Genomic DNA, 51,772 nt, shown 5'->3' with positions numbered 1-51,772 from the left:
CAACCTCCATCGCTTTCGTAGCTTCTCGTACTTCTCGGTAGACTTCTTGTCGACCGATCCGCATTACTGCGGCACACGCAACTATGTTGACAAACACCGCAGCAGACCGGGGCATTCCGTTACGTATCGATCTGCAACTGGACCGCGCCAGGTCGTTGGGTTTGGCTACGCCGGGGGTGGCGGAGGTACTGGCTCGGTATTCGGCGAGATCCTGATGCTGGCTGATTCTGGATTGGTCGCGGCGTTGTCTTCTTCATGCTTGCCAGTGACCATCGCCCGAGGCACAGGCAAGTAGTGATTCTTGAGCGGTACCAAGGGGCATGATTATCGACATTATTACTCCACATCTAGATATTACAACGACTCTATCCCTCCCTCGCCATAACGCCATGACGATTGTACTGGTGCCAAAATCCTACCCACATCAAAGCCTAGTTGACACCTTATTAACACAGTAATCGGAATTCTTAAACAAGACATCTGCGTCTAGTGAATAATGCCCTGCCCTTCCTTGCGCCTCAAGAATGCAGCTAACTGCGGGTACGATTTCAATTTTGCTATTTGACCGCACCCCTTATGTGTGCAGGCCAAATGATATCGATCAAGCATTGGGAGACTCTCTCCTCCTCTTTTTTCCCTGAGGTACATGGGAACAAAGTGAATAGGGCACGGAACATCCTGGTCTTCCTCTCCAAGATGCCCTGTGAGTCGCTTTATCGTTTGGGCTTGCGTTGTCTTTTGGCTGGCAATAGTGATTAAATCATCTTTACTAATCTCCAATTCAATGGCGTCATTATTGTGCAAAAGCGACAAATCTCTGGCTCTGAATGGCAACGTATTTTTGCACTGCGCATTAGAGTCATAGAAGCCTGTACATTGCCAGAAAAAATCGTCAAACTTCGGATCATCAACGGTACGGTGTTGAAGCTTCATCGGACGGTAGCATTGCTGGCATTTGCGATTAATCACCGCTACCCCTAAGTGATACTGCAGTTTGTGCTCCGTTCCCAGTATCAGCTTTGACTCTGAATATTTATCCGCGTTCTTCTCAAGATCATCTACAGCGTCTGCAGCCTTAATTTTTTCGTACTTATCATATTCTGCCGACCTGAGATCCAACAATTCGGCTAAAGACTCAGCATCTAGTCGAGATTTCGATTTTGCTATCGATCGTTCCCGGTCCGATATCTCCCTGTCTATATCCTTTAGATTGTCAATTACACATTTAGCAGAGGCTTCTGAGCGGCTTGGGGCGCTTGAGAACATCTCACCTGCAATCGCTTTCGCAGCAATGCTTACGACGGCTTCCGCAGCCTTGACGACAAAACTGAAGAGCCCACTGAAGAAATCGAACATAAAATTGCGACCAAATTTTGGTTGATGATGGAACTACAAAACTTTGCATACATTACGGCTCGAACTGAAACTGATGCCCATACCGAGATCGCAATTGTGGAACACATCAGCGTAGCAAACACTTTTCGTAATTCATTACTCTAAATACCGGCTCAGGCCGAAGTTGATCGGCCGATTCTGCTCTGCGAGATCAACTTCACCTAAATACGCAACCATTCACAAATCAGCGCTCAAACACATCCACCTTAGTCTCCAAGCACTTTCTCAAAGTCAAATCACTTGCTCCAATGCCAAACCAACTATCGGGCCGTTGGAAAAAATCCAGCCCTCGCCCGACTTTAATGGTCCAACCATTATCAATGCGGATTTCGCGGTCATGCAGGTGCTCATTCACATTAATTTCCAACTCGATATCAAGTTCCAATAGGCTTTGCTTTAGCTCGCTGAACCGATCTGACATCGCCTTTACATCGCAATCTTCGTCGTAGCTGGTTATTAAGCGTATCTTGCGAATTGTAGGCGTCTTAACGATGGCCTCGCAGAACCTAACAAAATTCTGTATTTGATGAGTCACTCGGATATACGGATCTTCAATTTCTATTGATTTAGCGCCAACCAAATATGGCCCTACAAGTGATTCGTAACTGTAGCCGGTTGCACCATAATGAATGGTATAGTGCTGCTCTATGAGCTCTCCTATTTCTGGTTCAATTGGAGACTCGACAACGACCTCTCCAAGAGATGTCGGCTCCTCAATTGCAGGCTCCGGAGACAACGAAGGTTTCGCTTTTTCTCCATCTTTATGCCCAGAGCCTTCCTGCATATGTATATCGCGCCGAATTGGTTCCTGCGTCGCTAAGGCGGAACGAGATTCCGGGCAGTGAACAACAACTTCATTACCATCAGAGCTAATATATGACAGGTTAATCTTGGCAAATTCGTCGTCCGATTTGCGCTTGTTCATCTGCTCTTTCACACGTCGACGGCACTCTACTGCGTACTCTACATATTGCCTGAACTCCTCATCCGAGGGCGCGCTTGATGGATGGAGTATTTTTAGGAAAGCAGCAACGGTTTTCTTAATGCCCTTTTCATCCCGCCCTTCAACGGATGCTCCTAACTGTATTCGCCGGTTGACCTCTTCAAACCGGTTGGTCTGCTTAAGCTGATGATGAAAGGCCTCAGCCAGGTAATCAGTAATAAATCCATAATTATTGGTTAAGAATTCACTACTGTTTTTGGGCATCTCCCAGCCAGGCAAATAGCAGGCAAAACGGTCCATGACAGCCAGATCAAACTCTTTGGGCAACGGTTGAAAAAGATCATAGACCTCGGAATTCACAATCTGACTGACGGAAAGATCAAGATTTCCAACGAAGGCCATTGATGCATCCGCAATCACCTCAACGCCGCGAGAAAAGCGACCATTCGCCATGAAGTCTTTCATGATTTGAATAGTGTCAGGGTCTTTTACTTTGATGCCACCGACTTCATCAAAAGCAACAGTATCCCAGTAACCAACTAACCCAATCTTCTTACGCTGGTTATTATAGAAAAGTGTCGCTTTTGTAGCCTGGCCACCGCTAATCAACGTGGAATATGGAGAAAATTCACTGAAGAAATAGGACTTACCCGTACCGCGAGGCCCAAGTTCGATAAAGTTATAGTTCGGTTCTACGAGGGGCATTAACCGAGCGATAAAATGCATTTTGACGCGAGTTGTTAGTTTACTGGGCTCCAAACCGACTGACCGAAGAACAATATCCAGCCACTCGTCACGAGAACACTGTTCTCTGCCTTCGCAATATTGATCAAACTTAAAACGACTGAGCTGTATAGGACGAAGGTCTTCGATATAGAAAGCATAATCATCGTCCTCAATTTCGTTATAGGAAATCGTGACCTCACACCAAAGCCCACCCTGTAAAAGACGATCATGATCACGGTAGAATTTTTCTGATATTGCAACACGGCGCGAATCAAAGTTTTCCAACGCTGCCCAATGTCGCCTGTCTTTCTCAACATAATTCACATGTACTTTATCTAAAAATTTGTACTTGCCCTTAGTGGCAACTTTTGACTGTGCCTTGTTTGCCTCATTGGGCCGCACATAGTTGTCATTGAGTGTTTCGAGGACTGCCTCCAATCCGCCCTGAATCTCGGCGTCATCATCACTAGCGCAATACCGTGCCAGCAAAAACTCCAGCACAAATGTAGGGACGTTTGTTCCCTTTTTGATACGGTGAAGCAGATCTTTTCTGACGACTTTGCCGTCAAATAGCCCTGTTACCTTTTTGTCTAATTCATCCATAACCTACACTGTGTAGTCGGTTTCTAAATTCAACTGGCAGAAAGCAACCATGGTGCTTGGATTGAGTGCTTTAACCTTGAATTTGCCTTCGTAATCCATCTGCATCTTCAAAGTAATTTGGACTTTGTCGCCACGCTTCAGCGTAATTGTGCCGGTAGCCGGATTAACCATCCCACCGGGTTTAGCCTCACCCACGACATTGCCTTTTTTGTCGTGCGCCTCGAGCAAAATTTCAAAGTCACTACCCACTGAGAAAAGATCCTGGGTATCGAGACCTATTTCGACAACGGGTAAGCGAGTCGTAATACGTTTTGCGCCATTCTTGTAATTTATGGAAACCGTTGCCTGCGAGACGGGCGCGCGCTCCGGTGCATTTAGCTGCAGAGTAATAACTGGTAGAACGCATTCCTGTAGCGAAGCACCACCGTGGTAGTAGAGCATTCCAGCTTTATAGGAGGCCATACTCAATGGCCCTGCGACACTGGCAAAATCACCTCGAATGCCCGCCTTCTCGGTACTCAGCAGATAGTGATGGCTATCGTTACTGCCTTCGCCCAGCAGACAGCGCTGGTGTTCGGTTAGCCAATCACCGGGGAGTTTGCTACACGTATCTCCAGCTCCAGCATGAGTGTTCATGAAAAATCCGTGATCCGTGGCAATCACGACTTCGTTAAAACCGGCATCTTTCAACATATGCACAGCCACCCGGATGCGCTTTAGTGCATTGATAATTTCGGTCGGCGCTGTGTCTGGATGATTTTCAAAATGACTGTCTATCTCTACCGAACGTAGGACGAGCAATTCAACATCGCCTTTCACCTCGAATCGATTACGTACAAACTCCTCTAAACGTCCTTCCTGGAAACGTTGTCCGTAACGCTTCCGGAGAATCTCCATGCGCTGACTGACGTTCGATACCGGTTGATCGCCCAGATGAGGGGTATATCCATTCTCTTTTTTTACCAAGCGCAGCCCAGTGCTTGCACCCGGTAGCAGACTTGCCATGCCCACTGGCGTGATACTCGGCAATTGGGCCAAAGCCGGTGTCAGCTCTACCTTTCCATCCTCAGCCAACTGCTTCTCCAGTGCCACACCCAACTCATAGCGCAGCGCATCGATCATCAAGTAAGCGACCTTGATTCCATTTTGTAGCAGCTTGGGAGCCACCAGCTTATCAAATACATCGCCGTTGGCCAGCCGCCCCGTGATCGGCCAGCCCGACTGTTGAAAGTGCCTGGTAAACAGCAGTTGTACCTTTTCAATCAACTTGCCGTACTGCTTGCGCGCCTGTTGCTGTACGGGCTGCATAATGCCCTGGGCGTCCTGCCAATCGTAGTCACTAACGGCTTGTTCAAATTCACGGTGCAGGCGATCAATCTCACGCAGTTGGCTGACATAAAAATCAATCAGACTTTCCATGCTGCGGGCATGATCACTCAACATTCGATCGTTATCCTGGCAGCATTTAGTCAACGCAAAGGCGGCTCGAACCAGATCCCACTGCGCCTGGCTTTCGCCCTTACCTGTCCAAACCGAGTGGGCTTGACGTCCCAGGACTATTTTTACCTTATCCGTATCATCTCGTGCCAAGGCCTCCATGGCGCGCAGTAAGAATGTACGCTCTTCAAAGGGAAAGGTATCCCGCTCACCCAAATCACCGATATGACCGCAGATACTGGATAAGTCCAACTCGGCCTCAATCGCCTCTGCTCGCTCAATGTAGATGTTCTGACGGCGGCGATCACTGCGCAACTGCTCGCACATGTCTTCTATGAGTGGTTTTGCCGCAATCGCTGCGCGCGGCACATCTTGCAATTCGGCAGGCAGTTCTTCGGGCAAGTCAAACACAAACTCACTGAACAGCACAAATCGCCATAGCTCATCCCCGATGGCCGACCAAGACTTTCCACGGGTTTTCAAGCCTAAACCTATACTGCCCTGCAGCAAGGCCTTAGCCTCGGACACCCATGAATCACTTTCCTTCAGCGATAACTGTTGTTTTTCATCAGGCACTAACAGAGCGAAAAGGATATCTCGCGTCGACTCTACCTTGAGCAACGCTCGCAAATTGGGCCAGCTCAAGCCACCACCAATGGCGTCTATCACCGCAAAACTGGGGTTCGAGTCTTGATTGAAAACCTCGCGCACCTGTGTCGTGTGATCAGGTTTTGCTTTGAGACATAGGCTGAGATAGTTGTCACCATCGCCACTAGGAAATACATCGCCGCAGGCGCCATACAGAGCGAAGGGATCTTTTTGCTTGTCTTCATCTTCCAGAGGCTTGGCAGCTGGCACGTAAACCAATAACTGCTCGATCTGATGGCTTCCTAATTTCCCCAAGGAAGCTATAGCCTCCGCCCGACTGTTTATGCTGGACTCTGAGCTGTCGACCACAGCTCTTTTGTCTGTTGCCATCTCCAGACAACTATCACGATAGCGTCGTTCTGGGTCATAAACCACCAGAACCTGTTGCTTCTCTAAGCGAGGCTCGAAGACCTTCTCTTGGATAAATTTCCGTATGCTCATGAATTTATTACGCTTTTATCCCGTTCACGCGTTGTCGCTCACGGATGAGCGATAATTCTATTTGTAGCTCATATAGAGAAATAAATGAGCCACAAAATGGTTTGTCGTTATTCTACGAGCAGATAAACCAGTTGTCGATCATTATTCACGATATGTGATCTAGAAAGTATCAATTCCTTCAGCAAGATTCAGTAGCTCGGGAAAGCAGTACACAGTGGCCCGTCTACCGGCCCCCCTACGCAATGGCTTGGTAATTTTTTCAGCAGCCAACTCATTGAGCAAACGCTTCGCTGTGGCTTCTGGTACACCTGCATGCCCTACGAAGTCAGTGGACTTGAAAATGGGGCGTTCAAAAATCCAGTCGAGGGCATGAATCGCATATTGCGAACGGGTTACTTCCACTACACGGCCTTTCATCGTGTTGTACAGCCCCAATATACTGTTGGCTTTAGACTGATTCAGTTCTGCCTGTGCCTGGATAGCACTCAGAAAAAACACACACCATTGCGTCCAGTCCTGATTAGCTGAGACATTCAGCAATTGGTCGTAGTACTCGTCACGGTTGGCTTCGAAGAACGCGGAGATATAGAACATTGGCGCCTGAATCAGTCCACGCTGCCAGAGAAACAGTGGCACCAGCATACGACCCAAACGACCATTACCGTCTAAAAAAGGGTGCAGGGCTTCAAACTCCGCATGCAGCACGGCAAGCTGCACAAGAACATCGGCTTCTTCACTGTGGATGTACTTCTCAAATGCTGACATACCGTCAGGTAACTTGTCGGCGCTAATGGGCACAAAACGAGCGTTATCAATCGTGCAACCGTGCGGGCCAATCCAATTGGGAATCTTGCGGTAGTCCCCAGGGCTTTTGTTGGCCCCACGCACACCGCTCATCAGCACTTCATGGGTTTCGCGAATGACTCGTTGTCCCAGCGGAAGTTTTTTCAACATCGTTTCTGCCTGCCTAACCGCAGAGCGATAATTCAGTACCTCTTGAATATCGGCTTTACGATCAGCGGCAAATTCCGTAGTGTCATTCTCGCCCTGAGCTTCGTATTGCAAAACCTCGCCCATGGTAGCCTGCGTGCCCTCGATGCGAGACGACAAAACCGCTTCTTGGGTAGTCAATGGGCTAAGTAGCACCGACGCATTGGGAATCGCCTGCAAGGTGCCGTCATACCGAGCAATAGCCGCATTAGCCGGGCCAATAAGTGGAATGAGCTTTGACCAGTCAATGGATTTAGGTGGGAAATGCCCGTAATGATAGCTAACGGTCATGCGTTCCGTCCGTACTTAACAATGCCGCCCAGATCGAATCCAGTGATGGCTGTTCACCTGCGGCAAGATGAATCACTGCCTGATGAACGAGCTGCGCTCTATTACGCATGAAAGAGTCGAAATCAACGACCAGTTTGGACTTCAGAGCTTCACCTTCTAGCCCCTTGTAATGGGCTTTACTCAATAATTCGAAGGATACCAAGTGGGTTTTCAGCCGATTGGATACCGCCTTTTCATCGGCCCATTGAACTCGCTCTTTCAGGTAATCCAGAGGGTCCTTTCGACCGATAATACGGTTAGTCTTCCACGTAATGAGAGCGCAATTAAGGGCGCGGTAGCTATCGATACCCGCGGCAGACAACAAGGCATCAGGGAAGATATGATGGTATTCCCGCTTTTGAATACTCTCAAACGAGGCATGCCTGCCATCGGCAAAATCCTGGCCACCAAAATAGTTCGACACCGCCAGAATACCCCTGGCCTCAATGCCAACCTTTTTCGGCCAACCAGCTGCCATCAGCGCATCCACATCCGCCAGCTCGTGCTCTTTGCGATTAAAGACCGGGACTTCGGATAAGGTATTTTCATCAAAACCCTGTTTATTCAAGAAGGCTTTGATTCCCCGGTGCTTATCTTTAACACCAATAAAGTCAGCATAAGCTCTGGATGCAGCAGAGTTTTCGTATCGGTCGGTAAAAAAAGATGACCACAGATAGGCACGCAACAATTTTTCGGCCTTGGCAACAAAATCGCCATGTTCTGGCACCAAGTCATAGGCTGCGGCGACGACAGCCAATACATTGCTCGTAGGCAATCGCGCTTCATCAAAGATTGCCTGACTTTCCAGCAGGTTGGCCATACGTTCCAAACCAAGCTCAAGCTTCTCCCAGTTATCGAGCAGTACCTGCTTATCCATCTCGACCATGCCCTTGTTGTTGGGTATTTTCTCCTGCAACAATGCAGAAGTAGCCAATATCAAGTTTCTCACATCGCCGAAGCGGGCTGCCTTGGGACACTTACTCACGAGGTGCTCCTCGAGGTCATGCAAGGACTTACCAGCCACACTCTCTACTTCAGCGACGATAATGTCGTACAACGACAATGGCTTGCTGCTGGTATTCATATTGATAAAAACCTGCAGCGCTACATCTTTAGGGGTGTTTGATGGCAAAGAAAGATACGGTAGATTGAAATGAGTGACTCTCTCACGCAAAGTAGAGATATCTTCCTTTAGCTTTTCTTTAGTCGCGGTGTAAACCTTATACTTCTTTAGTGCTTCCGAGTCGTTCTCATCGGGCTCCAGCTCTTGTGTTGCTTTTCCTATCCATGCATCGACAGCAGCGGAATTATCTCCTGGACATAGCAAGTCGATTGGGAACAATCCGCGCCCAAGGCATTTCGAAGGATCATCAGTCCATACTGGGCGACGAGAACCTTTTTTGCTAGTCCAACGACTCTGGCAATTGACTTCGATTTCTTCAGACTGCTTCGATTCGCGTTGATCGAATTGCGGCAGATATATAAAGTAATCCTCCGAATCGTAGTTGTTGTGCATAGCGCGCCAGAAAGCGGTAAGACGCTGTTGACCATCGAGCAAATGTTGCGTCACGCCACCTTGCAATGCAGGTTCAGCAGAAACAATATAGCGCGAGATAAATTTTTCTTCCCCCGCCACCTCCAATGCCAACGTTACCCCGACAGGTAAATTATTGATGATGGTGTTGAGGAAGCTTGTTATACGACCACGATCCCAGGCTTCGTAGCGCTGGAAACGCGGCAGTTTGATCTGGCCCTGCTGGATATTCTGGAACCACACACCCAGTGCTCGATCCTGAGCTTTACTGGACTGCTGCATGATGCTCATGCGTTCATTTCCGCGATTTTCGCCTGAACCAGAGCATTCACTTCAGCACCGGACAACTCCTTAGGCTTCCATTCTAGTTTGGTTTCGACAGTCGTCTTTCTACCTTTTTTAACTGGAACTTCAACTTCATGCCAGAAGACATGTTCCACATCATGGGCGATGGCCAGACTGTGGTCCTGATGGCATTTGCGCAGCACGCGTTCAGGCCAAATATTGCATGCTAAATGTGTCCAGTCGTAGTCGCCTTTTTCCAAGCGCTCCCAGGTTTCTTTAAGCTTCTTTTGCCACGCTGTATGCTTGAAAAGCCTCCATAACGGTGCTGTAGTAATTTGAACCCCATCGTTTAGGTCAGGGCTCCAGGATTTCGCAATGCGTAATAACTCGTCGCGGAAATCTTTAAGCTCCTCCACTAAATCCGTTACGCGTGCAAGCTCCGCTTCCTCATGCCTGTTGCGATGAGACTTACCGCTCAATACAATTAGCTCTTCCGAAGCTATCGTTAGGCTTCCACTTGGCCCGTCTAAAAAATCGTTTACACAAGTGTAGAGCGATTCTTTTGACATCGCCGAATAATAAAACCAGAGAGTCAAACTTTTGGATTGGGATTGCAATGGCAGGTAAATGGGTGCTTTCCGTCCATTTTTAGTGTAGCGTGTTAGATGATAATCAAAAAATTTACTACTATTAGTGAGATAATCTTGTAAGGCACTTGGCGATGAAACCAGCGCTATAAGCTGCGGATCAACAGAAGTTCTCTTTTTGGCTACACTATCTAGAAATTGAAGCAGTTTTTCGGACAGAACATTCAGATGTTTACCCGCATCAATCGCGATAACAGGCTCAGATAGATTGCTAATAGAAACCGCTTCAGGACAAAGTGATTCTTTCGAAAATGGATCTATCGCAGCCAAATTAGTCATGGCGGCATCTTCATTAATTGGCTTCCATCTCCCAAATACCAAGCCAAAAAGATAAGAAAATCCATCTTGAAAGTCGTACTGGTACCAGTTCGTCGTCCGTCTTGAATTCCATTTTGGATTAATCTGCTCCTCAATGAATGTTAAATCCGAGTGATCAAGATTTAGTTCTTTCAGTAGAACTTCGCTAGCATCAGTTTCACTGGAAATAATCGCCGTTAATGCCTCATCCCTAGTATTTTCATATTCTGAAACGCTCAAACACGGACGAAGAAACGCATGATCAACCTCATCAAATGACGCAAGCTTTCGTACATTCGCATAGTTCATGTGTGCATTTTTCGAAAGCTGAGACTGCTCTTCAGAGTTTAATTCAGGAAAAGGAATCCTCGCAACATCACCTTCTTGATACTGAGGATCGATAGCTAAACGCTCTTTTCTCAACGAAACCAAGAATTGACATATAGGCGTATTGATGGCTTGCATTAAAGCAGAATTATCAATTTCGGTACCAAAAATCCCCTTGCCAGCAACACTGAAATACCCACCCGCAGGAATAACGCTGGTTCTTAAAAACGTCGTTCTCTGCCCGAAAGTCAAGCCCGGTTCGAAATAGCTGTTTTCAGGATGCAGAACCCAATCTAGATTCCCTTTTAAGTAAGGGTATTTCTGAGTCAAGTTGGCCCTTATTTCTGATAAATTATCAATATCCTTTAGTACTAACTCAACATCAGAATAATATGCCGTCAACTCCCCACCTTTTGCATATGGCTTCCATCTAGATTCATCCCGAGGAACTTCCCACCACCCTCTGGAATAACGATACTCATCTCTTGGAGCTAGGCCCATTTGCACGCTTGCGTACGTGCTATCTAAGGGCTTTAGATAAGGCAAGGCATTTAGGAATTTGTTACTTACCCAGTAACATAGCGGAGCGTCAGGCAACTTAACAAAGTCAACCAATTTTCTCATTCTCACCCTTGTATTATCAAAATTCAATGCTGCGAGATCGCTTAAAACCTCTTCCTTATCTTCAATGTCATGGAACATGCCGAAAACAGCATTAGAATCTAAACCTTTTTCATTTCTAACTACGTAGCATGCCGTTTCATTCATTGCATCATCAAGAATTCCCTCACCTAGATCTGCCATGAATACGATTTGACTTTCTCCTAAACAGAACTTTCTCCGCCATTCGGCTAAGGAATACAGATAAAAACAAGTGCGAGAGGATATCGCACCAAACAAGCCATTGGGCACTACAATATTCAAAGCCCGTGTATAAAACGATGAGCCTAGTTCGTCCACACCTGAGCCTGGATACTCACTATTTAGGTACTTTGACACTGACTTATTTCCCTTCCCAAAAGGAGGATTCATTAAAACCACATCAAATCTCTTGCTACACAGATCAATAAAAGCGAATCCCTCAGCTGCATCTTCAGCAAAAAGTCGCTTTTGATCGGAGTTATACTCGGCCTTGTCCGCATAATCGCTAAGTGCGCCAAGAATCAACTGCTCAGCTCCATCCCAAAACGATATATCATCAATTCCACTTAGATCGAAATTCAGCTTTTTCTGTGGTTTAGACTCATCCAACTCTGCCTGAAACATATCCCCGACAACGTGAGACCCAGACCGCGCCTGCCACTGGTCTCGCGCCTGATGAATTGATGACTGAATTTCCTCCTCAATTTTCAACAAAGTGCCGGCTTCTCCGGCGAATTGCATCTTTTCGAATACGGCTTCCAGTAATTGGCCCAACACAGGTGGTGTAAGGGAACTGGCGAATTCTTGGAGTAGCACCTTTTCACCTGGCATTGGCTCGGCGCAGACGATATTGGATCTTCTAACTGCGGGGCGCTGAAGTGATTTAACCCCCTGCTGTTGCCAGGCGCGTTGGGCACGCTGCCAAAGCGAAAGCCCGGCGATTTGCACTGCACGTGGATCGATATCCACCCCATGGATATTGTGCTCAATAATCAGTCGTGGGATCTCGTTCTTGTAGGCTTCAAAGCTTTCAAAGGTTTCCTGAAGAGGTTCTAAATCACCCTCACGGGATAAACTTTTTGCACCCAATTCAGCTTCTATCTGCCAGGCCTCCTCGTAGATTCGCTCGAATAAATCAAAGGCATAAAGACCGAAGTGCATAGAACCACAGGCAGGGTCCAGCATGCGAATGCAGCGTGGGTCTTTCATTGCGCGGTGAGGAATGTAGACAGGCTGCTTTAGCAACTCTTCCTGGCTTAGGGATTCCTTCTCAGCATCTTCATGTTTTACTGGTGCTTGTTTTCCTGATTTTAGGAAACATTCTGCAGGTCGGCGCACTAGGTAGCGACAGCTATCAACCAGTTGCGTATTGCCCTGTGTCATCTCGTACCAAATTCGCCCTAGTGTATTGTCAGTCAAAAATTCAACAACATAGCGCGGAGTGAAAAACTGGTTGCGAACCGCCAGCTCACGGCTGTTCCGCGGCGTCTGCGACTGGGTTCGCATTATTTTCCGTTCTTTCTGTGAATTGAAATATTGGTATATCCAGCCGATGGTTTCGTCTTCCGCCCACAGTGGTCCGATTTCGTGGTGGTTGATGAGAGCAATTAACTCTAATAGCGCCGGCTCCCTTGGAAACAGCCTACCCTGAGCACTGTGACGGTCGAATAACACCTTCAGATCCAGGCTAAATTCATCGAACACGCTGTAGAGGTATTTGCTATAGGCGTCCCCGGTATCACCCTGGGCAGTGCTAGCTAACTGCTTATAAAGTTGAAACCCTTTGGAATTGTAACCCTTGGTAATGGATTCCAATAAAAAGCCGCGTGCCTCCGCCATTTTCAGTGCCGCCAAGCGATTTAATACAGTAAATGCTTGCTCGCGCACTATGCGAGTCAGTGCCTGCTTGGAACGATCCGCTTCACTTCTACCATGGGTTGAAGCGAGATAGTGTGCCAGCGTATCGCGCAGAATTAGCGCTGTTTGACGCTGACGGTTATCCAGATGAGTCAGAGAATTAACCACTGCTACAGACCCGGCTTTTGGGTCTAGGCCGTAAGTTGCCTGCAACTGCCGAGTAAACTCTTCGGTCAGCAGATCGCGTGCGTCATTGACAAACTTTTGCAAGCGATTACGCGTGCTGTGATCAAAGGCCATTTAGGTAAGTGACTCTTCTTAAGTGTTCATTGGGTATGTTAAGCATCGTCATTTTTACCATCAGCGCCAGTATCAAGTTTGATTGATAGCTCAAACTCGTGGGCGTATTTCAGCTCGCCCCGCAACTTCTGCAGCTCAGCGATCAGGGCATCCAGATCTTCGAGAGAGGTAATCTGATGCCTGGGGTTAAGTGTCCTGGTGATCTTCTTTTTCCCTTCTTTGACCGCCCGCTCTTGCTCCGCGCGCAATTTGTCTTGCATGCGCTGCTGGCCAATACGCTGGATACGCTGTTTGATTTCCTGCACCATATTTTGGATGGCGTATTCCTGATTTACGAGCGAACGAAGACCACTTAAATCTGCACTGGCAGTCACGATCAGTTTTTCCAGATCAGATAGCAGGTTGTTTTGTTCCTGCTGAGTCAGTTCCGTCCATTCAGACAATCGACGCAAGTCTTGTTCGGCGTCTGCTATGCGCTGCTGTTGCTCATTTTGCAAAGCTATGGCGATATCTCGCACGCTGGACTTCAAGGTGGTTAAGCATCCAGCAAACTCGGTGCTGTACTTGAAGAAATTCGCATGGTTTAACCACTCCACCAATCCCGCAAGCTCTTCCTTTAATTCACTCTTAAGCTGACCCGGTAGACCGCTGGCAGGTAAGTTTTCTATCTCCCTGCGATGCTGCTGTAGCTCTGCCAGAGCCTGTTCCAAGCCATGCTCCAATGCTCGCTTTAGCTCGGCAGCCCATTTGAGGCTCGCATAGAGCTCAGACTCTTCAGCCCCCAATCGCTGTGGGGCATCGGAGGCATCGGTGAAGAGAATATCGTTAATATCCTGACTGAGGCTTTCCAAGCGACTAGACCCAGGCAATTTCAAGCCCTTCAGCTTTTCTGCCAGCGGGCCGTACTGGTGTTGCAACTGTGGAAACAATTTGGTGGTCGCTTTGCTGATATCGTCCTCCAACGGCACGACCATGTCACCACTGAGCTCTGTCAGGCGTGCGGCCGCCTTCGCCAGCAACTCGTTGCTCGGCCTCTCTTCGCGCAGCGATACACCCACTGGTTTAAAGGCGTTATTGGTTTTCAACGCATCAATAGCATGCTGACCATTGACTGTGACTTCCCGGCCTGCAACTTTGAGTTTGATCTCCCCGGCAGCCAGCATGGCCGCAAGCAAGTAGCGGAGGGTATCTTGCGACCAGCCAAAAGGTGCATCGGTAAACAGGTCGATCAGGCGCTTACCCTCGATGGAGCCCTGCCTTTCGATCATGTCTCGAATACTGGTAATGGCTTTATGGCCAGTATTGATAGAAGGCCTGCCACCTTGTGTTTGCACTAAGTTCAGGGGGTCAGTCGCAGCAGTTACGCCACTCAAGTTGCCTAACCGAAGGAATTTCTCAGCTAGATCAGTACTCGCACGCACGGGCGCTTCGTCGTTACGCTCAAAGACTTGTTCGGCCACACTGGCGAGCTGTTTGCGAGCGGCTTCGATAAGATCTTGATTGATAGTCTCTACCGCGGTAACTTCTCCCCGAAAGATAAACGAACCCTGTACCAGGCTCCGCTTTATCAACCGTTCCAATTCACCCATCAGGCGATTTGCGCGATCAATTTGCCCTTTACAATATTCTTTAACCTCTTGGTCTGGTTCATTTCGGTACTTATGTACAATTTCTTTACTGCGGTATATTTCTGCGGTTAGTTCTTCCATCTCAGGCGACTTTCGACCGAATAAGAAAATCGTGTAATTTGAACTTTTGTGGCGGCTCTCGTCGGTCAGCCTGGCCTTTGCAGCTGCGTAATCTGTGGGGTCAACCAGCTCTACAACCGTCTGCACGGGGTTGCGCTCACCTGCCAGGGTAACTGGCACGCCACCAGCCGTTTGTGCTTTGAGGCCTGTTTGTACCGATAAGGTGCCATTCAACTGGGTGGACGGCAGCGGTGAATAGGCTTCGCCGAGTGTTTCGTTCTGAATGCGGCGCAGCTCCACCGCCCGTAATGGGATCGTACCGCGCTCTTGTTCGATGTCATTTAGTTTTTCACTGTGAAATCTTAATTGACCGTCTTGCTCGCCCAATGGCACAAATGCATCGCTAATGAGATCTTCTACCGCTTTTTTTACTTGATCTGCGGCCGACGCATCGGCAATACCGCCATGCATCAGGCTGGTGACGTTTTGTAGCGAAATCGGCAAATTTCCTAGGATTTGCAGCACACAAATCGTCTTTGCAATGTCCTGATGAAGCTTGGAGTCTTTAAAGTGAATATTGACCACTTTCCCCACCGATTGGTAGAGCGACAGGTAGCCTTTTTCAATGTCTTTCTTGAGCGCATCGAACAGCGTAACCGTGGTGGCTAACCATCCCACAGGTTGGTCGGCAATAGGCGTACTGTGATCAGGCCCCTCAACCAGGACGTCTTGAATCACCTTTATCGCAGAACGCAGCCCTATGCCGCCAGTTGACTTGGCTAAAGCGCCCAACAGGTGCAGCAAAATATCGAAATGTGCTGGCAGGAACGGGTACAGGTTGATAAATGTTTGTTTGTCGAAATCAGCGCCATAGACACGTGCGTCCACCAGCTTGGTGTTATGCCTCAGTGCCTGGCCATGCTTGTCGAAAAGACTGCCTAACTCCGCTTCGCCCGCTGGAGACTTGCCCAACAATCGGCTATAGCAAATCTCTTTGATATCGTTGGCTTCCAAGTCAATCTGTATCGGAAAGCGATCTTTCAGCTTATATAACTCTGGGGAGTTAAGAGAGGCTTTAGGGTCATCCTCAGTCAGCGTTTGCTGGGCAGTACCGATAATCCAGACTTTGCCGTCACCAATGTTCTTCAGATTCTTGGCCAGACCGTCCAGATTCAAAATCAGGTTTTGGCGAGAACCCACATACTGCCCGACTTCGTCCACGATAAAGATGATGTATTCTTTACCTGTTGCCTCGCGAGCGATGGCCAACATCTCCTCCACTTGCTGGTCCGTAAATACGACCCAGTCTTCCGTGACAGTTGAGAACGACTCCGGAGTTTTGAACAAGTTGGGGTACATCTGGTGAGCAATTTCAGGCACCACACTGTCTACCACAAGAGGATCGTTACGATAGTTCGCCCATTGTTCACCATCTAGCTGCTCTGCAAAGATGTTGAGGAACTCTTCATACCGGTCTTCTTTTTTTAATCTGCGTTCGAAAGCGGCGACCTTCAGATTCTGCGAATACCCAGCCCACTCAAGAATCTTATAATAAAGAACTGTTGACACTTCTTTCATACTCGCATCGGCGAGCTGAGTGCTGGCTAAATCCAGCATAACCACCGCCGCAGGAAAGCGCTTGGCTACGGTAGACAACAACTGTTTTGTCTTCTGCTTCTTGAAACGATTATGCAGATGTTGAATGAACGGCGTGCCATCAATAGTGACAGTTTCGTCAAATGCTAAACCGAGATACTTAGTGAATGAGCTTTTACCAGAGCCATAGAAGCCCGACACCCAGACACCGACTTCATTCTCGCCACCGGCTTCCATAGACGCCTGCATTTTACCCAACAGTCTTTCAAACTGCTCTTCTATGCTTTCGGTAACCACATACTCGGATATCTCAGCCTTTAGGCGTCTCTCCTGAGACGCACTGTAAGTAATAACCTTTTCGATGGAGCGATAAATATCCTTATTGCTGTCGAATAGCTGTTTAATTTCCATCGTTTTTCCTGAAACAGATTAAGCTCAACCTACCCACCCACATGGACAGAGCGATAGTTACCATCTTCTGGGTAGAAGCCCAGGAACTTGAGCTGGGTTTTCCCGGTTCTCGTACCAGGATAGAAAAAGACTGTAGGCACATGAAATTTTCCCTGCAGCTGACTCTCAATTGATCCAATGCGCATATAGGGGTGAAGCGCCTCAACGTCAGTCACTAATAGAATGGTATTGGGCTGACCCTCCAACTCATGAAGTACCTCTTCAAGTCGGTTCTGCAAAGCACCTTTGCTGAGTGCATTGGCTAAAGATTTATTGGTCTTATCCCATTGCTGGGGAGCTTTGCCATCAGCCTTTATCCATATTTTTCTCAATGGTGCCGCATCAAGGATCTGCTGGACTTCTATCGCAATCGAAAACTTATGCACAATCCAGCCTTCGTTACGAAGTTTCGCCTCCCACGCTGGCATCTGCCTCTTTACCTCCAAGATCGAGGCAGGCGAAAAAACCATGTAGAAAATGGGCTCGAAGCTAGCATGGCCAAAATCCCGGCCTGCTTTAATTCGATCAATCAACTCATAGAAATCAGCTTTGAGTGATGACATCAATCACGTCCTCCATGGTTTTTAACTGCCAACCGATACGCGTTACTTCGCCAGCAGATTGAACGATAATCCAGCCGTTTTTTGCCAAGCCTTTAAGTTCTTCACGCACGTCGGAGGCATCGAGACCAAACAGTGCCCAAGTTTTATGATTGATCATCGCACTGTCACCCAGGCCTTCGAAGTGGAGTTTGTAGGCAAGGTAAAGCACAGTAAATTCTTGAATACGCACTGGTTGAATAGCGCGCTTTGCCCCACGTCTCGAAGACAATAGGCCGTAATCTGCGCAGCAACTCATGAGATAGGATGCCATACGTTTAATCGTGGAATCCGACCAGGGCTTTTGCGTTTTACCCTCTCTCACGGCATGAACCACAAACTCCTTTGCATCATCAGTCTGAATCGAGTCGCGCCCACCGGTGTAACGGTCCCAGTAGATTTCTTGAATGAAGTCTTGCAGAATCTCATTGGCCCCTGCCGTATAAATCAGAAACAGTTGATTCATCGTCGAAGACGGTAAGCACGTTGCTAAAGGCTTCAGATAGTTTGCCGCTTTTGTCTTGATATATCGAGGCGCAAAACACTCAATTACGATATTGCGCAATCTTCTCGCTGAGACGAGGGGAAACAGCCCCGACTGCAGAGATTTCTCATAAAGAAAATTCGCAGTCAAATCCTTTTCATACAATGACAACAGCAACTTAGTCTCGTTTACAAGGCCTAGCCCAGCTTGCAACTGTGTTGTGTATGTGGACCTACTCGCGTTCACTAAGCTTCCCTCATATAAGGGAAGCACTTGTAAGCGCCCGTAAATGCTTTCAAGTAGTGACTAGTAGAAAGTTGGACCATGTCATTCAGGGCCGCATCCGAATAATTACCAACGACAACTGGCCCCTCAACCTTTTCGGCATCCATCACACACAGCTCACTCAGTCGTGCTAACGCAGCTTCACTGCTCCCTAACACGGAGTTCATCAGCTCTTTGCTAGAGTCGGTCGCGACTACTTTAGCGGCGGCGCGCTCCAATGAATCCGGCAATCGATACAAATGAAAATTAGCGCCCACACCGATGTGTTCATCATGCACAAGCATCGCGGCCTCGCTGACACCGTGATAACGGGCGAGCATGGTTGTTCGGGGGAACACTGGGGCCAAAAATGCTTCACTAGTTGCACCGATAAAGCTACTACCCCACCAATTGTGTTGGGTCTTTTCACCGAGGAACCCGACTAACAACCGAAGCTCAGCGAGCGACTCAACTATGTTATTTTTCATTATAATTCAGAGAGTTAATAGAGTTGATCTCCAACCAACAGCTAGTGACCAACGAGGCAGGACTGAAGAAGGTCCGTGCTATAGACCCTATGCAACCGATGCCTTGCAGCTAGGGTGAGATCTCACTAGTGTTACGCATGCAACCCCATGTTAAGTGTTTCTGCACACCATAGCTTCGAACGCACGCTCCGACAGCTCGCCAAACCTCGGAAACTTCATTTCCAACTGCCCTCATCGATAACATTATAGTTCTGCTTTGGAGATTAGCGGCCAACGGATTGAATGTCGAACAAATCTCAAGGTATTTGTGCCATTGCGGCCACCTTGACGGCTCTAAGCGAGCTGCTGGTCCTCTACGAAGTCACGCCAGGCGCGCTCGACAACCATCATCCAGGAGTCCTTCGCAATCTCTGCACCCTGCTCTTTGACAGCCACACAAGACCACAGCAACTGCAAACACTGACCTACGCCTGTGTCAATTTCAGTGAGTCGGCTGGCGGCATCAGTACGAGAGTGGTGGGCTCATTTGATCATCACGTGTACTTCCCATTTTAGCAGACGCTCGGTTGAACCTTGGCAATGATTCAAGCATCTCTACTCCTTCGGCTACCCTACCTCGCGGAGAACATTCAGAGTGTTTCCCCCTCTTTCACGCAACTGATTCCGAATATGGAAGCTGCGCCGGTGAAACCTGCGCCGAATGGAGACGATTCTGGTCTAGCTGTCACCCGTCTCTCAGCTGTAAACTGAGTGACCACATCACCCTTAGCATAGAGGGACCTGATGAGAATCTGCATTCGACCATAGAGACCGACAAGCCACCAGACAGCGCCTTTGAAGTAGCCGTGATGCGCAAACTGGCAGCCGCAGGCTACGAGTTAGAGCCACAAGTCGGTGTTTCCGCTTTCTTCATCGACCTGGCCGTGCGCAACCCCGACAAACCCGGTGAGTTCCTGATGAGAATCGAATGCGACGGCGCTACCTACCACTCCGCCAAATCAGCCCGAGACAGAGACAGGCTCATACAAGAAGTGCTGGAAGGTTTGGGTTGGAAGATTCGCAGAATCTGGTCCACCGACTGGTTCAGGAATGCGGATGCGCAGATACAGCCTATCGTGGCGGAGCTGGCGCGGTTGACGCAGGAGCGGATGGCGACCTCGGAGACTGCAGATTCAGTAGTTGCACCCTGATAGCGTCTGCTCAGCCCCTGTAGCGAAACGAGACACTAGCCGGCTTTACGGTCTCGTTGCCTGCAGAGTCAAGCCCTACCAGAAAAGCACGTCAGCCTGGTGCTCATGATTTGTACAGAATGACAAGAGCATGACTGCAACACCCTCCTGGCCATCTATACGCCAGTCACCCACAGGGTTATCCACAGGATTTGTGGATAATGGTTCGCTTCAGGAAGGCTGCCTCGCAAGGCGACATGGGACGTTGGGTTTCCTGATCAGCGACAGGTAGCAATCCTTATCCAGTTTAGACATTGCGTATTCTACGGCGCTATGCGCCGTAAACGCGCCCCAATTCAAACCAGCTTGGTACACCAGCTGCAAAAGCAAAGAACGATCTGTTTCAGAACAGCTAGTGATTCAAGCTGTCATTACCTTGGATTCGCTATCTTTTCAGGACTCCTTCAGATTGTCAGTCAGGATGAAATCAGGTCGTCGTGTCCGATAGCTTTTAGGTTATCGTGTCAGACGATTATTAGGTTATCGTGTCAATTCATTAGCCTACAGAGCGATTGCCTGTACTTCTCCAGGTTGAGACTGTAGATCTGTCGGTCGAGCGCACGGGAACTCCAGCCTTACTTGAAAGCTTCCTGCCAATACCAGGCGTGAGCCTGCTTGTTTTCAATGCGAAACAGTCAACGATAATGCGTCCAGCTCAATTCGAGACGCAGTGCGTCGCGAATTGGAAAAACCCCACAAAACTGTCACATATTCCGTAGGTTAGTGACATCAACCCCTTCACCCAGCCGCTCCATCAACCGCTCTGACAACGCCTGGTGTGCTTCTGACCGACGACACGCCTCTGGTGACTCGAACCTTGGCAGGGTCGAACCCAATGTCGACTTCATGCCTCTCTGAAGTGTCTCCAGTGCTGTTGGCTGTGATCCGGAGAAACAGGTTGATCAGACAACTGTCGAGAATTTGCACACTACTGCCGTGGTCTCACGACTGAACATCAGACGGAGCTCAAGCCCAGCGTTAAACAACCCCACCATCAACAATAATACATTGTCCAGTTACCATGCGCGCTGCATCCGAGGCCAGCCACAGGGCGCAATCGGCGATATCCGAGGGTAGGATCAGTTCGGGAATGCACTGTAGCGCCTGTGTGTCAGCCACCCATTCTTCGCTGACCTGTCCGGCAACCCTTTCGGTCACGACACGCCCCGGTGCAATAGCATTGGCCCGAATGCCCTTCGCTCCCAGATCACGTGCCAGCCCCCGGGTCAGACCGACAATACCGGCCTTGGCCGTGTGATAGGCCGTCAGGTTTTCGGCCAGTTTCATCCACGCGGTGGATGACAGATTCACGATGGCCCCTCCTCCTGCCGAGACCATACCAGGCGCGATCAATGACGACAGCAATGCATGATGATCCAGGTTTACCGAGAGCATCCATCGCCACTGCTCCTCGGTTTGCTCCTCGAAGGCGATGCGCCGATCAACGCCGGCGTTGTTGACCAGCACAGTAACGGGTCCGCTGTCCGCCAGAGCCGTCTTGATCATGGCGCGAATGGCGGTGCTGTCGGCCAGATCGCAGCCCAGCGCGTGGATACGATCCGAACTTGCAGCCGTCTGCTGCAGTGCTTCGACATCAATATCGACCGCGCTGACCTGCGCTCCGGCAGCTGCAAACTTCAAGGCCGTCGCGCGGCCGATACCGGCTGCGGCACCGGTGACCATGACATGACGCCCGGAGAAATCGAAGTCTGTGTTCATAGCACCACCTCCGTGACCGGCTGCCCAGCCACATCCACGTCGATGGCAAACAAGGCCCCGGATAACGGCGCCTCTTCCAGCACACTGGCAGGCAGACGAATCGAGGCAGAGGTGATGAAGAGCCGCTTGCCGTCTTCGCCACCGAAACAGCAGCTGGTGGGCCGCGGCACCGGTAGATCGATCACGCGTTTCAGCTGGCCGTTCGCGTCATAGCAGGCCACTCGCCAGCCGTCCCAGATGGCAATCCACAGATTGCCCTCGCTGTCCACACACAGCCCGTCCGGCTTGCCGTCAGCCGGATCGAAACTCAGGAAACTGCTGCGATTGGAAAGCGCGCCAGTGACAGGGTCGAAATCATAGGAGAAGACGACGCCCAACGCCGTGTCCGTGAAATAGAAGGTACGCCCATCCGGGCTCCAGTCCATGCCGTTGGATACCTGAAAGCCTCCATCCACGGCCCGGGCTTCGGTCACCGAGTCGAAGCGGTAGAGCGATCCGGAAGGCATCGAGGCATCAAGGCTCATCGATCCGGTCCAGACTCTCCCGGCCGGATCGGTTTTGGCATCATTGAAGCGGTTTGCCGGCAAGTGAGCCTCGGGGTTGTATATCGTCTTGAGCTTGCCAGTCACCGGATCGTAGTGCTCCAGCCCGTTCTGGGTGACTGCCACCATGGCATTGCCGCTGGCCGGCAGAACGGCACTCACCAGATAGGGGGCCGGGATCATGCGACCCTCACCGCGCTTCGGGTCGAAAACATGAAAGGCAGGTGCGGCGACATCAACCCAGTGCAGCAGTCCTTCACGTGCGTCCCACACAGGTCCCTCACCGACGATGGCACCCACAGCGGACAGACATTCCAGCCCCTCTTCCACGTGCGGCGTGCGCCGCGGATTGGGCGTGATACTCACCGGGGCACTGCCGATGTTCCCCATCACCCGACGTGCCGCTTCCATGAGATCGCGACCAATGACATGGCGGCGTTCATAGAGCAATCGACTGGCCAGCGCGGTCACCACGATGGCGCCACGTCCCATGCCCGGTGGTCCGCTGACTGGCACCGCTATCACGATGACGCCTTCCAGGTTGCGCGAATCGGCCAGTGAATAGCCACGTGCGCGGCTGATGGCAAAATCGGCCAGCAGTGAGGCTTGTTCTTCAGATGACAGCTTGCTGATCATGCCATTGACCTGGTGTGGCGGCATGGCCGATAGAATCGCGTGTCCCGAGGCACTCTGCAGTGCCGGCAACTCGCGACCGATTTCCACCCCGATGGCCAGCGGGTTGGGCGGTCGGCGTACATCCACATAGATGATGCGATCGCCCTCAAGCGCTGCGAGACTGACGGTTTCATTGAGTTCGGTTGACAACCGCATGACCTCCCCTTCTGCCGCGTTGCGCAGGTCGAAACTGGCCATCGAGCGGCTGGCCAGTTCGATCAGTCGATGGCCCAGTGCGTAGGTCTTGAGCCGCGCATCGTGCCTGATATAGCCGAACTCGATCAGCGCACCAAGCAATCGATAGAACGTGGCCTTGGGCAGGCCGGTGGCGGAAAGCAGTTCCGTGGACGTGGCGGGGTGACCGATCTCATCGAGAATCTCGACAATCTGGATACCCTTGACCAATGTGCCAGCACCGGGGAATCGTTCCGCTATCTTGTCAAATCTGTCCAAGGTTCAATTCACGATTTCGTTGGTGTCAGGATCAAACACATGAATCTTGTCCACCGGGAATGTCAGATTCAAGGTATCGCCCTGGCGATAGCGATGGTCATCGATCACGCGAATGAGCAATGTTTGCGCATCACGCTCCTCATCGTTTGCCAGCGCCGAGCGATCCAGTTCCAGTGTATTCTGATCGGGCGTATGAAAATGCAATATCTTTTCTGTCCCCAGGTTTTCCACCAGCGACAGATCGACAGCGGGTCCGTCCGTGCCGATGCGCACATGCTCCGGACGAATGCCGAACACCAGATCGCGCCCCACCCTTGCAGTGCAGTGAGCCGGCAAGGCAACGATGGACTCTCCGAAGCGCATCACCGGTCCATCGGCTCCCGCCTCGACCTTGCCGTGGAAGAAGTTCATGCCGGGTGAGCCGATGAAACCGGCGACGAAGATATTGTTCGGGTGATGAAACAGATTCTCGGCGGTGCCGACCTGCTGAATGACGCCGCCTCGCATCACCACGATCTTGTCAGCCATGGTCAGCGCCTCGGTCTGATCGTGCGTGACGTAGATCGTCGTTACACCCAGTCGCTGCTGCAACTTCACGATCTCGGAGCGGGTCTGCACCCGCAGCTTGGCGTCCAGATTCGATAGCGGTTCGTCCATCAGGAAGGCCTTGGGCTCGCGCACGATGGCACGGCCCAGGGCTACACGCTGTCGCTGACCGCCGGACAGGGCACGTGGCTTTCTGTCCAGATAGGGTGTCAACTCCAGCACCCTGGCGGCCTCCTCGACGCGCTTGTTGACGTCGTTGGCGGGCATGCCGTGCATTTTCAGACCAAAACCGATGTTCTTGCGTACCGTCATGTGTGGGTAGAGTGCGTAGTTCTGAAACACCATCGCGATGTCCCGTTTGCCCGGTCCCAGCTCGGTGACGTCTCGTCCACCAATGCTGATGGAGCCGCCCGACGTCGCCTCCAGCCCTGCCAGCATCTTCAGTGCGGTGGATTTTCCACAACCCGACGGACCGACGAAGACACAGAATTCACCATCTTCGATGTCCAGATTGAAGTCGCGGATAGCCTCCACCGAGCCATAGCTTTTCCGGATCTGGTTGAATTGTACAGTGGCCATGAATTTGTGCTCCGCTACTTCTCTGATCCGGCGGACAGACCGCCGACCAGGAAACGCTCAAGAAAGAGATAGACAATGATGATGGGAATGGAGGCCATGATCGAGCCGGCCATGATAACGTTCCACTCGGTCACGAACTCGCCCTTCAGGGACGCGATGCCCATCTGCAGCGTCCAGTTTTCGTCGCTGGTGGTCAGAAAGGTACGACCGAAGAGAAAATCCGACCAGCTGACCACGAAGGCATAGAGCGCTGTCGCGGCTAGCCCCGGGGCCGCCACCGGCAGCACGATACGAAAGATGGTACCCAGTGGCGAGCAGCCATCCACCAGTGCGGCCTGTTCCAGCTCGGGCGGCATGGTGTCGAAATAGCCTTTGAGCATCCAGGTGCAGAACGGCACGATCAGGGTCGCCTGGGCAATCACCACTGACCAGAGCGATCCAACCAGTCCGGTGGATCGAAAGATCGCAAACAGCGGAATGATCAGCAGCGTGGCAGGCAGCATCTTGGATGTGAGAATGAACAGCCCGAGCCCCTGTCCACCACGCAGCCGGAAACGCGAAAGTGCATAGGCTGCCAGAATGGACACGGCCAGAGAGATGGTCATCGTGGCGAAGGCGATCAGAATCGTGTTGCTGAACCACAACACGAAGGGATGCTTGTCCAGCAGATCGGCAAAGACATTCCATTGCGGATCTGTGGGCCAGAACTGCGGTGGATAGGCTCGCAGATTGGATGCAGGCTGCAAGGCTGTCACCACCATCCAGTAGATCGGGAAGAGCAGCAGCGCGCAGCTCGTGATCACGGTTGCGTAGAGCGCGAAGGTGCCCAGTGGGCTTCTCTTTTCCATGTTTCTCTCCTCAGTGCACCGATTTCGCCATGCGCCCGACCAGCGCACGACTGATCACCGCGCAGAGCACCATTGTCAGCACGCCTACCGCCGCGCCCTGCCCCATACGGAAGAATTCAAAACTCTGTTCGAAGGTCAGAATCGACAAGGTCGTGGTCGCGCCGAGCGGTCCGCCCTGGGTGAGGACGTGGATGATGGCAAAATCGCGAAAAACCCAGAGTGTCGTCATGACCATCGTGACGCCTGCCACCGGCAGCATGTTTGGCAAGGTGATGTACCAGAAACGCTGCCACACACCAGCACCATCGACCTTCGCGGCCTGATATTGTTCTTCGGGAATGGACTGCAAACCGGCCAGCAGCATGATCGACATCAGTGGATAGCCCTTCCAGATCATCACGAAACAGACGGCGGCAAAGGCGGCATTCGGGTCCGAACCGAATGCAATCGGCTCGGCGACCATGCCGGAAGTCAGCAGTACCCAGTTGACCAGCCCGAAGGAGCTGTCCAGCATCCAGGCCCAGATCACTGTCGCCACAACTTCCGGCACGGCCCAGGGCAACGCAACGAACAGACGCGCAGCGGTGCGACCATGAAATTTCTGGTTCACCAGTATAGCCGTGGCAAAGCCGATGATGACCGACAAGCCACCGACCACTGCCACCAGCTTGAACGTGACCCACAGTGCCTGCCAGGTTTCCCCGGAACCGAACAGCCACTGGTAGTTCTCCAGTGTCCACGGTTCGCTGCTATCACCGATACGGGCGATGCGCACATCCTGCAGACTGATGCTGACCGACAGCAATATCGGGTAGACAATGATCACGGCCATCAGCAGCACGGCCGGGGCCAGCAACAGATAACCGAATTTGGCACGATGACGCGGCGCGCTGAAGTCGATGAACGGAAAGCGCGTGCCTGCGCCCCTGTCCGCTGAAGATGTCGTATCGCTCATGAGTATTCTGACCCTGGTTCAGCCGGCTCCCGAATGAGCCGGCCGGTTCGACTGAGAATTCAGTCCTTGATGCGTGACACCTGCTCCTGCAGCTGTTTGGCCGCATCGGCCGGGTCAAGGTCCTGCAGGATCATCTGCTGGGCGATCTTGTAGAAGACCTTGACGACCTCGTTGTTCTCCAGTTCCAGTCCCTTGGGCAATCGATCGACATTGGCCGCAGCCGCATTCTCCGCCGCCTTGGCCAGAACCTGGAAGGACGGGTTGTCAGCCATCAGCTGCGTGTAGTCGAGTCCCGGCCGTGGTGCTGGCGTTTTTGCCCATTCGGCGAATCGCTGCTGGTACTTTTCCGAGGCCGTCAAGGCGATGAAATCCCAGACCAGGTCCTTCTTCTCGTCCGAGATGTCCGATGGCATGCCAAGCACATTCGATGTGCCACCCAGTGGTGGTGAAAAAGGTGATTGGGTGATTTTCAGATGCTGCTGAACCTCGGGGGAGGCGCTGCGAAACGTGTTGTTGATCCAGCCACCATCGACCGTCATGGCCAGGCGGCCTTCCAGAAGAAGCTGGCGTACATCGGCCGAGCTCAGCTCTTTCGGTGTCAGACCTTCAGTAAACAGCTGCTTGTAGCGCGCCAGGCCCTCAATCACTTCCGGTCGATCGAAGTCAGGCTCGCCATCGGTGGTCCAGGCGCCGCCCGTGTCGAGCACGTGGTTCTGAGCCTCTTGCATGACGCTGGCAGGGTCATCAAAGGGCAGCGCGGTTCCGTACTGATCGAGAATGCCATCACCGTCGGTATCCTTGCGCAGCTCACGTGCTGCGTACAGATAGCTTTCCCAGTCCGTGGGCACGGGGATGTCCGCATCGGCAAAGATCTGCTCGTTGTAGGCCAGCACAAAACCGGTATAGAGCAGCATGAGGCAGACCGTATCGCCGTCCCATTCACAGGTAGACTGGCCCGCCCAGTTGCTCAGATCCAGCCCCTCTTCGGCAATGCGCTCGTCCAGCGGTTCCATCCAGCCTTCGTTGGCAAAGGGCTGGAACTCGAACGCGGCAAGATGAACGATGTCCGGCGGATTTCCACCGGCAAACATGGTGAACATGGTGTTGGCGTATTCGGCACGCGCCACGCGCGACATGTTGATGGTCACGCCTGGGTGCGTTTCCTCGAATTCGGCGATGATCTCGTTCCACCAATCGCCATAGCCCGGTTCGTCCTTCATCCAGCTGACAAAGCTCAATGTCTCGGCGGACGCAGGCACTGCGCTGAGCACGGTGCTGGCTGCCAGCAATGCGCTGATAGCCGTTTTCTTCAGTATTTTCATCAGGTTTCCTCCGGTGGTGATTTCTACAGTGTCATCATGGGTGTGAGATGGGCCATGCCATCAGTGTTCGGCCTGACGCCATGACCTGGTGTATCCGGTATCGCGAACCGACCTTGTTCACAGCTGGCCGCACCATCGAGCAGGCTGGCATTGGCCGGATAGATCGTGTGCTGGAATTCATGCGCTTCGGCCCCTACTGCAAGTGCGGCACGAAAACTGGCATTGGCGAAAATACCCAGACCGATCGTGGCATGAGGCATCACGGCAGCACCCTGCTCACTGGCCATGCTGGCAATACGCATGAATTGCGTGACGCCAGTGTGACCCATTTCCGGCTGTACGATCTTCGCGGCACGCCGTCTTGGCCGATAGTCCCAACTCGTGCGCCATTCCTCGCCCAGGGCCAGCGGACAGGCGATGCCTTCCCCCACGGCCAGCTGCGCATCGATGTCCTCGGCAGCCACCGGGGCTTCGATGAACCAGGGGTCGTGGGGAGTCAGGGTTGCGGCCAGAGCGATCGCCTCATCGGCAGTACAGGTCCAATGCAGATCCAGAGCAATGTGCTGCTGCTCGCCGAGCCCTGTGCGCAAGCTGTCGAATTCAGCGGCCACATCGCCATTGTCCGTGTGGCTGACGGGAATCTTGAGCCTGTCAAAACCGCGGGCCTGCCAGTCGCGGGCCAGCGCCAGACGTCCCGCTTTCGTGGATTCAGGCAGACCGGACACATAGGCCGGCAATTCACCCGCTCCGGAATGACCCAGAGCACTCTGCAGACTCTCGCCGCGGCTTCGCGCATAGAGATCCCACAAGGCGATGTCCAGGGCGGCCAGCGTATCCGCCAGGTAGCCGCCCCAATACCCCCGCACCCGCTGCAGCTCGTACAGCTTGTCCCAGATTTCATCGGGGCGGGCCGGATCCAGCATCTTCAGATAGGGCCCGAGCAGATCCCGAACCAGTTCGGCCACAATGCCAGGCGCCACGAGCCCGTAGGTCTCTCCCCAGCCTTCAGCACCATCACTGTCGACGAGGCGTAACACCACCGAGCGGTCCATGCGTGGATAAACCGTGCCATTGAACAGACGCACGATGTGGTGTTCACCCAACGCAAATTCCCCGTTACCCAGATCACCCAGATAGGAGGCATTGCGTGCTCGCTCGAAGACAAAGATCTCGATACGCTCGATTTTCTTAAACATCGACCGCCTCCACCATCCGTGTGGCGCGCTCGTAGAGTTCCAGTGCGATCTTCTTCAGCTCTTCATCCATTTCCGGTAATGGTTCGCGCACATCGTCACAATCAATCAGTCCGCGGCTCTTCAGGATCAGCTTCGTCAGACGCATTCGGTACGGTGCCTGAATCAATAGCAGTGGCAGACTGCGCTCGTAGAGTCTCAGTACCTCGGCGCGATCGTGAGCCACATAAGCACGGTACAGGGCCACGTGCAGTTCCAACAGTTCGATGGCCGGCATCGTGGCCACAGCCCCTCTGTCCAGCTCCTCGAGGAGGTAGCGCGCACCACCTCCTCCGATCACGCCGTCCAGATCCGGCCCGCAACCGGCGACCAGTCGCGACACCTTGGGACCGGAGGGTATGCCTTCCTCCTTGACATAGCGGATGGCCGGAATCTCGGACGCCAGAGCCAGCATGTCATCGGCATCCAGATCGGCGCCACGCGGTTTGAAAAGATTCTGGAGAATGATGGGGCGCTCCGGGCCCAAGGCCGCGGCAATGCGCGCAAACCAGGCACCGACCTGATCCTCCATCCCCGGCACAGCCATGGCCATAATGCCATCGGCACCCTGCGACACCGCCATACGCGTGATCTCGACCATCTCCGCCGGATCCGCCGAGTTCACTCCCGCAATCACTGGGACGCGGTTCGCCACCAGACGGGTGACCAGTGCCAGACAAGTTCGGCGCTCTTCGGCGCTCAGAAACAGATCCTCACTGGCCACACCGGGATAGACCAGCGCCGAGGCACCTGCCTCGATAGCGTGTGTGACCACCCGCTTGAGTGACAGCTCATCAATCAGACCGTCATGCCCGAAAGGAGTCGGAACGATCGGCAAAACACCTGTCAACGGTTTAGTCATTATCCATTCCCAATAATTGCAACTGCTGTTTCATATTTGAAATATAGTCGGTGAGAGATTAAGCTGTCAACTGATTTCAGTCAAGGGGCAGATCCGACGTGCAGCGCAATTCCTCCACTGAAACCCGCAAGGCCAGTGTCATCAGCACCTCGCGTACGGCGTGTCCCGAGCTGTCACTGAACCATGTGGCCATCGCGGCACCGGACCCCGAACGCAGCATGGCCTTCTACGCCGCCTTCGGATTCAGACCCGACTTCGCAAAACGCGACGCAGCGGGACAGATCACCTTGCAGCAGATGCGGCGAGGTGAGTTCTTTGTCGAACTGCTGGCCGATCAGGATGCAATGGCACCGGGGCATTTCGGACTGCATACTGCGGACCTTGATGCGCTGCTGCAGCACCTGGATGCTCAGGGCCTCCAGCCGCTGCACCCCGTGCAGCGGGGCGTATCCGGTGTGCTGTGGACCTTCTTCGAAGATCCTGCCGGCAATCGCGTCGAGGTGACGAGCCCATGTCACGATTGAGCCTGCTAGATGGTCGGCTGCTCGCACTCGTCGCCCTGTTCGGCGGTGTGGCCTCTGGCGTTGCACTGAAGCGCATTCACACGATGCCGGCCGGTGAAGCCATCGCCCTGCGTTCGGCCCTGGCATTTCTCGTTATCACCGGCATAGCCATGGCACGACCGCGCAAGACGCCGCGCATCACAGGGCTGCCCGGTATCCTGCGCGCCACTCTGGATGCTCTGGCAGCGCTGACTTTCTCGCTGGCGATCTTCGAAATTCCCCTGTCCATGCTGGCCAGCATCCATGCCACGTTACCCGTGCTATCGGTGATCCTGTCGGGTGTCGTGCTCAAGGAACGCTTGCAAGCGGGTAACTGGCTGGCACTGCTGCTCGCCGGCACCGGAACGCTGCTGGTCATTCAGCCCGAGCTGGCATTCTCGCCATACGGCGTGGCACTGGCTCTGATCTCCACCCTCGCCTATGCGTGTCGCGATCTGCTTACGAGAAAGCTGCCGGCGCACACCGACACCCTACGCCTGTCGCAATTGTCCTTGATCATGGTCGGTGTCACTGCTGCAGTCCTGTCTTCCGATCAGCCCTGGATCTGCCCGGAGGCAATGCATGTAGTGCTGATCACCATTGCCGCCCTGGGCTTTGTGGCCGCCAACGTACTGATCATCATCGCCCTGCGCCGCACCGAACTTTCCCGGATAGCACCGCTGCGTTATTCCAGCATCCTGTGGTCCCTGATTTTCGATGCACTGCTCTGGGACTACCTACCCGACCTGGCAGGGGTTTGCGGCATCGCCCTGATCCTGAGCGCCGGAATCATTCAACTGCAAACCGATTCACCAAAAGCACCGGAAGTCGCCCCATGAGCAAACGACCCGATATCCTGTTCCTTCTCCCCGACCAGCTGCGCCCGGACTTCCTTGGTTGCTATGGCGCAAACTTCCTGCAAACACCGGCGATCGATGCGCTGGCAGCACGCGGTACACGCTGGGAAACAGCCATCTCACCATCACCCATCTGCGTACCGGCCAGAGCCTCGATGCTGACCGGCCAGCACGCTCACAGTTCCGGCATCACCCACAATCTGTGCTGGCTGCGCCCTGACCGCCGCCAGATGGGTATTCGCACCTGGCCGGAAATCCTGTCGCAGCAGAGCTATCACACGGCGGCGATCGGCAAGATGCACTTCTATCCCTGGGATCTCTCGGAAGGCTTTCAACACCGCACCATTGCCGAGGACAAACGACACATCCACGTGCGCGATGACTACCACCTCGCACTGCTCGCCGAAGGGGAAGAGAAACGCCATGGCAATCAGATGCAGGGTTATTACGAGAACAAGGGGGCCTGCATCAACCCACTGCCCGATCATCTGCAACCGGACCGCTGGGTCGCACACCGAGCGGCGGAGCACCTGCGAAGCTTGCCGGCCAACCAGCCCTTCGCCATGATGGTGGGCTTTCCCGGTCCGCATTGCCCCTACGATCCGCCGACGGAGGCACTGGAGCGCATCGACCCTGCCACGATACCGCAGGCCTGCCCCCGCACGAGGGAAAGCGAGACGCATTTGCCGCACCACATTGCCGGCTATCGCCGAGACTGGGCCGATCTGGACTACACCGAGCTGTCGGCAATGCAGATTCGCGCCATTCGCCATCACTACGCCGCCTCGGTAGAGCGACTGGACGAAGATGTGGCGATGCTGGTCGACACGCTGCGCCAGACAGGTCGGCTCGACAACACCATCATCGTCTTTGCCTCGGATCACGGCGATTACCTCGGCGACTTCGGTTTGATGGGGAAGGGTTTTTTCCACGAACCCAGTGTTAGAGTTCCGCTGATCGTCTCGGATTATCGGGCACCGCAAACCAGGGTAGAAACTGCACCCGCCTCGCTGCTGGACCTGTTTCCCAGCTTTCTCGATTGGTCCGGGGCCGCCCCACAAAGACAGGCGCAGGGCCGTAAACTGTCGGAGCCTGATCCTGAGCGCTGCATCGCCGGGATGACCACCGGCGGCGTCATGCTGCGAGACCCGCGCTGGAAACTGGTGCGCTATGCCAATGGCTGCGAAGCACTGTTCGATCTACAGGCCGACCCACAGGAGCAGTGCAATGTCATCGATCAGCACGCAGATGTTCGCCAGCGGCTAGATACCGAATTGACGCGCAGTCTGCTCGAGGGCATGGCCGCCGGACACGCCGACAAGAACGTGCCTGACGCAAAATCGCCCGCCGACGGCGTTTTTCATGATCGCTACTGGCAGCGACCCTATCCCGCGCAACTTTGATTGCGGCAGGGGTTGGTTTGCCCGAGACTGTCATGCGGGCGAACCGACCCCGTACAGTTTGGCCCTGAGCACATTGCGACAGACGCCGGAGATAATCCGCTACACACCTTGTATTACTGTCATCTGGCATCAGCCGCGGCGCATTGCTCGACAAGAGGCCTTCAGCCAGTCTCTGAAGCTTATCCATGATTGACTTGTTGAACCGGCGGACTCAGGATCCAGTTATCCTCGACAGCGCGCATGCCGATCACAGTATGGCTGTTTGTCATTGGAAACCGTGCGAGGGCACCCGCGTGCCAGCCTACCCTGGCAACTGTTTGCCCTTGCTCTTGCTCTTGCCCTTGCTCTTGCCCTTGCTCTTGCCCTTGCTCTTGCCCTTGCTCTTGCTCTTGCTCTTGCTCTTGCCCTTGCTCTTGCTCTTGCCCTTGCCCTTGCCCTTGCCCTTGCTCTTGCTCTTGGCTTGTCCCGGCAAGCTCAATGCTCGCCTGAGAGCTTCGATAGGCGTGAACATCGGCGCCGAAAAACCGGAACAATCATTCACCCTCTAAAAGAACCGGCCTTCACCTTGAACCCGAGTCAGTGTTCTCATTTTCTCGAAAAGCTTTTCACCTCGCCCGAAAAAATGCAGTGAAACGCGCGCTTTCACGCCAATCGGGAAGACCCGAGTGTCTCAAACTGTCTCACACTGAGACACTTTATGACTTCATGGCTGTACTACAGCATCGCAGTATTGTTCAATCAGGATTTTCCCCGTAACGTTTCTTCCAACATAGCAGGCGGCCCGAGAATGCCATCGCTGAAAGGAGGAACTCATGTCATTACTGCGCATTGCACAACATCGCATGCATGGCAACGGGATCAGGAACATGCGTCGAATGAGACCATGGCGACGATTCATGTCGCGGGTAGACAAACCCTCTTTTGGGCAAGCCTTTACCGATCGTTACCTTGCACCGGTGACTGAAGTTGTTGTCCAGCGTTCCAATAATGCAACCCATTCACCTGTGAATCACTCACTGGACGGAATCCCGCTTACATCAAACGCTCAACAGACTTTAATCGCTTTACATGGTTTTCACTGCAACGATGTTGATCGATACGCACTGAATCGAAGGGAGTTGGACAGAGCCTCGCGCTACATCCGCGGTGTTTTCGAGGGGATACGCCGTTTGTCCCGCCACTTCAACAAGAGAAGAGTTCATGACGATAAGATTTCACAAGTATTCACCACCGAGTCAAGACCTGCCGGACATCAACCGCAGAACGTTTCTGATGACCGCAGCGATGGCAGGAGTCACCACAAGTGCCTTGCTCAGTGGTGTAAAACCGGCATTTGCCTCAGCATTGAACGCCGATGAGACGGCCTTGATCCTGCGCATGACGCAGGACATCTATCCGCACCCGGAACTGGTTCCCATTGACGTCTATCAGGCAGTGACAAGCAGCATCATCGCTGGTGCCGATGACGACGCTGCCAACGCCGAACAACTGCGTACGGGAGTCGGCCAGATTGACGCCCAGGCTAGAGCGCTGTTTGGCGCAGGGTATCTGGATATCGACAATGCAGATGCACGCGAAGGCATCCTTCGCCAGTTTCAGAACGATGCATTTTTCCAGAGCATTCGCTGGGCTGCCTATTTCGGCATCTACAACAATCCGGATGTGTGGTCGAAATTCGGTTACCAGGGTTCTTCCATTGAATATGCCGGCTACGTGGATCGCGGGTTCTCCGACATCACCTTTGTTCCGCAAGGTCCGACACTTGAAGAACGAATGGCCGCAGTCAAGCACTAGGAGAACACAGAAATGGCTACATTTGATCTGAATGACGACGGTGTCGTCGTCATCATCGGTTCGGGAGCTGGCGGTGGAACCGTAGCCAACGAACTGGCACAACGGGGAATCAAGTCGGTGGTGCTCGAAGCGGGACCCCGTTTTGATTCCAGCGATATGGAGAACGATGAATGGACGCAGTTTCAGAAGCTGTCGTGGCTGGACAAGCGATACTCGGCCGGTGGCTGGCATGGCGCTGTCAATCACAAGAATCTTCCGGCCTGGATCGTCAAGGGTTATGGCGGATCAACTCTACACTGGGCCGGCGTCGCTCTGCGTTTCAAGGAATTCGAATTCAAGACCAAGTCCACGTACGGCGACATCGCGGATGCGAACATCGAGGACTGGCCGGTCACTCTGGAAGAGATGACTCCCTGGTACGAAAAGGCCGAGATCAAGATGGGCGTTACCGGCAAGACAACCGGAATGCCCCATCTTCCCTGGAACAACGGGTTCAGGGTACTCGCAGAAGGTTGTCGTCGCACAGGCCGAACCGACTACGATTCGGGACCGATGGCTATCAACTCTGTTGTACGAGATGGTCGTCCTGCCTGTCGGCAGATCGGCTTCTGCATGCAGGGCTGCGCGATAGGCGCTAAATGGTCGACCATGGTAACCGAGCTTCCGCAGGCAGAAAAAACCGATTACTGCGAAATTCGAACCGAGGCCATGGCCCTGAAAATCGAGCACGACGAGACCGGCAAGGTGACCGGCGTGGTCTATGCAGACTCGAATGGCGAGCAGCAACGGCAGAAAGCGCGGATTGTCTGTGTGGCAGGCAACTCGATTGAAAGCCCGCGCTTGCTCTTGAATTCTGCATCTTCGATGTTTCCCGATGGATTGGCCAATTCCTCGGGACAGGTTGGAAAGAACTATATGGTTCATTCAACCGGCGGGTTGTATGCCGCCATGCCGGAGCCGGTTCATATGTTCCGCGGCACCTCTGTTGCCGGTATTGTGGGCGACGATGTAAAACACGATCCATCGCGCGGCTTTTCTGGTGGATTCTATCTGGAGTTTCTGTCTCTGGGGTTGCCTTTCATGGCCGCATTTCTGGAGCCGGGCAACTCCGGATGGGGACGAAGCGTTTCGAGCGCACTTGAAAAGTACGACCATATGTCGGGCGTCTGGGCACTTGGCGAAGACCTGGCCCAGGAAAAGAATGGCGTGAGTCTGCACGAGAGCGAGGTCGACCAGTACGGTTTGCCGGTACCCATCGTTGCCAAAACGCCACACGTCAATGACGTCAACATGACGAACTACATGTTTGAAACTTCTTCTCAGATATACGAATCCGTTGGCGCAACCGATATCTACGAACTTCCCCCCTATCCGGCGTCCCACAACATGGGAACAAACCGGATGCACGCCAAGGCGTCATCAGGTGTCGTCAATGCGCACGGTCAGTCGCACGACATCGCCAACCTGTTTGTATCGGACGGCAGCCAGTTCACCTCATCGGGCGCGTGCAATCCGACATTGACGATCGTCGCGCTGGCGATACGTCAGGCCGAATACATCGCCCGGGAAATGAGCGCCCGGAATATCTAGTTCGATTTTTGCTCAAACACGCTCTGATCTTCATGCCTGCTTGTTCCCGCAAGAATGAACTTCAGCTCCCGATCCAATTGGAGGAAAACATGATCAAAAAACCAACGACATTCGCGTTTGCCACACTGTGCGCACTCTGTGCCCCAATGACCGCATACGCACAGATGCCTGGAATGCATGGTACGCAGCACATTGGAATCACGGTTCCGGACGTTGACGAGGCGGTTGAATTCCTTGTAGATGTCATGGGATGCGAGTCATTCTTCTCATTCGGTCCCTTTGGACCTTTCGACAATGACTGGATGACCGAGAATCTCAACGTCAATCCACGTGCTGTCATCGAAGTCATCACAATGGTTCGCTGTGGAAATGGCCCGGCATTCGAGATTTTCAAATATACATCTCCGGACCAGAACCCCAATCCGCCGAAGAACAGTGATATCGGTGGCTACCATGTCGCCTTCTATGTTGATGACATCGAAGCAGCAACGCAATATCTGCACGACAATGAAGTTCGGGTTCTGGAAAGCCCACACCCTCTTACCGGGACCGGTCTCGAGGGCATGGATTGGGTGTACTTCCTGACACCGTGGGGCATGCAGATGGAACTAGTCAGCGCCCCGGACGGGATTATCGATGAACAGCAGAACGACCGCAGCTTCTGGGATCCACGCGCTGATCTTTGACGCCAAGCGAGTGCTCGGCCAGCTCCTGGTCGGGCCCAACTCAAGAGGAGGATGCATGTCGATGACACGACGATCGACCACGATTTTCGCGATTGTTCTGCAACTCTGGGCTGTCTGTCTTCTGCTTCTGCCGCAGCGAGTCGACGCGCATTTCAGCTATTCGGACCCACGCATTGTACATGTTACCGAATCGGACAAGCATGCTCTGGTCATTCTGCTGCGCATGCCAGCACCTCTGGCGTTGCTTCCCGCTGATTGGCAAGGCTCCAAAGACACTCGTCTGCCCCCCTTCGCCATGCACCACGCAGAGTACCTTTTCCTGGACCTCAACGCACTTCGAGCCAATCAGGATGCATTCCACCAACTTCTCCTGGACGGCTTGACAGTTTGGTTGTCCGATCAACCGCATGAACTGTTGGTGGGTAGATCCCGATTCTGGCTGGACACTGAAAGGCCCTCATTCGGCACGGTGAAATCCGCCCTGAATTCCCTGAACAGTAGTGCGTCAACCACCGCACTGCCCTACCTGGATGCAACGCTGGATGTCGAGTTCATTGTGCCAGCCGGCAGCCTGACGGCTCCAATCCGGATCAGCTCGAACCTGGGTGCCAACTTCCAGGTTATCGACAAATTCGGATCGATCGTGAAACTGCATCGCGATAGCGGTACCGAGACCGCAGCGATGATCGGCCTGCTTCGGGCCGATTTCCCCGGCATTCAAGCTGGCTGGGTTCGTTATTTGAATAGTGCCTTGATCGGGGCTGAGCACATATACCTGGGATTTGACCATCTGGCGATGATTGTCCTGATCGCTATCGCCGCAAGCGGTTGGCGTCAGGCTCTGCTTTGGGCATCAGCCTTTACCATCGGCCACGTTCTGACCCTGGCCTTGGGGCTTTATGGCTTTGTGCCACAAGGCAGATGGTTCATAAACTCTGTCGAGTTGCTGATCATACTCTCCATCGTGGCGGCGGGAACGGCCATCGCGCTGAGAATGTCGCACGCGTTGAACAGGGTGACGATGTTCGTCATAGGCCTGATCCACGGGTACGGGTTCGCCTCCGCGGCAAATGTGGCGCTTTTTTCCGGCGAAGTCAATGTCACCACCCTGGTGGCCTTCGCTTTCGGGCTGGAACTTTGTCAGTTCACGGTATACCTGGTCATCTTGCCGATAATCGTGCTTCTGGACAAAACAGACATTTTCAACGACGCACATTGGCGCCGGCCTGTCGCGTTTGCTCTTGCCGCTGCTGCGGGTGTATCTGTAGTTCACCCGTTTTAGTGGACACTGGGGTCATGCCGCTACAGCAGCAGATAGACTGTACCGGATGGCGAATCACTTCGGCATTCGCCATCCGAGCCACGCATTCACCAGCAGCGATCTCGATACACAACGTTCGAGGACAGTCTGCTACCAGTCCATCTCGCCCTTGCTGACCTTCGCACCGATTTCCAACGCCGGCATCAGGCCAAGATCCGGATACCGGGCTTGCATTGCAGCGATCAACTCCTCACTGTTCCCGGTCTCATCGAATGCTCGTTCGAAGGCAAGCAGGTATTCGCGCGTGAACCGCAGCGAGGCAACGCCATTGTTGGTGCCGCTGGCGGCATGGCCGGCGACGACCACGGCCGGATCACGGGCGATGAGTTCATCCAGCTCCGCAATCCAGTGCTGTCTGTCTTGTTTCGTGGGCGAATCGGCCGTCCAGACATGCAGCCCATCAAAGGCATACACACCTCCAACCACCGCATTCAAGGACGGCACCCAGAGATAGCGCCGATCATGCAGACGCTGTGAAGTCACGATGTCGATGGGCTGGTCTTCCAGCATCAGGCGCTTCTCGTCGAAGGCCTCGGCAAACACGATGTCCTCCTGTGTCTGCGGTCCGAACTCGCCCAGCTGTGGCCCCCAGGTATCCAGTTTGCCCTGAACGCTGGCATCGATGGCCTCGATCGTCTCTCTGGCGGCGATCACGCGCGCTTCGGGAAAAGCCGCCTTGATCGGCTTCAGGCTGAAGTAGTAGTCAGGATCAGGACAACTGATGTAGATCGTGGTCAGCTGCTTGCCACTGTCCTTGATCAGTGCCGCCATCTGTTCGCCAGCCGGCAGGTTGAAGCTGCCATCAATCAGGATGGCCTGCTTCTCGCCACTGAGCAGTACCGGTGCGCGGAAGAAATCCTTGTCATCGCCGCGCAGGGCCGACCAGCTGATGGTCGAGGTTTGTGCCTGGGCAAGGCGCGGCAGGCTCGTGCTCAATGCCAGCGCACTACTGCCGAGCAGGAAATGTCGTCGAGTCAGTTTCATGTCGATGTACCAGAATTGTATTGAAAATATCAGACTTGTTGAGTCTGGAAGGAGAGCCGCACGATCCTGCCGAACGACTCTCGACAGGTGGCTCAGTACGCCACATTGAACAGCGTTCGGAAATGCCTCGGCTCTTCCACTTCATTGAGCATCGCGATGGCATAGTCCTCGGCGCTGATGCGGCTCTTGTTACCCTGCTCGTCGACCAGCATGGTGCGATCCCCCAGACGGAAGTGCCCGGTGCGCTCGCCCGGTTCGATCATGCCGCCCGGTGCCAGCACGACGAAATCGATATCCGCCGCAACCAGCAAGGCATAGGCCTCGCGCATGGCCGTGGCCTCGGCCAGGATGGCCTCGGGTGTGAGTGTCAGCGCACTGGTGCCATCGGGCATCTGCAGCGAACTGCCACCGCCGACCATCAGGATGCGCTTGCCGATCTGTTCGTGCACTCGGATCAGGGAGCGGGTGAAGGCAGCGGCTTCTTCGACCGCATTGCCGGTATTGCGTGGGCTGAGTGCCGAGATGATCACATCGCTGTCGGCAGCCAGTTCGGCAAGACCCGTTTCATCAGCGATGTCCATGCCGACGATGCTGACCCCGGCACCGGCTGCAATCTTTTCCGGGTTGCGGGCCGCGGCGATAACCGCGTGCTTTCGTTGTGTGGCCTCTATCAGGATGCGGCTGCCGATCATGCCGCTGGCGCCGATCAGAAGAATCTTCATGTGTGTCTCCGTTGTCTGTGTGGGAGTTGACGGAGAGCAATCTACGGCAGCGCCGATGTAAGATAAAGATTGATCATGAAAACTTACAGTCAACCAAAAGTGGACAATCAATGCACCTCACTCACAACCTGAATCGCCTTGTGCATTTCGTGGCGATCGTCGAGGAAGGGACCATCACCGGTGCCGCGAGGCGTCTGGGGCTGAGCAAGGCCGTGGTCAGCAAACACCTGCAATTGCTGGAACAGGAGGTTGGTGTCAATCTGCTGGTCAGGAATACGCGCCGGCTGTACCCCAGCAAGGCCGGAGACGCTTTCTACCTGCGCAGCAAGGCTGTGCTGATCCAGGCCGAGCAGGCCTTTGAATCGCTGTCCGCCGAAACCGCTGAACCCGCCGGCCAGGTACGCATCAGCGCACCCACCGACTATGGCATCCACCGACTGGCACCGCAGTTGCGGGCATTCAGCGAAGCCTGGCCGAAGATCGAGATCGAACTGGACCTCAACGATGCTCGAGTCGATCTGCTCGAACAGCGTTTTGATCTGGCGTTTCGAGTTGGCTGGTTGCACGATTCCTCCAACCTGGCCAGAAAACTCGGCGATTTTCGTGAAATCTTCGTCGCCGAGGCTCGGACAGCGAGACGCTGGCAGGTCTCACGACCCGAGCAACTGAGCTCGCTGCCTTTCATTGCGTTCAGTGGTTTCGATGAATCGCGCCGAACGCTCACCCGTCAGGGCCAGCAGCGCACGATCAACCTGACAGCGGCTCTGTCGATCAATGTGACATCGGCCATGCACGAGGCCGTGCGCTCCGGCAACTGTCTGGCGGTTCTGCCCGATTACAGCGTGAAGCAGGACCTGGCCGAAGGCCGACTGGTGGAACTGCTGCCCGACTGGCAGCTCAGAACTGGCGGCATCTATCTCGTCAGTTCGCCGAGTCGCTTGCGTACACGCGCGGTCAGCCTGCTGATCAATGAACTGACCACAGAGCTGGGGGAGCGTTCACCTCCGGCATAACCCACAGATAGCGGAGTCTGCGACTGTCTTCCGTGTCACGAGCCATGTGGCATGAAGATCCACTGCATCGCTCCTTCTGCCATGGCTGGCCCGAGCTGGCGCTGGCCCCCTGATCAACGCGCGCCTCGCAGGCCCACGTGACTATTGGGAGCGCCATTCAGCAAGGCTCTGCCCGAATTCATATAGTATCAGTAGTCAATCCACCCCTGCCAATGACACTTTTTCGGTCACCGAGGAATTCTTGAAACTACGCTGCTACGAAGGCTTGGACCCTGATCGCATTCCGGCTCTCGACAAGTTTCGCGCTGCCATCGAGGAGAACGATTTCAGCCGTGCACAAATCGCCAAGATTGGTCCGAATCTTTACCGGGCACGGCTCGGCAAGGCGGCACGCTTGCTATTCGCCTTCTACCGGGCCGGTGAACAGACCGAGTGTCTGGTTCTTGAACACTTGCCCAACCACGACTACGAGAAGTCGCGCTTCCTGACACGCGGTGTGGGTATCGACCCTGCCCGCGCTGCTGCCGGCCAGGTGCTGGCCGAGAATTCCGTTGATGGTGACGACACGACGCTCGACCTCGCAGCCATCGACGCCGAAGCGACACCTCTGGTATATCTCAATCCCCGAGGCGAGCACTTTCACGTGCTTGACAAGGTGCTGTCCTTCGATGACGAGCAGCAGGCCATTTTCGACCTGCCTGCTCCACTGGTCATCGTCGGTTCGGCCGGTAGCGGCAAGACCGCACTGACACTGGAGAAATTGAAACTTGCCCGGGGCGATGTACTGTATGTCAGCCTTTCGCCCTATCTCGTCGAAAGCGCTCGCGCACTGTATTCTGCCAATGGCTATGAGAACGACGAGCAATCGGTCGATTTCCTGTCCTTCAACGAATTTCTCGAATCGGTTCGCGTACCGGCGGGGCGCGAAGTCACCCAGCAGGACTTCGATGGCTGGTTTGCACGGCATCGATCCGGCAGCGGGCTAGGCGACGGCCATGCCCTGTTCGAGGAATTTCGTGGTGTCATCACCAGCCCTGTTGGTGACAAGGGCTGGCTGAGCCGGGCACAGTACCTCGAGCTAGGTATCCGTCAGTCCATCTTTACCGAGGCACAGCGTGATACTGTCTATACCCTGTTCGAACGCTATCTCGACTTTCTCGAACAGTCCGAGCTTTTCGACCCGAATATCGTCTGTCATCGCATTCGCAAGGAGGTCACTCCGCGATACGACTTCGTGGTTGTCGACGAAGTACAGGACTTCACCAACATCCAGCTCTATCTGCTGCTCTCGACTCTGCATCAGCCCGGTGAATTCCTGCTTTGCGGCGACGCCAACCAGATCGTCCACCCGAATTTCTTCTCCTGGTCCTCGCTGAAATCGCTGTTCTTCGAACAACGCGAGCTCACCGGCCAACACGATACCTTGCACATACTTCGCGGCAACTACCGTAATTCACCACTGGTTACCGGTATTGCCAACCGCATCCTCAAACTCAAACATGCACGCTTCGGTTCGGTCGATCGGGAAAGCAATCATCTGGTGGAAAGCCGCGGCCAGACCAGCGGTAGCCTGCAATTGCTGGAACACAGCGAAAAGGTATGTAGCGAACTGGACAGCAAGACGCGGCGCTCGACCCGCTTCGCGGTACTGGTCATGCATACGTCCGACAAGGCGGCAGCGCGCAGGCATTTCAATACACCACTGGTGTTCGCGATCCACGAAGCCAAGGGGCTCGAATACGAAAGCATCATTCTCTACAACTTCATTGCCGGTGAGGAGAAGGTGTTTCGCGACATAGCCCGCGATGTCGATCCGGAGCAACTCGAAGTCGACGAACTCGCCTATGCGCGGGCAAAGAGCAAGAACGACAAATCGCTCGAGATCTACAAGTTCTACATCAACGGTCTGTATGTCGCGATAACCCGCGCCATACGCAATGTCTACCTGATAGAGGAGCGACTTGACCATCCGGCGATTCGCCTGCTCGATCTGGAACGCTTCACCGGCGAGCTCGATGTCGAGGATTCGGGCTCCAGCATCGAGGAATGGCAACGTGAGGCACGCAAGCTGGAGCTGCAAGGCAAGCATGAGCAGGCCGAGGCGATCCATCGCGACATTCTCGAAGTCAAGCCGGTGCCCTGGCCGGTGCTCGACCGCGAGTCCTTTGCCGACTTGCGGCAATCGGCCTTTGCCGAAAACCATAGAAAGAAGCTGTTGCAAGTGTTCGAGACCGCTCTTCTGATGGAGCACCAGGCGAGTCTCAACGAGCTTGAACGGCTGAAGTTCAAGCCAGCGCTGCAGCCACTGGAGAATGCTGAAAAGAAGCTGCTGCGACAGCACTACGCCAACTACGAATTCTCCAATCCGCAAGCGGTGATCCGCGATTGCGAACGCTACGGTATCGATCACCGGAGTCCTCACAATCTGACGCCGCTGATGATCGCGGCCCGCCTTGCCCATGCCGAACTGATCGAGGCTTTGCTCGACCGCGGAGCCAACACCAGCCTGGTTGCCAACCATGGGCTCAATGCCTGGCAGATCCTGTTGAATCGAGCCACAGCCTCCCCCAGTGCCGCTTTCGACAATCGGGCAGCGAACTGCGCCCCGTTGCTGAAACCGACCAGCTGCTCGGTGCAGGCCGACAATCGTCTGATCAAGCTCGGCGGGCACCTGATGGAGTCGTTTCTGCTGGATCTGATGATCGCCCTGTTCTACCGAGTGCTTGACGATCAAGCGCCCTATGAATGTGCCTTCACCGCCGCGGACATCGCATCAATTGTGGAAGGGCTTCCCGATAGCCTGCTGCCGAAGAAGCGCAAACGCCAAAGCTATATCAGCAGTGTACTGTCGAAAAACGAAGTGACGCGCGACGGGCCCTATAATCGCAAGCTGTTCATGCGCATCCGGCGTGGTCACTACATCATCAACCCGACGCTGAAACTGCGCATCGATGGCAACTGGCGGCCGATTCACGAGCTGCTGCAACTCGACGACCTGGCTCCACGCTTGCTCTCACCACACGATTTCCCGATTCACTCCGAGCAGCAGCGTCGAATTCGCGAACAGAATCATCAAGACGAGCTGCGCAAGCTCGAGCACTGGATGGGAGAATTTGTCGACATGGTGCAGGCCCACAAGGAGCGCATGGAGCAAGAGCAGTTGGAGCGAGCGCAGCTGGAACAGTGACAGCTGGCGACTTCCAGGCCGCCATCGGGTACCGTGATTGCAGTTACCAGGATGAATGCCGAGGGTGCGGTTCCGCTCGAACCGAATCTACCGAGCTTGCACAAATCAGTAGGCTCCTCCGCCACATCAATGATGGCCCGACCTTTTGGCAGAACTCACCGAACTGACTCAGGCACGCCGTTGATCGACCGCACTGCAAGAACGAGTTCCAGCAGCTTTGCTTGCAGTACTGAACCTGCTACCGCTCGCAACGCGCAGATGTGCATGAACCGAACAAAACGCCAGGAGCACGCCCCATCACCGCTCTGACAATCTATACGCTCGTCGCCCACAGGCTTATCCACAGTATTTGTGGATAACCGTAACAGGCACACCCGTTCTCTGCCTCGCCTAGCCTGGCCTGGCCTAGCCTGGCCTGGCCTGGCCTGGCCTGGCATGGCATGGCATGGCATGGCATGGCATGGCATGGCATGGCATGGCATGGCGGTGAAGTCTGCCGACCCGTTTCAACCCCTTCCAGTCGATCCAGACCTCAACCACTCGTCACGATCCATCAAATCGTGAAATAACCTTGCAAATTCTGTATTCAATGCCAGAATTGCAAGGATGATAGAACGAAGACTCTTCAAGGAAGTCAATCAGCGGCTGGAGCACATGCCAGCCGTTGCCATACTGGGACCGCGTCAGGCTGGCAAAACGACGCTGGCTTTACAGATCGCGGACAGACACTCTTCGCTCTACCTTGATTTGCAGCTGGACAGTGACAGGGCGAAATTGGCCGATCCTGCACCCTACCTCAGCGAGCACCGAGACAAGCTGATCATTCTGGATGAAATTCACCGCGTGCCCGGGCTTTTCAGCACCTTGCGAGCGGTCATCGATACCAACCGGCGGGCAGGCAGACGATACGCGCAGTTCGTCATACTGGGTTCTGCCAGCCCTGAGCTGCTTCGCCAGTCCAGTGAATCCCTCGCAGGTCGACTTGCCTACACAGAGCTCTACGGCATAGACTTGCTGGAAGCGAACACGCACCATGACGGTGTGTCCGGTGAGCAGACGAGCATACTGAACCAGCTCTGGACACGTGGCGGTTTTCCGGATTCATTTCTAGCGAACACGGATCGTAACAGTCTGCTATGGCGACGCGATTTCATTACCACCTACCTGCAACGTGATATTCCCGATCTCGGTCCTGCCATTGCCAGTGAAACACTGCGTCGCTTCTGGACCATGCTCGCCCATTTGTCGGGTGGACTGCTGAATCGCTCCACACTGGCGCGGAGTCTGGATGTGAATGCAACCACAATATCGCGCTACCTGGATTTGATGGTGGACCTGTTGTTGGTACGTCAACTAAAACCCTGGCACGGCAATCTTGGTAAGCGACTGGTCAAATCGCCAAAAGTCTATTTGAGAGATACGGGCGTTCTTCATGCCCTACTGGCCATTGATTCAAGAGAGCAATTGCTAGGTCACCCGAAATTGGGCGATAGCTTCGAAGGCTTCGTCATGGAACAACTGCTCTCGGTTACGTCATCCGATACTGCCACGTCCTTCTACAGGACATCCGCTGGCGCGGAGATAGATCTCGTTCTCGAATTCGGCCTGGAACGCTGGGCTATCGAAATCAAGCACTCAAGCGCACCCTCCCCCAGTCGAGGATTCCATGAAGGGTGCAAAGACATCAAAGCCACCAGACGGCTCGTCGTCTACCCCGGTAACGAGAGCTACACGATCAGAGATGGCGTGGAAGTTGTCACTATCACGGGGCTCATGGGTGAGCTAAGCGGGCGTTTGTGAAAAAAACTTGCAACATGACCGATTTGCGGGCCGCTGTGGAATGAGTCAAAGCCCAGACCGGTCAACTCACGCCATCGGCAAGTCCATCTTGCACGTTTCCATATGACCGGCCACAGATCACTATCCAGACTGCCACCGGTCGGAATCCCGAGTTCCCGCATCATCCCCTGTATGTCAGGCGCTGTGCAGATTCAACAAGGATGGCGCGATCAGGAAGAGTCAACCCCATCGTCATACAACCCCGCCATCAACAATAATACATTGTCCAGTTACCATGCGCGCTGCATCCGAGGCCAGCCCCCGGGTCAGACCGACAATACCGGCCTTGGCCGTGTGATAGGCCGTCAGGTTTTCGGCCAGTTTCATCCACGCAGTGGATGACAGATCACCTTTTTGGAACACCTCCTATCTCGCGAGTCTCGCTGACAGTAGACATCACGAGCTGAAAGAAGACGCGCCGGCTTATCCAAAAGGGAACGCGATAGACACCAACGTGCTGGCTCCTCCGATAATCGTCTACGCCGACTTGATCTCAACCGGAGACCCCAGGAACCTCGAAGCTGCAAAACTTTTACGCGATGAGTACATTACTGAACCTGACGGGACAGATTGACACCCTAACCGTCGGTACTCTGTATGACTTCAGCTATCGCAGCCATGCAAGCTGCCCCAGCAATCCAGCCAACGATTGGCAAATGGTAGCCTACAATCCTTCATACCAGAATCCCAAGGACGCCCGCCCACAATGGCCAACAAAGTGGATGGATTCACCGCACTTCCTGCCGAACCCGGTCTCTACGATCAGCTGATCGATGAGCAACTGCAGGCACAACTCACCGAACTGACTCAGGCACGCCTGGCACCGGATATCAAGCAGGTAGACCCTGCAGAACTGCCCGACCGAGTCGGAGAGATCGTCGGCAAATGGGTCTCACAGACCCTGGCCTCGGTGACACCCGATGACAGAGCCGCAGCGGCCATTGTGCTCTCGCATTCCATCATCAATGCGCTCACTCCCGAGAAGCATGACGCTGACGCATCGTTGAGTGCACTGGCAGATCCCGTGAGCCGTCTGCTGGCTGTCAATCCTCTCTCGCCCACGGACAAACCCATCTCCATTCGTCAGCCTTTGACACCTTTACGAGACACCGTGCTGATGACCAACGCGCGAGACCAGCCTGCCGTTGGTAGAGAGATTGAAGCCGAGATAGCGTCCGCTGACAGGATCGATCTGGTTCTGGCCTTCATCCGCTGGACCGGCATTCGGCAACTCCTGCCCAGCCTGAAACGTCACAGCGAGGCCGGTAGAAAGATCCGCATCATCACGACCGTCTACACGGGCAGCACGGAACTCAAGGCACTGGATGTCTTGAAGGAGCTGGGCGCCGAGATCAAGGTCAGCTACGACACCTCCACCACTCGCCTGCACGCCAAGGCCTGGTTGTTCCAGCGTAGAACCGGCTTCTCTACCGTCTATATCGGCTCCTCGAACCTCACCTTCTCTGCCATGACGCCTGGCCTGGAGTGGAATGTACGCGCCTCCCAGCGACTCAATCCGGAACTGATCACTGCCTTCGAGCGTACCTTTGCCACCTACTGGGAAGATGCGCATTTCGAGCCGTTCAATCGCGATCAGTTCATCAAGGCCACGGCTCGCGCCACCGACGAATCCATCGTCACGCCCTTCGACATTCAGCCCTACCCCTTCCAGCGTCAGATTCTCGAGCGCTTGCAGGTAGAACGGGCCAAGGGCTATCCGAACAATCTCGTGGTCGCAGCAACCGGTACCGGTAAGACCATCATGGCGGCCTTCGACTACCGTCAGTTGAAAGCCGACCTTCCCCGCTCTCGCTTACTGTTTGTCGCCCATCGCAGTGAAATCCTTGTGCAGAGCCGGACCACTTTCAGGCATGTACTACGTAGCGGCTCCTTCGGTGAGCTCTGGGTGGACGGACAAACCCCCACATCGTGGGAGCACGTGTTCGCCTCCATCCAATCGATTACCGCCAACGATGTCACCACGCTCGACCCCAGGCAATTCGATGTCGTCATCATCGATGAATTTCATCATGCAGCCGCCAACAGTTATGAGGCCTTGCTCAATCACATCAAACCTCGTCATCTGCTCGGCCTGACGGCCACGCCGGAACGTACCGATGGGCTGGATATTCTCAAGTGGTTCGATGGCAAGGTCAGCGTGGAGCTACGACTGTGGGATGCGCTGGAGCAAGGCCTGCTCTCCCCCTTCCACTACTTCGGTATTCATGATTCCACCGATCTGTCGAAGATCACCTGGCGACGTGGTAGCGGCTACGACCTCAAGGAGCTGACGAACCTGTACACCGGTGATGATCTGCGAGCCTCCAAGGTAATACAAGCCGTGACCGACAAGATCGGCGAACCGACACGCATGCGAGCGCTGGGGTTCTGCGTCAGTATCGAACATGCCCACTTCATGGCCGAGCGATTTGCGCGCGCCGGTATCGCGGCCCTGGCCGTCACCTCCCGATACAGCTCGACCGATCGGCGCACCGCACTCGATGAACTGCGCGAAGGCAAGCAGAATATTCTGTTCACGGTGGATCTCTTCAACGAAGGGGTGGACATCCCAACCGTTGATGTCGTGCTGATGCTGCGCCCCACCGAGAGTGCCACCATCTTCCTGCAGCAACTGGGACGAGGCCTGCGGCGCGCTGACGGCAAGGAGGTGCTCACGGTACTGGATTTCGTGGGTCATCACCGCAAGGAGTTTCGTTTTGACTTGCGCTATCGCGCCATGCTGGGTATCAGCCGACGTCAACTGGAAAGCGATATCAAACAGGGATTCCCGTTTCTGCCAGCCGGTTGCCTGCTGGAACTCGACGCGGTTGCCAGAGGAGTGGTGCTGAAAAACATCCGGGAATCTCTGCCCACGGATTGGCGCCAGCGTATTCAGGAGCTTCGTACCATCGGTGACACCACGCTTGCCAACTACTTGCAGGAGACCGGCCTGGAGCTGGATGACCTCTATCGAGGCAACCACACCTGGACAGAACTGCGCCGTGCAGCTGGCATCGACAAGACTGACGCCCTTGACGGTGAAGCCATGATCGGTCGTGGCATTGCCCGCCTGTTGCATCTGGATGATCAGGAGCGCATCAGTGCCTATCGAAAGCTGCTCAGTTCAGCCCTTCCACCGCAGGCCAACGATCTGGATGAGCGAACCCGTCGGCAACTCGAAGGTCTGCTACTGACCGTTCTCAGTCCGAGGAAAAATCACTACCAGAATCTCGACCAGGCATCGGCCACCTTCTGGCAGCACGAGGGCCTGCGAACCGAGCTACTGGCCGTACTCGATTTGCTCCAGCCGCAAATCACCCACCTGCACCACCCACTCGGGCTGCTGCATCCCATCCCTCTGCAGGTTCATGCCAGCTACACGCGCGAGGAGATCCTGGCAGCGTTCGGCGCCTCCACGGTCGAGCAACCCCTGCCGCTTCAGGCCGGAGTTTACTGGCACGCCCCCACACAGACGGAACTGCTGTTCATCACCTTGCAGAAAACCGAGAAGGACTACTCGCCCACCACCCGCTACCTGGACTATGCGATCAGCGAACGCCTGTTCCACTGGGAAACTCAGGCGAAGGTCACCGTTGACAGTGCACAAGGCCAGAACTACCTCCATCATGAACAGCGGAATCGCTCCATCGTCCTGTTCATTCGATCAGCCAAGAAGCAGCCCAATGGCCGAACCATGCCGTACTTCTGCGCAGGCCTGGCCAGCTATGTCGAACATCAATCAGAGCGGCCCATGCAGATCACCTGGCGGCTACAGCAGCCTCTGCCGGGTGATGTGTTTGTCGAGTATCGGGCGGCGGTGGCTTGAAGACTGGCTCAAACCGAGCCTGCCAGCCGAAGGCGAATGGATAACTCCGCGCTTTAGCAGAAAAGCACACTCTCCGGGTGCGCATACTTTGTACAGAATGACGAGAGCATGACAAGGACTCAGCCTCACCGATCTATACGTGGTTCATCCACATACTTATCCACAGGATTTGGGGATAACCGTAACAGGCACACCCGTCTCTGCCCCGCCCGGCATGGCGGTGAAGTCTGCCGACCCGTTTCAACCCCTTCCAGTCGATCCAGACCTCAACCATCCTTCAATCTCGCACGCTGAGGCAGGTCATCGAGCGCCATCTGCTCACCCACCGGGTCCTCCAGATCACCCCAGCCTTTCAAAAGCCCGAGAGCCTGCAACACCGCCGCGTAGGTGCCGGCCTTGACAGCCGGATTTCCGCTCTCGACCTTGGCGATGGTCTGGCGCGTTGTGCCGGCGCGCTGCGCAACGATCTCGGCCGTCAGCCGTCGACGCAGGCGTGCGATGCGAATGTTCTCCCCAGCGTCACGAGTTCCTTGCGAGCCGCTCGGGGTACTTTGACGGGTACGGCCATAAGGGAATCTCCGGACTACATTGTCGCCGTTTTTGTTTTTCTGAGAAGACATTAAGGTCAATGCCTGTCGCGTGATGGGGGGTGACTGGATACTCGGGTCGCAATCACATTTAACGTTATCTCATGGATACATAAACCTATTTGAAGTTTCATTGACATGTCCTTGAGCAATAGCCGTGCGCAAAGTATTGAGCTCAGTCTCGTAGCTGATAATGAGAGTCACCTCCCCGGTCATCAGCATCTGGAAGTGTTCAAGGCGACCACCCTCCATGCGGCGTATTCCAATTTCGAAGAGGACAGGAAAGGCAGTATTGAAGTCGGTAAGCTGGCAGACCTCGTCGTTCTGTCAGAAGACCCGCTGACCGTAGACCCGACCACAATCAAGGATGTTATGGTCGAGCAAACCATTCTGGGTGGTGAAACCGGGCGATACGGTAGCCAAACAGGGCGCTGCCGACGGCTCCTGCCAGACATTGCAAACTCATTCCCAGCGCCCCACGAGCACCGTCGATGGGGTCAGCGATCCGAGCTCACGGATGGAGAATTGTGAGATTGAACGATGACGGCAGTGTTCCGGCAGACAACCCCTTTATCTCTGAATCACCAAAAGGGTAAAACAGGATGCAATGCCACGTAGCACCACGAACGTCCATCTGAGCTCTCGCCACTCAGTAGTCAAGGGTTCATGTCACACAATGTTCATTTGAAATTACATATGGGTAGACGTATATATGTGCGGCATCAACTCTGCTTTCGATCCCCCTGCTGAACAGACGTTCCGGAATCCCCATGAAATTTCGAACCGCTTTGAGTTACACCGCCCCACTCCTGATAACGATCACACTGATACTGGCAGCGTGCAGCTCAGGTGAAAAATCAGCCGCCAATGAAAGAGAAGATAGTGACGGCAAAGATCCGAGAAGCCCGGCTGCAGCGGTGGAAATAAAGAGTGCTGGTTCGACTTTCGCTGCACCGATCATCGAGTCCTGGATAGACAGCTATACCGATGTCGACAGTGAAATCGCACTCCACTACGATGCTGTCGGCAGCGGTGAGGGAATCAGGCGTTATCTGGAATCAGGCGTTGATATCGGGGCTAGCGATGCGCTATTGAACCCAGAAGAGCTGAAGCTGGCAGAGGGCACTCGGCAGCTACCACTGACCGCCGGCATGATCGGTATCACCTACAACATGCCACAGCTAACGCAACCCCTGAGATTGTCGCGCGAAGCCTACACAGGCATTTTTCTGGGAACGGTGGATCGTTGGGATGACCCCTTGATCGTTGCCGAAAACCCCCAAGCCAATCTACCGGCAAAGCTCATACAGCTGGTAGCGCGAGCCGATAGTAGCGGCACCACACATTCATTCACCGAGCACCTTTCAACCATCAGTCCGCAATGGGCTGCCGGACCGGGTACTTCCAAACGGTACCCGTTCACGGCATAACCACTGCGTGATGCCGATTCAGGCGCGAGGCAGCAATCCGGGTGGGTCGAACACGAAT

At 54.0% G+C, this 51,772-nt stretch carries 40 protein-coding genes; 17 read left to right on the top strand and 23 right to left on the bottom strand.

The genetic code is table 11. The annotated features are described in order from the left end of the window. Positions 1–295 (top strand): hypothetical protein (locus ACUNV4_RS28925; RefSeq protein WP_430882151.1); only part of this gene is annotated, 295 nt, incomplete at its 5' end. Positions 296–486: 191 nt separating this feature from the next. On the opposite strand, the gene ACUNV4_RS28920 is transcribed toward ACUNV4_RS28925, so the two are convergent. The 10 genes from ACUNV4_RS28920 to ACUNV4_RS28875 form a co-directional block, all read right to left on the bottom strand. Then, positions 487–1,356, bottom strand: coding sequence for a hypothetical protein (locus tag ACUNV4_RS28920; RefSeq protein WP_430882150.1), 870 nt, complete (start codon positions 1,354–1,356; stop codon positions 487–489). Between the two features lie 223 nt (positions 1,357–1,579). After that, a complete protein-coding gene (brxL, locus tag ACUNV4_RS28915; RefSeq protein ID WP_430882149.1) occupies positions 1,580–3,667 on the bottom strand; it encodes a BREX system Lon protease-like protein BrxL in 2,088 nt (695 codons plus the stop codon). Positions 3,668–3,670: 3 nt separating this feature from the next. Then, positions 3,671–6,193, bottom strand: a complete 2,523-nt coding sequence (locus ACUNV4_RS28910; RefSeq protein ID WP_430882148.1) for a PglZ domain-containing protein — start codon at positions 6,191–6,193, stop codon at positions 3,671–3,673. 159 nt (positions 6,194–6,352) lie between these two features. Then, positions 6,353–7,474, bottom strand: a complete 1,122-nt coding sequence (locus ACUNV4_RS28905) for a Fic family protein (RefSeq protein WP_430882147.1) — start codon at positions 7,472–7,474, stop codon at positions 6,353–6,355. Further along, positions 7,464–9,338, bottom strand: a complete 1,875-nt coding sequence (locus ACUNV4_RS28900) for a GmrSD restriction endonuclease domain-containing protein (RefSeq protein WP_430882146.1) — start codon at positions 9,336–9,338, stop codon at positions 7,464–7,466. Before ACUNV4_RS28900 ends, ACUNV4_RS28905 begins: the two co-directional genes overlap by 11 nt. Then, positions 9,335–13,402: a BREX-1 system adenine-specific DNA-methyltransferase PglX gene (pglX, locus tag ACUNV4_RS28895; RefSeq protein WP_430882145.1), complete on the bottom strand. Its 4,068-nt coding sequence runs from the start codon at positions 13,400–13,402 to the stop codon at positions 9,335–9,337. Before pglX ends, ACUNV4_RS28900 begins: the two co-directional genes overlap by 4 nt. A 38-nt stretch (positions 13,403–13,440) precedes the next feature. After that, a complete protein-coding gene (brxC, locus tag ACUNV4_RS28890; RefSeq protein ID WP_430882144.1) occupies positions 13,441–17,097 on the bottom strand; it encodes a BREX system P-loop protein BrxC in 3,657 nt (1,218 codons plus the stop codon). A gap of 29 nt (positions 17,098–17,126) precedes the next feature. Continuing rightward, entirely contained in the window at positions 17,127–17,699 is a 573-nt protein-coding gene (locus ACUNV4_RS28885) for a BREX protein BrxB domain-containing protein (RefSeq protein WP_430882143.1), read from the bottom strand. Beyond that, complete coding sequence (locus tag ACUNV4_RS28880) at positions 17,680–18,465, bottom strand: BrxA family protein (protein ID WP_430882142.1); 786 nt, start codon at positions 18,463–18,465, stop codon at positions 17,680–17,682. Before ACUNV4_RS28880 ends, ACUNV4_RS28885 begins: the two co-directional genes overlap by 20 nt. Next, a complete protein-coding gene (locus ACUNV4_RS28875) occupies positions 18,465–18,971 on the bottom strand; it encodes a BrxE family protein (protein WP_430882141.1) in 507 nt (168 codons plus the stop codon). The genes ACUNV4_RS28880 and ACUNV4_RS28875 overlap by 1 nt, the downstream gene beginning before the upstream one ends. A 282-nt stretch (positions 18,972–19,253) precedes the next feature. Here ACUNV4_RS28875 and ACUNV4_RS28870 point away from each other — a divergent pair, with 282 nt between their 5' ends. Continuing rightward, a complete protein-coding gene (locus ACUNV4_RS28870; protein WP_430882140.1) occupies positions 19,254–19,526 on the top strand; it encodes a hypothetical protein in 273 nt (90 codons plus the stop codon). Between the two features lie 290 nt (positions 19,527–19,816). After that, on the top strand, positions 19,817–20,161 hold the full coding sequence (locus ACUNV4_RS28865; RefSeq protein ID WP_430882139.1) for a DUF559 domain-containing protein: 345 nt from the start codon (positions 19,817–19,819) through the stop codon (positions 20,159–20,161). 1,017 nt (positions 20,162–21,178) lie between these two features. On the opposite strand, the gene ACUNV4_RS28860 is transcribed toward ACUNV4_RS28865, so the two are convergent. Genes ACUNV4_RS28860 through ACUNV4_RS28825 form a run of 8 tightly spaced genes read right to left on the bottom strand, consistent with a single transcriptional unit; the run spans position 21,179 to position 29,933 of the window. Further along, positions 21,179–21,919 (bottom strand): SDR family NAD(P)-dependent oxidoreductase, encoded by a 741-nt coding sequence (locus tag ACUNV4_RS28860; protein ID WP_430882138.1) that lies wholly within the window; start codon positions 21,917–21,919, stop codon positions 21,179–21,181. After that, positions 21,916–23,589, bottom strand: coding sequence for an SMP-30/gluconolactonase/LRE family protein (locus ACUNV4_RS28855; RefSeq protein ID WP_430882137.1), 1,674 nt, complete (start codon positions 23,587–23,589; stop codon positions 21,916–21,918). The genes ACUNV4_RS28860 and ACUNV4_RS28855 overlap by 4 nt, the downstream gene beginning before the upstream one ends. A 3-nt stretch (positions 23,590–23,592) precedes the next feature. After that, on the bottom strand, positions 23,593–24,714 hold the full coding sequence (locus ACUNV4_RS28850; protein WP_430882136.1) for an ABC transporter ATP-binding protein: 1,122 nt from the start codon (positions 24,712–24,714) through the stop codon (positions 23,593–23,595). Positions 24,715–24,728: 14 nt separating this feature from the next. After that, complete coding sequence (locus ACUNV4_RS28845; protein ID WP_430882135.1) at positions 24,729–25,562, bottom strand: carbohydrate ABC transporter permease; 834 nt, start codon at positions 25,560–25,562, stop codon at positions 24,729–24,731. Between the two features lie 10 nt (positions 25,563–25,572). Continuing rightward, on the bottom strand, positions 25,573–26,517 hold the full coding sequence (locus ACUNV4_RS28840) for a carbohydrate ABC transporter permease (RefSeq protein WP_430882134.1): 945 nt from the start codon (positions 26,515–26,517) through the stop codon (positions 25,573–25,575). A 59-nt stretch (positions 26,518–26,576) separates the two neighbouring features. Then, the gene (locus tag ACUNV4_RS28835) at positions 26,577–27,839 is read right to left on the bottom strand and encodes an ABC transporter substrate-binding protein (RefSeq protein WP_430882133.1); all 1,263 of its coding nucleotides are present in this window, start codon (positions 27,837–27,839) and stop codon (positions 26,577–26,579) included. Positions 27,840–27,862: 23 nt separating this feature from the next. Further along, on the bottom strand, positions 27,863–29,035 hold the full coding sequence (locus ACUNV4_RS28830) for a mandelate racemase/muconate lactonizing enzyme family protein (protein ID WP_430882132.1): 1,173 nt from the start codon (positions 29,033–29,035) through the stop codon (positions 27,863–27,865). After that, positions 29,028–29,933, bottom strand: a complete 906-nt coding sequence (locus ACUNV4_RS28825) for a dihydrodipicolinate synthase family protein (RefSeq protein WP_430882131.1) — start codon at positions 29,931–29,933, stop codon at positions 29,028–29,030. Before ACUNV4_RS28825 ends, ACUNV4_RS28830 begins: the two co-directional genes overlap by 8 nt. Before the next feature lie 98 nt (positions 29,934–30,031). Here ACUNV4_RS28825 and ACUNV4_RS28820 point away from each other — a divergent pair, with 98 nt between their 5' ends. The 3 genes from ACUNV4_RS28820 to ACUNV4_RS28810 are packed head-to-tail and all read left to right on the top strand — an operon-like array spanning position 30,032 to position 32,735. Continuing rightward, positions 30,032–30,457 (top strand): VOC family protein, encoded by a 426-nt coding sequence (locus ACUNV4_RS28820; protein WP_430882130.1) that lies wholly within the window; start codon positions 30,032–30,034, stop codon positions 30,455–30,457. After that, positions 30,445–31,314, top strand: coding sequence for a DMT family transporter (locus ACUNV4_RS28815; protein WP_430882129.1), 870 nt, complete (start codon positions 30,445–30,447; stop codon positions 31,312–31,314). The genes ACUNV4_RS28820 and ACUNV4_RS28815 overlap by 13 nt, the downstream gene beginning before the upstream one ends. Next, positions 31,311–32,735, top strand: a complete 1,425-nt coding sequence (locus tag ACUNV4_RS28810; RefSeq protein WP_430882128.1) for a sulfatase family protein — start codon at positions 31,311–31,313, stop codon at positions 32,733–32,735. Before ACUNV4_RS28815 ends, ACUNV4_RS28810 begins: the two co-directional genes overlap by 4 nt. 301 nt (positions 32,736–33,036) lie before the next feature. Here ACUNV4_RS28810 and ACUNV4_RS28805 read toward each other — a convergent pair whose 3' ends face one another. Beyond that, complete coding sequence (locus ACUNV4_RS28805; RefSeq protein ID WP_430882127.1) at positions 33,037–33,246, bottom strand: hypothetical protein; 210 nt, start codon at positions 33,244–33,246, stop codon at positions 33,037–33,039. 689 nt (positions 33,247–33,935) lie between these two features. On the opposite strand from ACUNV4_RS28805, the gene ACUNV4_RS28800 reads away from it, so the two are divergent. From ACUNV4_RS28800 to ACUNV4_RS28785, 4 genes are all read left to right on the top strand, one after another. Further along, complete coding sequence (locus ACUNV4_RS28800; protein WP_430882126.1) at positions 33,936–34,529, top strand: hypothetical protein; 594 nt, start codon at positions 33,936–33,938, stop codon at positions 34,527–34,529. Between the two features lie 12 nt (positions 34,530–34,541). Continuing rightward, positions 34,542–36,119 carry a GMC family oxidoreductase gene (locus ACUNV4_RS28795; protein ID WP_430882125.1) on the top strand — a complete coding sequence of 526 codons (1,578 nt, stop codon included), beginning with the start codon at positions 34,542–34,544 and terminating at the stop codon, positions 36,117–36,119. Positions 36,120–36,208: 89 nt separating this feature from the next. Continuing rightward, positions 36,209–36,805: a VOC family protein gene (locus tag ACUNV4_RS28790; RefSeq protein ID WP_430882124.1), complete on the top strand. Its 597-nt coding sequence runs from the start codon at positions 36,209–36,211 to the stop codon at positions 36,803–36,805. After that, entirely contained in the window at positions 36,756–38,087 is a 1,332-nt protein-coding gene (locus ACUNV4_RS28785; RefSeq protein WP_430882123.1) for a HupE/UreJ family protein, read from the top strand. Before ACUNV4_RS28790 ends, ACUNV4_RS28785 begins: the two co-directional genes overlap by 50 nt. Before the next feature lie 129 nt (positions 38,088–38,216). Here the strand turns inward: ACUNV4_RS28785 and ACUNV4_RS28780 are convergent, their stop codons facing one another. Continuing rightward, complete coding sequence (locus tag ACUNV4_RS28780) at positions 38,217–39,110, bottom strand: hypothetical protein (RefSeq protein ID WP_430882122.1); 894 nt, start codon at positions 39,108–39,110, stop codon at positions 38,217–38,219. Positions 39,111–39,202: 92 nt separating this feature from the next. Next, a complete protein-coding gene (locus ACUNV4_RS28775; RefSeq protein ID WP_430882121.1) occupies positions 39,203–39,832 on the bottom strand; it encodes an NAD(P)-dependent oxidoreductase in 630 nt (209 codons plus the stop codon). A gap of 110 nt (positions 39,833–39,942) precedes the next feature. On the opposite strand from ACUNV4_RS28775, the gene ACUNV4_RS28770 reads away from it, so the two are divergent. From ACUNV4_RS28770 to ACUNV4_RS28760, 3 genes are all read left to right on the top strand, one after another. Then, positions 39,943–40,845: a LysR family transcriptional regulator gene (locus ACUNV4_RS28770; RefSeq protein WP_430882120.1), complete on the top strand. Its 903-nt coding sequence runs from the start codon at positions 39,943–39,945 to the stop codon at positions 40,843–40,845. A gap of 241 nt (positions 40,846–41,086) precedes the next feature. Then, entirely contained in the window at positions 41,087–44,032 is a 2,946-nt protein-coding gene (locus tag ACUNV4_RS28765) for a UvrD-helicase domain-containing protein (protein WP_430882119.1), read from the top strand. A gap of 606 nt (positions 44,033–44,638) precedes the next feature. Beyond that, positions 44,639–45,832 (top strand): ATP-binding protein, encoded by a 1,194-nt coding sequence (locus ACUNV4_RS28760; RefSeq protein WP_430882118.1) that lies wholly within the window; start codon positions 44,639–44,641, stop codon positions 45,830–45,832. A gap of 231 nt (positions 45,833–46,063) precedes the next feature. On the opposite strand, the gene ACUNV4_RS28755 is transcribed toward ACUNV4_RS28760, so the two are convergent. Then, positions 46,064–46,234 (bottom strand): hypothetical protein, encoded by a 171-nt coding sequence (locus tag ACUNV4_RS28755; protein ID WP_430882152.1) that lies wholly within the window; start codon positions 46,232–46,234, stop codon positions 46,064–46,066. On the opposite strand from ACUNV4_RS28755, the gene ACUNV4_RS28750 reads away from it, so the two are divergent. Further along, a complete protein-coding gene (locus ACUNV4_RS28750) occupies positions 46,206–46,445 on the top strand; it encodes a type IV toxin-antitoxin system AbiEi family antitoxin (RefSeq protein ID WP_430882117.1) in 240 nt (79 codons plus the stop codon). The two genes, ACUNV4_RS28755 and ACUNV4_RS28750, sit on opposite strands and share 29 nt — an antisense overlap. Before the next feature lie 132 nt (positions 46,446–46,577). Beyond that, positions 46,578–49,697 (top strand): DUF3427 domain-containing protein, encoded by a 3,120-nt coding sequence (locus ACUNV4_RS28745; RefSeq protein ID WP_430882116.1) that lies wholly within the window; start codon positions 46,578–46,580, stop codon positions 49,695–49,697. 266 nt (positions 49,698–49,963) lie between these two features. On the opposite strand, the gene ACUNV4_RS28740 is transcribed toward ACUNV4_RS28745, so the two are convergent. Continuing rightward, entirely contained in the window at positions 49,964–50,317 is a 354-nt protein-coding gene (locus ACUNV4_RS28740) for a helix-turn-helix domain-containing protein (RefSeq protein WP_430882115.1), read from the bottom strand. A 105-nt stretch (positions 50,318–50,422) separates the two neighbouring features. Here ACUNV4_RS28740 and ACUNV4_RS28735 point away from each other — a divergent pair, with 105 nt between their 5' ends. Together ACUNV4_RS28735 and ACUNV4_RS28730 are read left to right on the top strand one after the other, a co-directional pair. Then, complete coding sequence (locus ACUNV4_RS28735; protein ID WP_430882114.1) at positions 50,423–50,815, top strand: amidohydrolase family protein; 393 nt, start codon at positions 50,423–50,425, stop codon at positions 50,813–50,815. 239 nt (positions 50,816–51,054) lie between these two features. Beyond that, complete coding sequence (locus ACUNV4_RS28730) at positions 51,055–51,714, top strand: phosphate ABC transporter substrate-binding protein PstS (protein WP_430882113.1); 660 nt, start codon at positions 51,055–51,057, stop codon at positions 51,712–51,714. The last annotated feature ends 58 nt before the right edge of the window (positions 51,715–51,772 follow it).

The organism is Granulosicoccus sp. 3-233 (assembly GCF_052681095.1).
The sequence above is the reverse complement of the archived record's forward strand: the minus strand, read 5'-3'. Positions and strand labels throughout refer to the sequence as shown.

Coding starts and splice junctions, on each gene's coding strand:
- ACUNV4_RS28920 (WP_430882150.1), bottom strand. CDS start 1,356: ATGTTCGATTTCTTCAGTGGGCTCTTCAGTTTTGTCGTCAAGGCTGCG.
- brxL (WP_430882149.1), bottom strand. CDS start 3,667: ATGGATGAATTAGACAAAAAGGTAACAGGGCTATTTGACGGCAAAGTC.
- ACUNV4_RS28910 (WP_430882148.1), bottom strand. CDS start 6,193: ATGAGCATACGGAAATTTATCCAAGAGAAGGTCTTCGAGCCTCGCTTA.
- ACUNV4_RS28905 (WP_430882147.1), bottom strand. CDS start 7,474: ATGACCGTTAGCTATCATTACGGGCATTTCCCACCTAAATCCATTGAC.
- ACUNV4_RS28900 (WP_430882146.1), bottom strand. CDS start 9,338: ATGAGCATCATGCAGCAGTCCAGTAAAGCTCAGGATCGAGCACTGGGT.
- pglX (WP_430882145.1), bottom strand. CDS start 13,402: ATGGCCTTTGATCACAGCACGCGTAATCGCTTGCAAAAGTTTGTCAAT.
- brxC (WP_430882144.1), bottom strand. CDS start 17,097: ATGGAAATTAAACAGCTATTCGACAGCAATAAGGATATTTATCGCTCC.
- ACUNV4_RS28885 (WP_430882143.1), bottom strand. CDS start 17,699: ATGTCATCACTCAAAGCTGATTTCTATGAGTTGATTGATCGAATTAAA.
- ACUNV4_RS28875 (WP_430882141.1), bottom strand. CDS start 18,971: ATGAAAAATAACATAGTTGAGTCGCTCGCTGAGCTTCGGTTGTTAGTC.
- ACUNV4_RS28870 (WP_430882140.1), top strand. CDS start 19,254: ATGTCGAACAAATCTCAAGGTATTTGTGCCATTGCGGCCACCTTGACG.
- ACUNV4_RS28860 (WP_430882138.1), bottom strand. CDS start 21,919: ATGAACACAGACTTCGATTTCTCCGGGCGTCATGTCATGGTCACCGGT.
- ACUNV4_RS28850 (WP_430882136.1), bottom strand. CDS start 24,714: ATGGCCACTGTACAATTCAACCAGATCCGGAAAAGCTATGGCTCGGTG.
- ACUNV4_RS28845 (WP_430882135.1), bottom strand. CDS start 25,562: ATGGAAAAGAGAAGCCCACTGGGCACCTTCGCGCTCTACGCAACCGTG.
- ACUNV4_RS28840 (WP_430882134.1), bottom strand. CDS start 26,517: ATGAGCGATACGACATCTTCAGCGGACAGGGGCGCAGGCACGCGCTTT.
- ACUNV4_RS28835 (WP_430882133.1), bottom strand. CDS start 27,839: ATGAAAATACTGAAGAAAACGGCTATCAGCGCATTGCTGGCAGCCAGC.
- ACUNV4_RS28830 (WP_430882132.1), bottom strand. CDS start 29,035: ATGTTTAAGAAAATCGAGCGTATCGAGATCTTTGTCTTCGAGCGAGCA.
- ACUNV4_RS28825 (WP_430882131.1), bottom strand. CDS start 29,933: ATGACTAAACCGTTGACAGGTGTTTTGCCGATCGTTCCGACTCCTTTC.
- ACUNV4_RS28815 (WP_430882129.1), top strand. CDS start 30,445: ATGTCACGATTGAGCCTGCTAGATGGTCGGCTGCTCGCACTCGTCGCC.
- ACUNV4_RS28810 (WP_430882128.1), top strand. CDS start 31,311: ATGAGCAAACGACCCGATATCCTGTTCCTTCTCCCCGACCAGCTGCGC.
- ACUNV4_RS28805 (WP_430882127.1), bottom strand. CDS start 33,246: ATGTTCACGCCTATCGAAGCTCTCAGGCGAGCATTGAGCTTGCCGGGA.
- ACUNV4_RS28800 (WP_430882126.1), top strand. CDS start 33,936: ATGACGATAAGATTTCACAAGTATTCACCACCGAGTCAAGACCTGCCG.
- ACUNV4_RS28795 (WP_430882125.1), top strand. CDS start 34,542: ATGGCTACATTTGATCTGAATGACGACGGTGTCGTCGTCATCATCGGT.
- ACUNV4_RS28790 (WP_430882124.1), top strand. CDS start 36,209: ATGATCAAAAAACCAACGACATTCGCGTTTGCCACACTGTGCGCACTC.
- ACUNV4_RS28785 (WP_430882123.1), top strand. CDS start 36,756: ATGAACAGCAGAACGACCGCAGCTTCTGGGATCCACGCGCTGATCTTT.
- ACUNV4_RS28780 (WP_430882122.1), bottom strand. CDS start 39,110: ATGAAACTGACTCGACGACATTTCCTGCTCGGCAGTAGTGCGCTGGCA.
- ACUNV4_RS28775 (WP_430882121.1), bottom strand. CDS start 39,832: ATGAAGATTCTTCTGATCGGCGCCAGCGGCATGATCGGCAGCCGCATC.
- ACUNV4_RS28770 (WP_430882120.1), top strand. CDS start 39,943: ATGCACCTCACTCACAACCTGAATCGCCTTGTGCATTTCGTGGCGATC.
- ACUNV4_RS28760 (WP_430882118.1), top strand. CDS start 44,639: ATGATAGAACGAAGACTCTTCAAGGAAGTCAATCAGCGGCTGGAGCAC.
- ACUNV4_RS28745 (WP_430882116.1), top strand. CDS start 46,578: ATGGCCAACAAAGTGGATGGATTCACCGCACTTCCTGCCGAACCCGGT.
- ACUNV4_RS28740 (WP_430882115.1), bottom strand. CDS start 50,317: ATGTCTTCTCAGAAAAACAAAAACGGCGACAATGTAGTCCGGAGATTC.
- ACUNV4_RS28735 (WP_430882114.1), top strand. CDS start 50,423: ATGTCCTTGAGCAATAGCCGTGCGCAAAGTATTGAGCTCAGTCTCGTA.
- ACUNV4_RS28730 (WP_430882113.1), top strand. CDS start 51,055: ATGAAATTTCGAACCGCTTTGAGTTACACCGCCCCACTCCTGATAACG.